We start from the raw sequence: 57,671 nt of genomic DNA on the forward strand, positions 1-57,671 counted from the left end.
TTGGTTGGTTAATAGCATAAAAACTCAGTCATTAATTTTGACTGGGTTTTTTTGTTTCTTATTTTTGGAACAGAAATTGCACTCTTTTCTAAAAAATAAAATTATGAAAAAAATAATAGTACTACTTATCGTTTTTATTTCAACCAATTCATTTGTTCAAAAAGAGGATGCATTTACCACTGGAGAATGGTTTAAGCTAAGAATCCACTATGGTTTAGTTAATGCAGGTTATGCAACACTTGAAATAAAAGAAGCTACACGCGATAACCATAAAGTGCATCATGTTCTTGGGAAAGGATGGACTACAGGAATGGCAAAACTATTCTTTCAAGTAAAAGATGATTACCAAAGTTTTTTTGATAAAGAAACAGGAAAGCCCTATCAGTTTTTAAGAAAAATTGATGAAGGTGGTTATACAAAATATCAAGAAGGATTCTTTAATCAGTCCAATAATACAGTGAAAGTTAAAGATTACGAAAAAAATACAGAAAACACATATACTGTACCAGAAAACGTGCAAGATATTGTATCTTCTTTCTATTATTTAAGAAATCATCCCAAAATAGATGTTTTAAAAGAAGGGGAATCTATAGCTATCGACATGTTTTTTGATAATGAAACTACAAAGTTTAAGTTAAAATATATTGGTAAAGAAGATATAAAAACTAAATTTGGCAAAATTTCTTGTAAAGTTTTCAGACCTTATGTGCAAGCAGGTAGAGTTTTTAAAGAAGAAGAAAGTTTAACTGTTTGGATATCAGATGATGACAATAAAATTCCAATTCGAATTAAAGCTAGTTTGGCTGTTGGATCATTGAAGGCTGATTTGGATGCTTTTAAAGGATTGAAGCACTCTTTTAAAGTAAAAATAGACTAATGGAAGTAACACCAGAGATGATTCATCAATTAGAAAAAATTGATGAAAAGTATAAAAAGATTAACCAAAATACAGAAACACATTTAGAAGGGCTTTTATGGTCTAAACCAATTACCTATTGGGATTATATTCAAACGGATGCCCTTTTGAACCTGCAAATCCAAAGGACAACATTACCAGATGAAATGGTCTTTATCATGTATCATCAAGTTAATGAGTTGTTGTTTAAGATGATTCTTTGGGAAATACATCAATTGGCACATACAGAAGAGCCTAAAACCTATTTTTTTACTGAAAAACTAGGTAGGATTAGTCGGTATTTCGATATGTTAACTACCTCTTTTACGATCATGACTGATGGAATGGAGCCAGCTCAATATTTAAAATTTAGAAATACACTAACACCTGCAAGTGGGTTTCAAAGTGCTCAATATAGATTAATTGAATTTGCAACTACCGATTTAATAAACTTAATAGACAATCGCTTTAGAGCAACTATAGATAGAAATACTCCTTATGAACATGCTTTTGAACATTTGTATTGGCAAGCTGCTGGTAAAGATTATGCTACAGGTGAAAAAACATATTTGATTAAAGAATTTGAAAGAAAATATAAAAAAGTATTTTTAGATTTTATGGAAGAATACAATACCATAAATCTTTGGAGAAAATACAAACAATTACCAAAAGAAGATCAAGAGAATGAAGCGTTGATTAAAGCAATGCGTCATCTAGATAAAACAATAAATATAACTTGGGTAATGGGTCATTTTAATGCCGCAAAAAAATACATTGAAAGTGTGCCAGGGAATCATGAAGCTACAGGAGGAAGTGATTGGAAAAAATATATGTTACCAAAATATCAAAAGAGAATATTTTTCCCTGAGTTATGGACGCAAGAAGAATTAGAAAACTGGGGAGAAGAAGTTTAAAAAAGAATAAAAAAACTATTATATTGAGATATCTAGCGCTATTACTACTGTTTACCATTATTATTTCCTGTGATAAAAAAGAGGAAAAAAAAGAACAACCTAAAAAAGTTGAAATTAAAGAACCAGTTGTTAAAGAATTCGGATTTATTTTTAATAATTATAAAGTAATTAGAGATACAATTAAGTCTGGAGATAATTTAGGACTTATTTTTGACAAATATAAATTACCAGATAGTTTAAAGACTTTTGAAGTAGTAGAAAAAGTAAGAGATTCTTTCAATCCTCGAATGATAAAGATTGGTAAACCATACCTGCTTTTTTTAGATAAAAAGGAACCTAATGAATTACTGGCTCTTGTTTACGTGAAAAATTCAATTGAATATGCAGTAATTGATTTTAGAGACTCTATTCATGTTAGTAACAAGAAAAAAGCAACTTCTTTAAAAAGAAGGACAATAGCAGCTGAAATTGAAGGATCTTTTTCTGAAACTTTAGCAAAAGAAGGTGCTAGCCCAGCTTTAGCCTCTCGTTTAGCAAAAGTATATGAATATTCCATCGATTTTTTTAAGATTCAGAAAGGAGATAAGTTTTGTGCAACAATATACGAACGCTTTATTGAAGACTCTATTTATGCAGGAGTAGAAAGAGTGGAGTCGACCTATTTTAAACATAGAGGTAACGTTTTTTATGCTTTTCCTTATAAATTAAAACCAGAACAAAGTATGCCAGATTATTATGACGAAGAAGGAAATGGTTTGAAGAGTATGTTTTTGAAAGCACCTCTAGACTATTTTAGAATTTCCTCTCGTTTTTCTGGAAGACGTTTTCATCCTGTTCAAAAAAGATGGAAGGCACACAACGGAACTGATTATGCAGCAGCAACAGGAACACCCATTAAGACTACTGCTGCTGGTGTAGTGGAAAGAGCAGGATATACTTCTGGGAATGGTAATTATGTTAAAGTAAGACACAATGCTACGTATTCAACACAGTATCTCCATATGTCTAAAATTTTGGTTAAAAAAGGACAATATGTGTCGCAAGGACAAGTAATCGGAAAGGTCGGAAGTACTGGTTTGGCAACAGGACCTCATGTTTGTTATCGTTTTTGGAAAAATGGTGTTCAGGTTGATCCATTGCGATTGCAATTGCCAAGTGCAGAACCTATGAAAAAAGAAGATAAAGAACAATATTTAAAATATATTGAACCTCTGAAAAAAGAATTAGATAGTGTAATGACTAATAAATTTAAAGAATAATGATTTTAGAATCTATTAACCCATCGGGAACAGTTGCTTGGCAAAATTTAAGAGCTCATTTTAATAAAATCGAGTATGTTTCTATGAAAGAAATGTTTGCTAATGATACTAAAAGAGCAGAGAAATTTAGCATACAATGGCAAGATTTTATTTTAGATTTTTCAAAAAATAAAATTACAGAAGAGACAACAGCTTTATTACTTGCTTTAGCAAATGAAATAGATTTAAAAAAAGCAATTGAAGCTTATTTTTCTGGAGAACCCATTAATCAAACAGAAGATAGAGCTGTATTGCACACAGCTTTAAGAGCAAAAGAAGAAGAGGAAGTATATGTAGATGGTGTAAATATAATTCCTGAAGTATATAAAGTAAAAAAAGAGATCCAAAAGTTTACATCAGAGATAATCAATGGAACTAGAAAAGGATACACAAATAAGACTTTTACAGATGTTGTAAATATTGGTATTGGAGGTTCCGATCTTGGACCAGCTATGGTGGTCGAAGCATTACAATATTATAAAAATCATTTAAATGTTCACTTTGTTTCTAATGTAGATGGTGATCATGTAAATGAAGTTATAAAGAAACTAAACCCTGAAACGACACTTTTTGTAATTGTTTCTAAAACATTTACAACACAAGAAACACTATCCAATGCAGAAACTATTCGTGCATGGTTTTTAAAACATGCTAAACAAGAAGATGTAGCCAAACATTTTGTTGCCGTATCTACAAATATTAAAAATGTTACTCAATTTGGTATTTCGGAGGAAAATATTTTTCCAATGTGGGACTGGGTTGGTGGTCGTTTTTCTTTATGGAGCGCGGTAGGTTTAAGTATTAGTTTAGCGGTAGGGTTTGACAATTTTAATAATTTATTAAAAGGAGCAAATGAAATGGATATTCATTTTAGAGAAACTCCTTTTGAACAGAATATACCAGTTGTTTTAGCCTTATTAAGTATTTGGTATAATAATTTTTATGGTGCGGAAACAGAGGCTTTAATTCCATATACGCAATATTTACAAAAATTAGCTCCTTACTTGCAACAAGGTATAATGGAAAGTAATGGAAAAAGTATTTCTAGAGATGGTAATCCTGTTAACTACCAAACTGGAACAATTATTTGGGGAGAGCCAGGAACTAACTCTCAACATGCATTTTTTCAATTAATTCACCAAGGAACTAAATTAATCCCAACTGATTTTATTGGATTTAAAAAGTCATTATATGGAAATAAAGACCATCATGACAAGTTGATGTCTAATTTCTTTGCTCAAACAGAAGCCTTGTTAATGGGAAAAAATGAAAATCAGGTGAAAGCTGAATTCGAAAAAGCAGGAATGCCAGAAGAAAAAGCGACTTTTTTAATGCCTTTTAAAGTATTCGATGGAGATAAGCCAACCAATACATTGCTTATAGATGCATTAACTCCTAAGAGCTTAGGAAAGTTAATCGCTATTTATGAACATAAAATTTTTGTTCAAGGGGTAATCTGGAATATTTTTAGTTATGATCAATGGGGTGTGGAATTAGGAAAACAATTAGCAAATTCGATATTGTCTGAGATTAATACTAGAGAAATTAAAACTCATGACAGTTCTACACAGTTTTTATTACAAAATTATTTAAAATAAAATAATTCAAATAGAATTAAACCAAAATCCTATTTCATTTCAATGGTCTCATTATAATGAAATAGGATTTTTTTCTTATAAAATGGATTGTAGTTGTTTTTTTGTAAGATAAATCGTTATTATTTTAGTTAAAACAACAATAACTTTATGAGATTTATCCTGTTTTAAAATATTTTTTTTAAACTATTTTCTTTAAATGTTTGTTTTTTTAGAATTATGTTTAAAAAAAGTATTAAATATTAGTGCTTTTGTAATAATATTTTAAAATCAAAATGTTAACATTCACTTAACATACAACTCAAATCCTTGTACCAATTTTGCAAAAAAATTAACAACAAATGAGAGTTTTTAAAAAATTAATCATTCTTGGGTTATTCATATTGACAACTCAAGCTATTTTTTCTCAATCAAAAATAACGGGAGTAGTTATTGATGGAGATTTTAACGGACCTCTACCAGGTGCAAATGTATTTGTAAAAGGTACAAAAGATGGGGCTACCACTGGATTTGATGGTAAATTTGAATTTACTACTAGTGTAACTTCAGGTGAAATCGTAGTATCATACTTAGGTTTTCAAACTAAAGTGATACCTTTTACAGGATCAACTAACATTGGTAATGTTGCTTTAAAAGCTGATGAAAATCAATTAGAAGCAGTAGTAGTAATTGGTAAAGGAGTTATTGACTTAGCTGGCGATAGAAAAACTCCAATTGCAGTTTCAACAATTAAAGCCGCTGAAATTCAAGATAAAGTTGGTACTGCAGATATTACACAAGCAATGGTTAATACTCCATCTATTTATGTGGCAGACCAATCAAGAGGATATGGAGATTCTAATATCAGAGTTCGTGGATTTGAACAAGATAATACAGCAGTATTAATTAACGGTCAACCAGTAAATGGAATGGAAGATGGATTAGTGTATTGGTCTAACTGGTCAGGTTTAACTGATATTGCTAATGGAATTCAAATTCAAAGAGGTTTAGGTTCGTCTAAATTAGCTATTTCTTCTGTTGGAGGAACGATTAATATCGTTACTAGAGCTACAGATAAAAAAGAAGGAGGTTTTGCTTCTTTAGGTGTTGCAAATAATAGTTATTTTAAAACACTTGCTGGTTACAATACAGGATTGAACGAGAAAGGTTGGGGTATGAGTATTATGATGTCACATTGGCAAGGAAATGGGTACACTATTGGTACTCAGGGTAATGGGCAAAATTATTTTATATCAGTTGGTTATAAACCAAATGATAAACATAATTTCAACTTTTTATTAACTGGAGCTCCTCAATATCACAACCAAAGTTATTCTCAAAGAATAAGTGTATATTTAGATAAAGGAAGAAAATATAATAATAACTGGGGTACTTTAAATGGTAAATTTAAAAGTGAAGTTGGTAATTACTATCACAAACCAGTGGCTAACTTAAACTGGGATTATACAATTTCTGAGAATTCAAATTTATCTACTGTTCTTTATGCTTCTTTAGGAAGAGGAGGAAGTGTTGGAAGTGTTGGTTCTAGAGTAAGAACTGCTGATGGTCAAATTAATTTCGATCAAATTTATGCTAATAACGTAGCTAGTGCAACAGGTAGATCAACTTATGCTTTAAGAAACTCTGTTAATAATCATTCTTGGTTTGGTTTAGTAAGTAATTTTGAAACTAAATTAAGTGATGAAATTAGCTTTAATGCTGGTTTAGATATTAGAACATATAAAGGAAGTCACTTTAGACAAATTACTGATTTATTAGGAGCTGATTATTTCTTAGATAACGGTAACGTTAATATTCCTAATAATCAAATTTATGCTACTTATGATTCAAACCCTTGGAGTGCATTATTTAATTTCGCAAATGAGAATGAAAGATACGCATGGGATTATGATGAAAGAATCAATTATGGTGGTGTGTTTTCACAAATAGAATATTCTAATGATAATTTTTCAGCTTTCTTTCAAGGGTCGGTATCAAATCAATCTCACGTAAGATGGGATAGATATCAATATTTACCTGAAAACGAAAAAGCAGAAGCAGTTAACAATATTGGTTATAACGCAAAAGGTGGTGTAGCATATAATATTAATGAAAACCATACTGTGTTTGGAAATGCGGGATATTATTCTCGTCAACCATATCATGATAATATTTATTTAAATTTCGGAAATGATGTAAATCCTTTAACTGAAAATGAAAAAATCTTAGGATTAGAATTAGGTTATAGTTTTACTTCTTCATTTATTTCTGCTAATTTAAATGCTTACAGAACTTCTTGGAAAGATAGAGTTACTTCTAGTTCTACTACAGCAACTGCTGGTCAAGTGGTAGGAACTACAGTGTTAAATGATGGAGATATTATTTATACAACGAATCAAGGTGTTGAGCAATTACACCAAGGTGTTGAATTAGACTTCACAGCTAGACCAACTGAAAAACTTAATGTAAGAGGTTTTGCTTCTGTAGGTGATTGGCAATATAAAGGAGATGTTGTTACTGTTAAGAGAGATCAAGACAGAAATGTTCTTCTTGAAACAAGAGATGACGTTGATGGTGGTAAAGTAGGTGGTGCTGCTCAAACAAGTTGGGGGTTAGGTGTAAGATATGAAATCTTACCACGTTTTAATATCGATGCTGACTGGAGAAACTACGATAAATTATATTCTGATGTAGGTGCAATTAAAGAAAATTTAGAATTACCTAAATATGATTTAGTAGATGCTGGTTTATCATATAAAATGTTAGTAGGTAAAGATGATAAAAATTCAGTAAACTTCAGATTAAATGTTAATAATGTATTTGGAGAAGTTTATTTAGCTAGTCTTACTACAACAAATCAAGCACAAGCAGGTGATCAAACTTTTAACGGAATTAACGTTAGTAATGTTGGTTACTTTGGTTTAGGTACAACTTGGAATTTCACAGTTAGATATAATTTCTAATAAAGAAACTTAATTAAATTACTAACCGCTTCACAATTTTTTTGTGAAGCGGTTTTTTTATTTCCTATCTTTGTTACATAACATTAAAAAAAACCATTATGTATACAGCATTACAATCTGCACATTCTATTTTTGCTTATATTGTATTAACGATTTTATTTCTGGCATCTTTAAATGCAATTATGGGAGTTGTGTCTAAAAAGCTTTTCTCAGATAAAGATTTACGTCTTTCGCTTTTTGCTTTAATTCTTTCTCACATGCAGTTGCTAATTGGTTTAATTTTGTATTTTGTTTCTCCTAAAGGATCTGCAATGCTTGGAGAAATGAAAGATGCGGGTATGCGTTTAACTTCTTTAGAACATCCTTTAATTAATATTATAGCATTGGTTTTAATTACTATTGGATGGTCAAAACATAAGAAAGAAGAAAGTCATAATGGGAAATTTAAGAAAATTGCTATTTTCTATTCTATAGGGCTTCTTTTAATTTTATCAAGAATTCCTTGGTCTAGTTGGTTAAGCTAATCTATAAAATAGTAGAAGAAATGAAAATATATAGTTTTAGTATTATTGTTTTATTTCTTCTCTTAATTGTAAGCAGTTTTACTTGTAAACAAGAAGCATCGTTTTCAAGTAAAACTTTTTTATTAGATACTATTAGAAAAGATAGTATGGTTGTAGATACAGTTGTGGTTTCCGATTCTCTTGAATTAGCAACTTCATTACCTTTTGCGGTAATCTACAAAGAAAGAGTACATGCTTCCTATTATCATGATAAATTTAATGGTAAAAAAACGGCAAGTGGCTCCATTTTTAATAATTCTAAATATACTGCAGCTCACAAAAAATTGCCTTTTGGTACCAAAGTATTAGTTACTAATGTAGCTAATCATAAATCTGTTTTAGTTACTATAACTGATAGAGGACCCTATACTAAAGGCAGAGAGATAGATTTGTCAAAAGCAGCTTTTATGGATCTCACAGAGCATAGAAACACTGGATATATCTTAGTAAACCTTCAAATATTAAATGACTAAAATCAGCTTTGTGCTGATTTTTTTTTGATGTTATTTTAACAAAAAATTAAGTTCGTTTAGTTCGGTAATTAGCGAACCTGAATTATCTTTGCACAAAATATTTTTATGATGCAGGAAGAAAAGCAAGAATTAATTGAAATGTTTGGTGTTCATTTTGAACAATTGTACAACATTCCTCCATTAGCATCTCGAATTTTAGGGACATTAATTATAGACGGTTGTAAGTCTGGATTAACTTTCGAAGAATTAGTAGATAAAATGCAAGCGAGTAAAAGTTCAATTTCGACAAATTTGAATCTGCTTTTAAAAATGGAGAAGATTTTTTATTTTACTATAGTAGGTGATAGAAAAAAATATTTTAAAGCGGCACCACTCAGCCATCGATTAAATAATTATTTAAAGCTAGTAGATCAAGAAAAAATACTAATTGACAAATTAATCGATTACAGAGAGAAAAATACTTGTTGTACTCAAGAAAAAATAAACTTACAAAATAGTTATGCCTATAAAGAACATATGGAAAAAGCAGAACAGCTTTTATTAGCAACTATTACAAAATTTAAAGAAATAGAAGAAAAAAACCAATTAAATAAATAACCTAAATTTTCAAATGAAAAAAAGATATATACTAAGCGCTATTTTGTTATCTCTCGCTTTTTTTTCTTGTAATAATAAAGAAGCAACCAATCAAGCTCCACCGGTACAACCTTATAAAGTAATTGAAGTAGCCAAATCAAATACGACATTATTAGCAGAATACCCAACAACTTTAGAAGGTGTTGTGGATGTAGATATTCGTCCAAAAGTAGATGGGTATATTGAAAAAATATATGTAGATGAAGGACAAGAAGTAAGAAAAGGACAACTGCTTTTCAAATTAGAAACACAAACAGCTACACAAGATGCTGGTGCGGCTAAAGCTAGAGTGGATGCGGCACAAGTAGAAGTCAATCGTTTAGCTCCATTGGTTGAGAGAAATATTATTAGCGATGTACAATTAGAAACGGCTAAGGCAAATTTAGCTTCTGCTAAAAGTACGTACCAAAGTATTGTTGCTAGAATCAACTATGCTACAATTAAAAGTCCGGTTAATGGAATTGTTGGCACATTACCCTTTAGATTAGGGAGCTATGTAAGTAGTCAAACGCAAGAACCGTTAACGAGAATATCCGATATTAGTTCAATATATGCTTATTTTTCGATGAACGAAAAACAGCAATTAGATATTATGATGCATGCAGAAGGGAAAACCTTTCAAGATAAAATTGCAAAAATGCCTCCAGTTAAATTAATTTTAAGTAATGGAGCTATTTATGAAGAAACTGGAAAAATTGAAACGATTAGCGGACAAGCAAATACGCAAACCGGTTCTTTTAATGTAAGAGCTAGTTTCAAAAATCCTAATAAACTATTACGCTCAGGGGGTAGTGGTGCTATTCAAATCCCTACTAGTTTGAATGAGGTGATTTTAATTCCTCAAAACGCAACCATAGAAATGCAAGACAAGCGTATTGCTTTAATTGCAGACAATGAAAGTAAGGTAAAAGCGATACCTATTGAAGTGCGACCAGTTCCTGGAGGAAAATATTTTGTAGTAGATAAAGGATTAAATGAAAAAGATAAAGTTTTAGTAGAAGGTGTTGGAATTGTAACAGAAGGAACACCTATTAAACCGCAAGTAGTAACAATAGAAGAAGTGGTTAACCCATCAAAAAAATAAATACTAGTAAGTAATATATGTTTTCAAAATTTATTGACAGACCCGTATTGTCAACAGTGATTTCTATTATCATTGTTATTTTGGGAGTGTTAGGGTTAATCTCACTTCCTGTTTCACAATACCCAGAAATAGCACCGCCTACCGTAACGGTTGCCGCAAATTATCAAGGAGCAAGTGCTGAAGTTGTAATGAATTCGGTAGTTATTCCATTGGAAGAACAAATTAATGGAGTTGAAGACATGACTTACATGACTTCTACTTCAAATAATGACGGTTCAGCAACTATAAATATTTATTTTAAATTAGGAACGAATCCCGATTTAGCTGCGGTAAACGTGCAAAATCGTGTTTCAAGAGCAACACCTTTATTGCCTCAAGAAGTAACACGTGCTGGAGTAACAACCGCAAAAAGGCAAAGTGATAACATTTTGATTTTTTCACTCTATAGTGAAAATAAAGAGTATGATATGACTTTTCTTCAAAACTATGCGAATATTAATATTTTACCAAAAATCAAACGTGTTCCAGGTGTGGGTGAAGCGGTAATCTTTGGACAAAAAGATTATTCGATGCGAATTTGGTTAAAGCCTGATGTAATGGCGGCTTATGGATTAGTACCTTCAGATGTAACTAATTTATTAGCAGAACAGAACATAGAAGCAGCACCAGGGCAATTAGGAGAAAGTGCAGATCAATCTTTTCAATATACTTTAAAATATAAAGGACGTTTACAAAGTACTAAAGAGTTTGAGGAAATTATTGTACGCTCTACTGAAAATGGAGAGATTCTTAAACTGGGAGATGTAGCTAGAATTGAATTGGGTGCTGTAAATTATGCGAGTAATACGTTAACCAATGGGAATCAGTCGGTGGCTATTGCTATTGCACAAACAGCAGGTTCCAATGCACAAGAAGTAATTGAAGGGTCATTACAAGTATTAGATCAATCTTCTGTTAATTTTCCAAAAGGAATTAAGTATACCACTTTAATTAATGCGAATGACTTTTTAAGTGAATCCATTACCAAAGTTATCCACACTTTAATTGAAGCCTTTTTATTAGTATTTGTGGTGGTATTTATTTTCTTGCAAGATTGGAGATCAACACTTATTCCGGCTATTTCTGTACCTGTAGCTATCGTAGGAACCTTCTTTTTCTTGAGTATTTTTGGTTTTACCATCAATTTATTAACCTTATTTGCTTTAGTATTAGCTGTAGGAATTGTAGTAGATGATGCAATTGTAGTCGTGGAAGCAGTCCATGCCAAAATGGAAGCAGGAGAACATAATCCTAAAAAAGCGGCTCACAGTGCCATGAATGAGATTAGTAGTGCTATTATTTCGATTACTTTAGTCATGTCTGCTGTTTTTATTCCCGTTTCTTTTATTAATGGTTCAGCAGGAGTTTTTTATAAACAATTTGGATTAACATTAGCTGTATCGATTGTTTTATCTGCTATTAATGCCTTAACGCTTTCACCCGCTTTATGTGCTATTTTCTTGAAACATCATGACAAAGACGAAGAGAATAAAGGCGTGTTAAAACGTTTTTATAGTGCCTTTAATGTTGCTTTTGATGCTACTACAATAAAATATAAAAAATCGGTGGAGTTTTTCATCAAACGGAAATGGTTAGCCTTTTTAGGAATAGCTCTTTTTGCTGGAATTTATGTTTTATTATTAAATGTTACACCAAAAGCATTTGTACCAAGTGAAGATACTGGAGCTATACTTTCTGATGTTTCGCTTCCTCCTGGAACTTCATTAGAACGAACAGAAGAAGTATTATTGCAAATTGAAAATAAAGTAAAAGATATACCCGAAATAAAAGAAGTGCTTCGAATTTCTGGACGAAGTTTAATCAGTGGTACAGGAAGCAATTACGGAATGGTAATTGTAAAATTAAAACCATGGTCTGATCGCCCTGAAAAGAATCAAGAAGTAACCGCTATTGTTCAAGACTTATTCAAAAGAGCAGCAGCTGTAAAAGACGCAAGGGTTTTGTTTTTTGCACGCCCTACTCTAGTTGGTTTTGGTTTTACCAATGGTTTTGAGTTACAGTTGCAAGATCAAAAAGGTGGTTCTATCAAAGAGTTAAGCGAGGTGAATAACTCGTTTTTAAAAGCTTTAAATGGTAGGCCAGAGGTAAAATATGCAGCTACTTCTTTTTCACCAAATTATCCGCAATATAGAATTGATTTGAATGTTGCTGCGATTAAAAAATCTGGTTTAGCGGTTACCGATATCTTAGGAACCATGCAAGGCTATTATGGAGGAGTGTATGCATCTAACTTTAATAAGTTTGGTAAACAATATCGAGTTGTATACCAGTCTGAACCGCAATTTAGAAGTGATCCAGAATCATTAAATAAAGTTATGGTTCGTAATAATAATGGTCAAATGGCTCCAATTTCTCAATTTTTAACTTTAGAAAAAGTTTTTGGACCGCAAGCTATAGATCGATTTAACTTATTTACTTCGGTAAAAATTACAGGAGCACCTAATGAAGGTTTTAGTACAGGAGATGCCATTAAAGCAGTGGAAGAAGTAGCCAGTCAAAGTTTGCCATTAGGTTACGGATATGAATTTTCAGGAATGACAAGAGAAGAAATTAGTGCAGGAGGACAAACACTTTATATTTTCTTATTATGTTTAATATTTGTCTATTTCTTATTAGCCGCTCAATATGAGAGTTATATGTTGCCTTTTGCGGTATTACTTTCTTTGCCTGTAGGATTAGCTGGAGCCTATATTTTTGCCTATTTTTTTAATGTAAGTAATAACATTTATTTACAAATTACTTTGATTATGTTAATTGGATTGTTAGCCAAGAATGCAATTCTTATCGTTGAGTTTGCTGCAGAAGCCAGAAGGAAGGGTTGGAGTATTGCGCAAGCTGCGGTTCAAGGTGCAGTAGCTCGTTTACGACCGATATTAATGACATCCTTTGCTTTTATCTTAGGATTATTGCCATTAATGTTAGCTAAAGGGGCAGGAGCTATTGGTAATAATGCTATTGGAACAGGAGCAATTGGCGGTATGTTAATAGGTACTGTTTTAGGAGTATTTATTATTCCAGTTTTATTTATCATTTTCCAAGCTTTGCAAGAAAAGGTAAGTAGTAAAACGATAGAAACGACACAAACTGAAGAAGCTACAATTGAATAAGAAATTAAAAATGAAAAAACCATATATTATAAAAAGTGTCCTTTTACTAGCGAGTATTTTTTTGTTGCAATCTTGCTTTGTAGCCAAAAATTACGAATCGCCTAAAGTAACAACCGATAATTTATATCGAACAGAACTTAGTAAGGATAGCACTTCAATAGCGATGCTCTCTTGGGAAGAATTATTCTCTGATAGTTTATTACAAGGATATATCAACGAAGGACTGGAGAACAACTTAGACATGCAGATTGCGCTTCAAAATATAACCGCTTCTGAAGCTATGATGAAACAAGGTAAAGCAGGGTATTTCCCTACGCTATCAGCCAATGCAACTTGGACACATCAAGAAACCTCTGAAAACAGTCAGTTTGGGAGGCTTTTTAGTAGTATTGACCAATATGAGTTATCTGGTAAATTGAGTTGGGAAGCCGATATTTGGGGTAAAATAAGAAGTAATAAAAGAGCGTCGGTTGCTCAGTATTTACAATCACAAGCGGCAAAACAAGCCATACAAACGCAATTAGTTGCCAATATCGCTTCTTTATATTATCAATTGTTAGCTACAGACGCGCAAATAAAAGTAGTAACACAAACGATAGAAAACAGAAATGAAAGTGTGGAAGTGATTCAAGCTTTAAAAAAATCGGGAAGTGTAAATGAAGTCGCTGTGCAACAAACAGAAGCTCAAAAATATGCAACTGAAATTATTTTGAAAGATTTGGAATATAACCTTAAAGTTTTAGAAAACTCATTTAACCAACTTTTAGGAAAAGCTCCAGGAACCGTTTCTCGATCTACTTTTGAAAATCAAAAAATGGAAGCTAATGTTTCTGTTGGGTTACCAGCATATCTACTAAGTAAAAGACCCGATGTGGTAGCAGCTGAACTCAATTTTAGAAATACTTTCGAACTAACCAATGTGGCTAGAAGTTATTTCTATCCTTCTTTAACGGTAAATGCAACAGGCGGGTTACAAGCTTTAGAATTAAAAGATTGGTTTAATACAAAATCTATTTTTGCTAATATAATTACAGGTTTAACACAGCCTATTTTTAATCAACGTCAAAATAAAACGCGTTTGGAAGTAGCCAAAGCCAATCAACAAAAAGCCTATTTGCAATATGAAAAAGCCTTGTTGGTTGCAGGAAAAGAAGTTTCGGATGCTTTAGCTAGTTATGAAAATGAAACTGATAAATTAAGTATTCGGGAAAAACAACTAGAAGCATTAACTAATGCTGCTTCTTATTCAGATGAATTACTTCAATATGGTTTAGTGAATTATTTAGAGGTATTAACGGCAAAAGATAATGCCTTAAATACAGAAATTAGCTATATCGACAATAAATACAAACAAATGAATGCCGTTATCTCATTATATAAAGCATTAGGTGGTGGAAACTAATTAAAGCCCTGTGAGAGCAGGGTTTTTAACTTTATTTTCTATGGAACGAAAAAAAGAAATAATTGAAAAAGCATTAACTCATTTTCTTAAAAATGGAAGCAAAATTATTACTATGGATGATATTGCTAATGAATTTCGATTGTCTAAAAAAACGCTTTATTCGCTGTTTGAAAATAAAGAAGCACTCTTAAAAGATGCTGTCGATTTGTTATGGAACAATTTTTTAGATGAACTAACCTTAATTAAAAATAAGGAAGATAATCCACTATTAAAAATTATTGCTATTTATAAAGTAGCAATTGAAAATATTAGCAATATCAATCCTATTTTTTTAATCAGTTTAAAAAAATACCATCATGATGCTATGGATGTTTACAAGTATTATAAAATGTTCATGTATAAAGATGTGGTTAAGCCTTTATTAGAAGAAGCTAAGACAAAACAATTGATCCGAGAAGATATCGATATCGAATTGTTTCATAATATTAACTTTGAAGACATCGATGAAAAATTATGGAAATACAAAGTGTTTGAAAATTATTCCATTCCTCAAGCAATCGATTACTTCATTATTCTAAAATTAAAAGGAATTCTCACCAAAGAAAATTTCGATTTATTCTAATTTTTCCAGCTTGTAAATGGATTTTTACTCAAATAACTATTATAATATCTAGCATCTGTTGTTACTTCTTCTCCTAGCCAGTCTGGGCGTTCAAAAGTTTCGTCTTCTTGTGAAAGTTCTATTTCAGCCAGTACTAAACCTTGATTTTCTCCAGCAAAAACATCTACTTCAAACACATGAATACCTACAATAACTTCATAACGAGTCTTATCAATTATCCCTTTTTCACATAGCGTTAATAACTGCTCTGCTTCTTCAATAGGAATCTCTTTTTCCCATTCCATTCGCGTCATCCCAGAACTCGTACTCTTCCCTTTAATTGTCACATAACCATGATCACCTTTAATACGAATACGAACTGTTCTCTCAGGCAAACTAGACAAATAACCTTGTACAATACGATTGTGTTTTACTGCTTCTTTTATAAAAGCATTTGATGTTACTAAAAATTTGCGTTCAATTTCAACCATAAGTACTGTTTTTATTTTTCGAAGCTATTTCCTGCTATCCGTTACAATCTTTTATTGCCAAAGAAAGTATAAATCTCTTATCAAAAGAATTGTTGGCAATAAAAGGATTTTCACTGCTATCAGGGCTAGGCTAACCAAATATACTATAAATTTGTAATATGGAAGAGGGAATTCAATATCGAAAAATTATTCATATAGATATGGATGCATTTTACGCGTCTGTAGAACAAATGGATCATCCCGAATTGAAAGGAAAACCTCTAGCTGTAGGAGGAAGCGAAGCTCGAGGCGTGGTTAGTGCTGCGAGTTATGAAGCACGCAAGTTTGGAGTTCGTAGTGCTATGAGTGGTGTGCAAGCCAAGCGCAATTGCCCCGATTTAATTTTTGTAAAACCTAGATTTGACCGCTACAAAGAAATTTCTAGAAAAATTAGAAAAATATTTTTTGAATATACTGATTTGGTGGAACCGCTATCTTTAGATGAAGCGTATCTTGATGTTACCGTAAATAAAAAAAATAATCCTAGTGCTTCTTTAATTGCTCAGGAAATCAGAAAACGCATTTTTGAAGAAGTAGGACTCACCGCTTCTGCTGGAATTTCAATCAATAAATTTGTGGCTAAAGTGGCTTCCGATTACAACAAGCCCAACGGACAAAAAACAGTCAATCCAAGCGAAGTGGAAGCTTTTCTAGAAAAACTAGACATCAAAAAATTTTACGGAATTGGAAAAGTGACTGCTGAAAAAATGTACCAACTGGGCATTTTTACAGGATATGATTTGAAACAAAAATCATTGGAATTTCTAGAAAAGCATTTTAGCAATAGTGGACCCTATTATTATCAAATATGTAGAGGGATTCATAATAGTCAGGTAAAACCTAATAGAACCATAAAGTCAGTAGGTGCAGAACGTACTTTTTTTGAAAACCTTTCTTCAGAAGTATTTTTAGAAGAAAAAATAATCAGTATTGCTAACGAACTAGAAAAACGCTTGCAAAAAAGTAAAATAGCAGGAAAAACCATTACTTTAAAGCTAAAATATTCCGATTTTACGTTGCAAACCAGAAGTAAAACGTTACCCTATTATATTTCCGATAAAAGTTTATTAATAGATATTGCTAAAGAGTTATTGTATCAGGAACGATTAAAAGACTCGGTGCGTCTTTTAGGGTTGTCTTTGCATAATTTAAACAATCAGGAATCTAAAAAAACAACAGAACCGAAACAAAAAAGTATATCCATACAGCTTCAATTTGATTTTAAAGAATAAGTTTTTGATTACTTACCTTCCAGAATTTTCAATGTATTAAAAATCAAATAATTCTTTAGGTTCTATTCCAAGAGCTTTTGCAATACTATAAATATTTGACAAAGATGTATTAACTACACCTCTTTCAATTCTACTAATTACAGATACATCCACATCACAATCAATAGCAAGTTGAGCTTGAGTTATATGTTTGTCCAACCTTATTTTTTTAAGATTTAAGCCAAACTTTTTCATAAATTTTATATCTACATTTTTACGCACATACAAAATTTGTTTATTATCTTAAAAATTACATAGGAGTTATTGTCCTAGTTGGTAATAATTTTTTTACTTTAGCGTTTTAAAAAAATCTATTAACTTTAAAATCTGTATATGAAACAAACAATGAAAAATTTATACTGTTATTTCGTTTTAATTCTACTATTTTCCATTTCATCTTGTGAAAACAATGAAGACATATTAGAAGAAAACATCCAAAACAAAACTAATTTTACGATTAAAAAAGTCAAATACAACGAGCTGATAAAAAATACCATAATTTCTGAAAAAATAAACCAAATTCAGGGTATAAAAACCAAATTAGAAACGAATAAAACAATCTATAATTCTATATACGATTTCTTCATTGCTACTGAAGAAGCCGTATTTATAGATGATGGTATTTCTCAATCGTATACTTTTCCTGTGTACAGACTTGATCAGCCTGTAATAACAGAAAATCTAGTAATTTATATAGACAGTCAAAAAACACTCACTTATCTAGTAGATTATGGTGAGGATATAACTACGATAAAAAACAAATCAAAAACCGAATTAGAAAGAAACAAAGTAAAACATTATCTGTTAGACCTAGATACAAGTGCAATGATAGGTTCCAAAATAGTAGACCCTACATTAGAACTAGTCTGTATTGAAAGTTACTCTTGGGAATTAGTAGAATACCATGAAGGCGATTTAACAGGAGGACCGTTATATGAATATGGTTGGGTCTTACAAAGCTCCTCTTGTGCTTGGGTTTCCAATGGCGGTGGTGGTGGCACCAGCGGGAGTGATGGCAGTACTAGTGGAAATGATGGTAGTACTGGCACTACGGGTGGCAGTGGTAGTCTTAACGGTGGAGATACGGTAAACACAACCCCTACAAGTATAAGTGATATGAATGGAGGCGGTTCTGGAGTGTCTTTAAATCAAGCATTTAGAGATCAATTAAATGAAGAACAAAATGAATGTTTAAACTCACTATCTTTAACTCAACAAAGAGACATTAGAAATTATATAAATGATTTAGCAAGTACTACTAATGCCGTAAGTATAATCCCTTATTTTAATAAGGTGGAAGATTTTATGGATGCGGCTTGTGGTAATCCTGATTTAAGTTTTGACTTTTATTTATCGTTACTCTCACCAGCTTATATTGATTTTTCTGAAATTGATACCACAACTCCAGAAGGACAAAGACTAGACTGTATTTATAAAAAGTTAACTAGTTCTGTAGAATTTAGACAATTATTTGAAGATACTTTTGGTGGTGACCAAGATAAAATTAATGTTAAATTTAGATTGCAGCCTAATTTATTAAGTGTAAATGGATTACCTTCAGATGGAAATTGTACCCCTACAGAAGTAATCAATGGCAATTATTATACAGTTATTACTATAAATAGCGATATACTTACTGGAAATTTAGAAAAAGCAAATATTTTAATTGCCAAAACCATTATACACGAATACTTACACGCTTATTTAAATCTTAAATATTTAGATATAAATCAAGGAACTACTTTAAGCTTTTTATCTAATTTACAATTAGAAGAGCTAATGTATTATTATTTCACACCAGCTACGGAACATGATTTTATGTTTAACCAAATGATTCCAGTATTTCAGAATATTTTATCTGAAATCATCAGTGAATTATTGTCGACTGAAGATATAGCTGATACTAATAATAATCCAATAACAGATGCAAATGGAATAGTTATAGAAAACTTTAATTTTATGAATTTTTATAAGTATATTGCTTATGAAGGTTTACATAATTCACAGAGCTATATGAATGATATAGAAAGTAATCCAATTGAAAAAAGAAAACATATAGAATACAATAATTATGCAAAAAACTCATCAAATGATTGTCAATAAGTTAAATTTCTGTTTATTAATATTCTTTATTTTTTTCTCTAAAAACATATCATTTTCTCAAACCTTGGAAGAAATTAAAAAAAATGATACTATATATATTTATTTTGATATTGATATAAAAAATACAATTAAAAAAAACGCAGTCAGTACAGGAAAATCAATTTTTTATGAAAATTTTATAACGTATGAATTTAATACTAATTTTATGAATACAATTATTTTCATAAGTAATACCTATAAAAATCGGGATGACATAAGAAAAGGAATTAAAAATGATGAAAGAATAGAAAGGAAATCATTTTTAAAGAGAAACAAAAATATTATTTTAGATTATGCCTTTTTTGAAAGGTATGGTTTTAAAGAGACTTTTTTTGAAATTTATAAAAAAACAGTCTATTTAATAGATAAAGAAGAAATAAAAGGCAGAAAAATAAAAGTGAAACAAGTAGATATAGCATGCTATACTTGCTTTGAGGAATAATTTTAAAAGACTAGTAATAATTTACTAGTCTTTTTTGTTTTAATTAAGAGTTTTAAATATTGAATTTTTAAAACTAATTCTATTAAAGTTTTTTTTCAATTCAACATAATACCTTCAAGATTAAATAATTTATAACACTTATTTGAAACAGTGCGATTTATATTGTTTTTATCAATTATTAAATCTTCAAAATTATAACCTGGTAATGAAAAGTCTTTAGGAATTTCTAAAAGTAAAAGATTATTGTTTTTTAATAAAATGTAATTTATATCATAACCATTTGGATAAGACACATAAAGTGATATAGCATTTTCAAAATCAAGTTTTGTTGAAAGTTCTAGGGGTAATTTTTTAAAAACTTCTTCTTGTTTATTTGTTTTGAATGTATTTTTTACAAAAGATACATGTAGTTCGTTTTGAGTATTTGAATTTAAAATTTTTTGTAAAAATACATGATTGTCAATTTTATTCTTTATTTCTTCTTTTATACTTGAAAAATTTTTGAGAGGAGTTATTTTTTCATTTATTGGCATTAATAAATCATAAATTATTCTCCCATCAGAATTTTTATCAATTAATTTTGCAATCCAACAATTTCCATCATAATTGGTAGATCTTATATCCATTATACGAGATGATTTAATTTGAAATTTTTCCAGTTCACTTCTTTCAGCATGAAGTAAATCATAAAGTTGTTTGTTAGGATTTTCAATTCTAGATTTTATAACATGTGAAAGAAAAGGAACTAAATTTTTAATTTTAATTTTCACTTCTTTTGCCCTTATACTATCTTTAAGGTAGTATGAATAACTCTTAAATGTGTTATAGAAGTTAAGCTTGTTAAAATCATCTATAGATTTATCCATTATAATTTCTACAATAGCATTTTCAAAATCATTTTGATATTTAGAATCTAAATCAGCATAGGCTTTAGCAATTTTATTTCCATCAGAAAAGTAATGCTTCTCTATTGTATCATTTATTTTAAAATTAGAACCAATTAAAATCTTATTTATATTTATATTTAATTTAGTCAATTCATTAATGTAAGTTCCTCTTCTTTGAGAAGCCATACTACTATTTGCAATTCTTGCTACATTATCATTCATTACATTTAAGAATGATTTTATAAAAATTTCCCAATTATAAGTTTGAGCCGCTAGTGTCGCTATTCTCTTTTGCTGAAATAATGGTGCATTATCATAACTACATGAACCAACTAGTCGGTTTTGTCTCATTAAGTTTAGAGCTCGCTCCTTTGATATAAACTTAGCAGTAAAATCTTCTAAATAAGGATTTGTAATTTTATTGCTCTCAGCATATAAAAGAGCATCTTCTATAAGAATTTTAAAATTGTTGTCAATTTTAAAAAGACTATCTGAAAAAAAATTTTGTTTTGATTGCCATTTTTGTAAATCTTTCATACTTAAAAGATAATTCTCCTTTACGTATGAAGGTTTATTAGTTTTAATTTCAAAGTATTTAACAAGAGAGTCTAAAATTGTCTTCTGATGTATTAAATTTTCTTTTTTATTATCAAAAAAAATAATTGTTTCTGGCTTAACTATTGCATCTGTATATTTAATAAAATCTGCATACTTCACAGGTATTTTCTTTATTTTAAAATTTTCATTTAAAATAAAACCTTGGATTACAGATTCATTCTTTTTTTCATTTGTGTAGCAAACATAAAAAAGATTGCTACTATTATTGTTTAATGAATCTGAAAAATTCATGGTAATACTATGACTATTGTTGTTTTCAATTTCAAAAGAGTTTATTACTAATAATTTTTTTTTATCATAATTTGTATAATTACTTTTTATAAGTAAAAGATCTTTATCTATTTGAAGGTCTGGAAATTTGTTAGCTAATTCATCTATATTTTTACATTTATGAAGCATTGATAAAAAATCATCATTTTTTTTTATTACAATTTTAAAAAAACTTCCAGTTGCTTGAGGAATTGCATTAAAAATTGGAGTTAAACCTTTTTTATATTTCTTCTCTTTAAGTTTTATTATAGTATTTAATTTTGAAATATTTTCTTCATTTATTATTTCTTCCTGAGAAAATAATGTATTGCTGAAAAAAACTAAAAAAAAGAAATATTTTAAATTTTTCATTATCTAATTAATGTTATTTTTTTCAATTTATTAATCTTTCTTTTGTGCGTTTTATTTAAAACGAACATTAATACAAATATAATTTTAAAATATTTTGTTTCTATTAAAAAAGCAACTCTTTTGAGTTGCTTTTTTATTTATTAAATTGTAAAATGAATTAATCTCTACTTGATAATTTAGCTAAAAGTCTTAAAAATTCCACGTATAACCATACTAATGTAATCATTAATCCCATAGCGCTAAACCATTCCATATATTTAGGTAATTGTCTTTGAGCTCCTTTTTCAATTAAATCAAAGTCTAAAAATAAGTTTAAAGCAGCAATGATTATTACAAAAATACTAACCCCAATACTTAATAAAGAATTGCCCGCATGTATGGGTTGGAAATTGATAAAAAAGGATAAAATCCATGTAATTAGATAGTAGCTAAAAATAGCTAAAGTAGCTGCAATAACAATTGATTTGAATTTTTCTGTCACTTTTACAATTTGATATTTGTACAAAGCAAAACAAACGATAAAAGTAACAAAAGTACAACTCACAGCTTGAATTACAATGCCAGGATATGCTGCTTCAAAAAATGCTGAAATTCCTCCAATAAAGAGACCTTCAAATAAAGCATAACCAGGCGCAACCCACGTTGATGTTTGCGGCTTGAAAGAAGCAATTAAAACAAGAACAAAACCAACTATTCCGCCACCAACTGTTAAAAGCATTGGGTTGTATCCCATGTAAGCTAAAAACCATGAAATCAAAGCTGAAGTTAATAATGTAGCTAATAAAATATAACTTTTATTAATTGTTCCATTAACAGTCATTGTATCTTCATAGGTAATAACTGTTGTATCTTCTATAGATCTAGATGTATTGTTAAATGTTTTCGATCCTAAAAAAGGATTTTTAGATTTTAAATTCATAAAAATAGTTTTAACAAAGATACAAATTATTCTATTTCAGAAACACGTAAGGTGTTTACCATTCCTTTTTTAACAATTGGCATGGCAGCCAGATTAATTACCATGTCGCCTGGTTTTACATAACCTCTTTCTTTACATATTTGATTAATATCATCGACAGTGTCATCAGTACTTACAAATTTATCATAGTAATACGCTCTCACGCCCCATAATAAATTTAATTGTGTTAAAATACGTTTGTTAGAAGTAAAAACTAAAATATGAGATTTTGGTCTCCAAGCCGAAATTTGAAAAGCAGTGTAACCACTATTAGTTAACGTTGTAATGGCTTTGGCAGCAATGTCATCTGCCATAATAGCAGCATGATAACAGATAGATTTAGTAATAAAACGCTTCGTACGTACATGAGGTGCATTTAAAGGCACTTTAATAAGTGGCGAATCTTCAACGCTTTCAATAATACGAGTCATGGTTTCAATTACTTGAACAGGATAGTTTCCTACTGATGTTTCTCCAGAAAGCATTACTGCATCTGCACCATCCATAACCGAATTGGCTACGTCATTTACTTCAGCTCTAGTAGGAGTCAGACTTGTAATCATAGTTTCCATCATTTGTGTTGCAACAATTACTGGAATTCGAGCCGTTTTCGCTCTATGAATCAGTTTCTTTTGAATTAAAGGTACTTGTTCTGCCGGAATTTCTACACCTAGGTCTCCACGAGCAACCATCAAAGCATCACAAAAGGCTACAATTTTATCGATGTTCTCTACCGCTTCGGGTTTTTCAATTTTTGCTACAATAGGAATTTTGTGATCCGAATGTTTTGCAATTAAGTCTTGTAACTCTTCTAGGTCTTTTGGTGTTCTTACAAAAGATAAGGCAATCCAGTCTACTTTGTTTTCAATCGCAAAAATAGCATCTTTAATATCTTTTTTAGTTAATGCAGGTAATGAAACTTTGGTATTAGGTAAATTAACTCCTTTTTTAGATTTTAACGGACCACCTTGAATAACAACGGCTTCTACTTCTGTTTTCTTATCAGTTTTAACTACTTCGAAAATAAGTTTACCATCATCTAAAAGAATGCGTTCACCTGGGTTAACATCTTTTGGAAACTCTTTATAATTCATGTATACTTTTGAAGCCGTTCCTAAAATATCTTCTGCTGTAGTAAATGTTATTTTATCTCCTTTTGCGACTACGACATCTTCTTTCATGACTCCAACTCTTAATTTTGGACCTTGTAAATCTGCTAGAATAGAGGTAGTATAGCCAAATTCATCATTTAGCGCTCTAATCATATCTATTCGTTCTTTAACGTCTTCATAATCAGCATGGGAGAAATTAATTCTAAAAACATTAACTCCAGCTTCAATCATGTCTTTTAATACATCTTTTGAACTAGTTGCAGGCCCTAAAGTAGCTACAATTTTTGTCTTTTTTGTTGTTGGCATTTTAATTAAAAAATTAAATTATTTTTTGATTTAAGTTTGTTCTGATTAATTGGGTACACCATGGCAATCTGTTCTATTTTTGACAGTTTTTGAAGAATCTCTTCCAAAGGAAAAAAACAGGTTTCAATATTTTCAATTTTTAAAATGTAGTCAGCTTTTTTGTGTTCAGGCAAAACATACATAGTAATGTCTATAGAATCAAAAATTCCATTGGTATTTTTTTCAGAGGTTATGGCAGTAGCCTTATTTTCAAATACATTCCAAATAATATCATGAATTTCATCATCAAACACAAAGTGACTGAAAGCTCCTCGACCTTCTTTAGTCTCAATTTCAATATTGGTTTCATTTTTATTTAATCGAATAGCCAATGCTTTATTTATAAAATAGGCCAAACGATAGTCTTCCAAACTAGAATGTATGGCAATAAGCTCATAATCTATCGAAATAAAATCATTTATCTGAATTTTATGAATAGCCATATCTTTGAAAAAATAAGTTGTAAATATACTATTTATAATATATAAAAAGTATTGTTTTTAAAGAAGTTAAGGAATGTTTACTAACGAAAACGTTTTAGTAATGCTATTTTTTTACTTATTTTTTGTTAATTTTTTCCTGAAGTGCAAAATAGGCTCTTTTGGCAGCTTTTTCTTCTGCTTTTTTCTTTGAAGTGGCTCTTCCTTTGGCTACTATTTTTTGATCAATAGTCAGTTTTACTCCAAAATACTTTTGTTCTTCAATACCAGTATCGTCAAAAACATCAAAATTAAATTGCTTTTTTTCTTTTTGACACCATTCGATAACTAAACTTTTATAACTAATAACTTTACCTTCTAACTTTGGAATGTCAACATAAGGTTCAATTACTTTTTGGTAAATAAATTTCTCACAGTAATTAAAACCTTTGTCAAGATAAATAGCTCCAATAAAGGCTTCAAAAATATTCCCATGTATGTTCTCTCCAAAATGTTGTGGGTTTACTTTGCTTTCAACAAATTGAATTAAATTGAAGTCTCTTCCTAATTCATTTAAGTGTTCTCTACTTACAATTTTTGATCTCATTTTTGTTAAATAGCCTTCATCTCCAGTAGGTACTTCATTGTATAAATGAGCCGCAATAACACTACCTAACATAGCGTCTCCTAAGAACTCTAAACGCTCATAATTAAAGGGGTTTCCTTTTTCATCTACCTTATTTGTAGAACGGTGAGTAAACGCTTTTTTGTAATAACGAATATTAACTGGTTGAAAACCTAGTATTTTGGCAATTTTATCAAAAAAAATCCCGTCTTCTGGAGAACGGGAATTTTTTATTATTTTATTGAAGAGTTTACGCATAAATTTATGCTTCAAGTTTTTTAAATAATACACAAGCATTGTGTCCACCAAAACCAAAAGTGTTACTCATAGCTACTTTGATATCTCTTTTTTGCGCCTTGTTAAGAGTTAAATTGAGTTCTGGATTAATATTTTCATCCACTGTAGTATGATTAATCGTTGGAGGAATAATACCATTTTTAATAGCTAAAATAGAAGCAATAGCTTCAATACCACCAGCTGCTCCAAGCAAATGCCCAGTCATTGATTTTGTAGAATTAATATTGATGTTTTTTGCATGATTACCAAAAACAGCACTAATCGCTTTTAATTCGGCAACATCTCCTAGCGGAGTTGAAGTTCCATGTGTATTAATATGTTCTACTTCTTCTGGGTTAATACCTGCATCTTTCAAACAATTTTCCATTACAGCAATTACTCCGATTCCTTCAGGATGTGGAGCTGTTAAATGATAAGCGTCAGAAGATAAACCACCACCACCTATTTCACAATAGATTTTTGCTCCACGTGCTTTTGCATGCTCATATTCTTCTAAAACTAAAGCACCTGCACCTTCGCCTAATACAAACCCATCACGAGTAGCATCAAAAGGTCTTGAAGCGGATTCTGGACTTTCATTTCTAGTGGATAAAGCATGCATCGAATTAAAGCCACCCATTCCTGCTATAGTTACAGCTGCTTCAGAACCACCAGAAATTATGACATCGCACATTCCTAAACGAATGTAGTTGAAGGCATCTATCATGGCATTAGCTGAAGAAGCGCACGCAGAAACAGTAGTATAATTTGGTCCCATAAAACCATTTCGCATAGAAATATGAGCGGGTGCAATATCTGCAATCATTTTTGGTATAAAGAAAGGGTTAAATCGTGGTGTGCCATCTCCAGCAGCATAATTTAATACTTCCTCTTGAAATGTTTCTAAACCACCAATTCCAGCACCCCATATAACCCCTACTCGGTGTTTGTTTACATTATCGGTAGTTATGCCTGCGTCTTTTATAGCTTCGTCACTTGCAACAATGGCATATTGAGAAAATTTGTCTAAACGTCTAGCCTCTTTTCTATCAATGAAGTCCTCCACTTTGAAGTTTTTTACTTCACAAGCAAATTTAGTCTTATGTTTTTCTGTATCATAATAGGTAATTGGAGCTGCTCCGCTTTTTCCGCTGATTAATGCATCCCAATATTCTTGAATGTTATTTCCTATTGGAGTTAGCGCTCCTAAACCAGTTACTACAACACGCTTTAATTGCATATAGATATGTTTTGATTATATAAAAAAACCCAAAGTGCTTTTAATAATAACTAAAAGAAACAATGGGTATTACATAGTTTATTTTTATGATTGTAATACAATCAATGTTTTCTACTAATAATAAAATAAATTTTCATCATAAATATATAAAAATATTTTTGAAAACCTATTTAATCGATTCTTTAATCATAGTTCTTGTTATAATTAAAGATGTCCTTACTGTAACATAAGGCTAAGAGAAAAGCGAAACAAGAACACCCATGTGATAATACACCAAATGGGTGTTTTGATATTATTTCTTAGCTTCCTCGATGTAAGAAATAGCTTGACCTACAGTAGCAATGTTTTCAGCTTGATCATCTGGAATTTGAATATCAAATTCTTTTTCGAATTCCATAATTAGCTCAACAGTGTCTAATGAATCAGCTCCTAAATCGTTAGTGAAGCTAGCTTCAGCTACAACTTCATTTTCGTCAACACCTAATTTGTCTACGATAATCGCTTTTACTCTTGATGCAATGTCTGACATAATCTTTTAATTTTAATTTAATTTGTTGGCAAAAATAAAAAACTTTATTTTAAAACAACCTTTTTGTTACTAAATAAGACTACGAAATTAAAAAAAATAATTCATAAAGACTTCATTTTTCTATTTTTTACCAATTATTATTCTTTTTTTTGTGTAATAAAAATTACAGGATAATGAAAAAAATAGTCATATTTGCTTCTGGTACTGGTTCCAATGCCGAGAAAATAATATTACATTTCAAAAAATCAAGTCTAGCAAACGTAGTCGGTATCTTTTCAAACAATTCGCGTGCCAAAGTATTACAAATGGCAGAAAATCATGCTGTTTATGCTGTTGTTTTTAGCAAAGAAGAACTAAATGATGGTGTGGTTTTAGAAAAAATAAATGCGATTCAGCCCGATTTAATTGTCTTGGCAGGTTTTTTATGGAAATTTCCAGAATCGATTATTCATCAATATCCTGATAAAGTAATTAATATTCACCCAGCTTTACTTCCTAAATATGGTGGGAAAGGGATGTATGGTATGCATGTGCATCAAGCAGTATTAAATAATAAAGAAGAAGAAACAGGGATTACCATTCATTATGTGAATGAGAATTACGATGAAGGTGCTTTTATTTTTCAAAAAGCGGTTCCTGTTACTGGTTGTACAACACCAGAACAAATTGCTGAAAAAGTACACCAACTAGAACATGAGTTTTTTCCTGCTGTAATAGCATCTCTATTAAAGCCATAATTTTATGCACGAAGTACATATATATACAGACGGTGCGGCCAAAGGAAATCCTGGGACAGCTGGTTATGGTGTAGTGATGGAATTAGTGGGTACACCTTATAAAAAAGAATTTTATGAAGGTTTTCGTTTGTCTACCAATAATAGAATGGAATTATTAGCAATTATTGTTGGTTTGGAAAAATTAAAAAACCCAAAAACAAAAGTTTTAGTAGTTTCAGATTCTAAATATGTGGTGGATGCTGTTGAAAAAAGATGGGTGTTTCAATGGGAAAAAATAAACTTCAAGAATAAAAAAAACCCTGATTTGTGGATACGATTTCTAAAAGTGTATCGTAAACATCAAGTTGATTTTAAATGGGTTAAAGGGCATAATAATCATCCTCAAAATGAGCGTTGTGATGCCTTGGCTGTAATGGCTTCTCAACAAGAAAAATTATCCATTGATGCCTTTTATGAAGCGAATGAGCAGTCATTTTAAAAAACAATTTCTTCATTTTAACTTTTACGTATATTTTCGGGAAACTAAAGGCAAATTCATTAAATTTGCCTCTTAAAATTTTAAAAATCATGTTACAAGTAGCATTTATTAGAGAAAACAAGGAAGAAGTAATTAAGCGTTTAGCCAAAAGAAATTTAGAAGCTAAAGACTTAGTAGAATCAGTAGTTGCATTAGATGAAAAAAGAAGAGCAACTCAGGTAGAATTAGATAACATTCTTGCGGAATCCAATAAGCTATCCAAAGACATTGGTGCTTTAATGAAGAGTGGAGAAAAAGCTAAAGCAGAGATTTTAAAAGAAAAAACAGCTAAGTTTAAAGAGCAAACTAAAGAATTAACGGAAACCTTGCATACAGTTACGGAAGCTTTGCAAGCTGAACTATATAAAATTCCAAATCTTCCAGCTGAGATTGTACCTATTGGGAAAACACCAGAAGAAAACGTAACGGTTTTTGAAGAAGGAGATATCCCGCAACTATACGAAGGAGCTTTACCTCATTGGGAATTAGCAAAAAAATATGATATCATAGACTTTGATTTAGGTGCTAAAATAACTGGAGCAGGATTTCCTGTATATAAGGGTAAAGGAGCTAAGTTGCAACGTGCATTAATTACTTATTTTTTAGACAAAAATACAGATGCAGGTTATCAGGAATTTCAAGTCCCACATTTAGTAAATGAAGCTTCTGGATATGGGACAGGACAATTGCCAGATAAAGAAGGTCAAATGTATCATGTAGGGGAAGATAATTTATACTTAATTCCTACTGCCGAAGTACCAGTAACAAATCTATTTCGTGATGTTTTATTAAATGAAAACGAATTGCCTATTCTTTGTACGGGTTATACCCCTTGCTTTAGAAGAGAAGCAGGATCATATGGTGCTCATGTGAGAGGTTTAAATCGTTTGCATCAGTTTGATAAAGTAGAGATTGTTCGTATAGAACATCCAGATAATTCATATACTGCACTAGATGGAATGGTGGAGCATGTTAAAGATATTTTAAAAGAGTTGAAATTGCCATATCGTGTACTGCGTTTATGTGGTGGTGATATGGGATTCGCTGCTGCTTTAACGTATGATTTTGAAGTGTTTTCTACAGCACAAGACCGTTGGTTAGAAATCTCTTCAGTATCTAATTTTGAAACTTTCCAATCCAATAGATTAAAATTGCGTTTCAAAGATAAAGAAGGTAAAAATCAATTGGCGCATACTTTAAATGGTAGTTCATTAGCCTTACCAAGAGTATTAGCGGGTATTTTAGAAAATTATCAAACACCTGAAGGAATTGTGGTTCCAGAAGTGTTACGAAAATATACTGGTTTCGATATCATTAACTAAATAGTTAATCTTCACTTAATAATGTACTATTTTAACGCAAAAGTGTTACTTTAGTACATTGTTTGTTTTTATGAGATTGCTTGAAATGTTGTGTTTCAAATTTTGTTAATTAAGTTATAGTAGTCAGCTATTTGAACAGATTGCTAAAAACAATAAAAAGATAAATGAAAAGAATTGCGTTATTTATTCTGTTTTTTTTCTCTCTGGTTGTTCCTTCTCAGAATGAACAGTTAGCACTTGATTATTATGAAAAAGGAGAATTTGAAAAAGCATTAAGTTTACTTGAACAAATAGCTGCAAAACAAACTTCAAATTATTATTTTTTCCAAAGAATTATAGATTGTTATCAGCAATTAGAGCAATTTGATAAGGCAGAAAAAGCAATTTTAGAAAGAAAAAAAAGATATGATCAACCTATTTTATACATCGATTTGGGATATAATTATCAATTGCAACATCAGGAAGATAAAGCAAAAAAGCAATATGAATTAGCTATAAAAGAAATAGAAAAACAACCTTCTTATGCTTATCAAATTGGAACAGGTTTTGAAAAGAAAGTACTACTTGATTGGTCTCTAAAGGCATATGAAAAAGGACAAGAAATTAATCCCGAATTAAATTTTGATTATCAAATAGCTTTATTACAAGGACAATTAGGGAATATTGAATTAATGGCAGACAAACTTTTGGATTTTGCGTATGAAAAACAAGAAAATACACCTGTAGTTCAAAACTATTTAACCCGTTTTATAGCCGATGAAGCACAAAGTAACTTTTTAAATTATTTAAAGAAAACATTACTATTAAGGACGCAAAAGAATCCTGATGTATATTGGAATCAATTCTTAAGTTGGTTATATGTACAACAAAAAGAATATGGAAAAGCCTTTATTCAACAAAAAGCAATTTACAAAAGAGATCAAGAGAATTTGTCAAACATTGTTTCTTTAGGTTATATGGCTGCTGAAGACAATCAAAATGAAGATGCGGTTACTATTATGGAATTTGTGTTAGAAAATGCTCAAGATATTCTGCTTCAAGTAGAAACACATGCTTTTTTAATGAAAATTAGAATAGAAGAAGCATCAGTTTCTGATTATGAAAAAATAAAAAATGATTTAAAAAGTTTATTAGAAAAATATGGCTTTACGGCCAATGCGATTGAGTTAATCCGATTGGATGCCCATTTTCAGGCCTTCAACTTAAACACTCCAAAAGAAGCTATTGCCATTTTAAATAAAGCACTAGATTTAAGGCTGAATAACAGGCAAATAGCAGAAATAAAAATGGAATTGGCAGATATCTTAATCTATGATGAGAAATTCAACCAAGCAATTTTATATTATGCGCAAGTAGAAGACAACATGAAAAACGATGTTATTGCGCATGAAGCTAGTATGAAAATGGCCAAAGCCAATTATTATAAGAATGATTTCGATTGGGCCTTACAACAAGTAAAAGTATTAAAACAATCCTCTAGTTTACTTATAGCAAATGATGCGGTAGAATTGTTTTTATTAATTAAAGATAATTCTTATGAAGATAGTACGAGAGTGGCTTTAACAGCTTTTGCGAAAGCTGATTTATTATTATACCAAAATAAGCAAGAACAAGCATTAAGCGGTTTTATAAGTATTTTAGAAAAGTATAAAGGAGATACCATTGAAGACGAAACACTGTATAAAATTGCAACCATTTATACTAGAAAAAAAGAATATGAAAAAGCGCTTTCTTATTACAAACAAATTCTTGATCATCATGCCGATGGAATTTTTGTTGATGAAGCTTTATTTTTTTCTGCCGAAATTTACCGCAAAGAATTACAAGAACCAGATAAAGCAAAACCGTTGTATGAAAAAATGATTTTTGAACATGCAGATAGTATTTATTTTACTGAAGCACGAAAACAATTTAGAATTTTACGAGGGGATGCTAATCTTTAAAAAAATAATAAATGATTATATATAACGTAACTGTAAATATAGATGAAAGCGTACACGACAAATGGCTACAATGGATGAAAAATAAACACATCGACGATGTGCTTTCAACAGGGTTGTTTATTAGTGCTAGAATGGTAAAAGTATTGGTGGAAGAAGAAATGGGAGGTACTACTTATTCGGTACAATACTTTACAGATTCTAGGGCAAAACTAGAAGAATATTATAAAAGTCATGCGCCAAGATTACGCCAAGAAGGTTATGCTCTTTTTGCAGACAAAATGCTTGCCTTTAGAACCGAACTTGAGGTAATGAGTGAACATTATGGGAAGGAGAACTAAAATAATGCATTTGAGTACTTTTAAATATTCTTATTTCTAATTTCTAAATTCAAAACATGTCAGTTAAAGCCAAAAAACATTTAGGACAGCATTTCTTAACCGATGAAAATGTGGCTAAAAATATAGCCGATACGTTATCTTTAAAAGGATATCATAAGGTGCTTGAAATAGGTCCAGGAATGGGTGTGTTAACCAAATATTTACTAGAAAAACCAATCGAAACTAATGTTATTGAAATTGACACCGAATCAGTAGCTTATTTAGAAGAAAACTATCCAAAATTACACGGTCATATTTTGTCAAAAGATTTCTTAAAATACGATTTGAACGAAGTTTTTAAAGGAGAGCCTTTTGCTATTATCGGTAACTTTCCTTATAATATTTCAAGTCAAATTGTATTTAAAACATTAGAAATGCGTCATCAAATACCAGAATTTTCAGGTATGTTCCAAAAAGAAGTTGCCGAACGCATTTGCGAGAAAAAAGGAAGTAAAGTATATGGTATTTTATCTGTACTCACACAGGCATTTTATGAAGCAGAATATCTTTTTACCGTTGATGAAACAGTCTTTAATCCACCTCCTAAAGTAAAATCTGGAGTGTTGCGATTAACCAGAAAAGAAAATTTTGAATTGCCTTGTGACGAAAAATTATTTTTTACTGTAGTAAAACAAGCGTTTAATCAAAGAAGAAAAACCATGCGAAACAGTCTTAAAAGCATGATAAATTCTGATAATTTAAAAGAAGATAGTATCTTTGACCTTCGTCCGGAACAACTTTCTTATGAACAATTTATAACATTAACTCAAAAAATAGCGGCCGATGGAGTTTAAAATCAGTAAAGACTTATTAAATGAATTAGAACTTCTTATTCAAGATAATAAGGAAAAAGAAGTATTAGATCTACTTCACGACATACACTTTGCTGATATTGCTGAAATCATGGGAGAAATGCAATCTCATGAAGCGATTTATATTTTTAATGCTCTAGATTCCGAAAAAACGGCCGAAATTCTATTAGAGTTAGATGAAGAAGTTCGGGAAAAAATCCTTAGAAGTTTATCTGCTAAAGAAATTGCAGAAGAAATAGACGAATTAAGTACAGATGACGCAGCTGATATTATTGCCGAACTTCCTCAATCGAGAAAAGAAGAAGTAATTTCAGAACTAGAAGATGTAGAACATGCTAAAGATATTGTTGATTTATTACGATATGATGAGGATTCTGCAGGAGGTTTAATGGCAAAAGAGCTTGTAAAAGTCAATGAAAATTGGAACGTTTTAACTTGTGTTAAAGAAATGCGTGCCCAAGCAGAAAATGTTTCAAGGGTACATTCTATTTATGTGGTTGACGATGAAAATCGATTAAAAGGAAGATTGTCATTAAAAGACCTTTTAACCACTTCTACCAAAACACCTATTAGTGAAGTATATATTCCCAAAGTAGATTATGTAAAAGTCAATACTGAAAATGTTGAGGTAGCTAGAATTATGCAAAAATACGACTTGGAAGCCATTCCAGTAGTGGATGAATTAGGAAGATTGGTGGGTAGAATTACCATTGATGATATTGTCGACGTAATTAAAGAAGAAGCCGATAAAGATTATCAGTTAGCAGCAGGTATTTCTCAAGATGTAGAAGCAGATGACAGTATTTTAGAATTAACTAAAGCGCGATTACCTTGGTTGGTTTTAGCTTTGTTTGGTGGTTTTGTATCGGTACGTGTTTTAGGGATTTATGAACCCGCGATGGAAGAACATCGCAATTTATTCTTTTTTACACCACTTATCGCTGCGATGGCTGGAAATGTAGGTGTGCAATCTTCAGCGATTATTGTACAAGGTTTAGCAAATAATGCTTTGTCTGGTTCGCTTTTAAATCGATTGTTAAAAGAACTTTCTTTAAGTTTATTAAATGGGTGTATTCTTTCATTCATATTAATGATAGGAAGTCATTTTTTATTAGGAATTGATTTTCAAACTGGAATGACCGTTTCTTTGGCCTTACTTTCTGTAATTATTATGGCTTCTCTAATAGGTACTTTTATTCCCATTATTTTAGATAAATACGGTATCGATCCTGCATTGGCTACCGGCCCATTTATTACTACCAGTAATGATATTATGGGAATTATTATCTTTTTTACTATTGCCAAAGCCATTTTAGGATTTTAACGGTAAAGCATTATTTGCATTCTGTAGAAATCACAATCGATTTGTCAATTTTTATACTATTTTTTAAAGTCATTTTGAATGTAATGTCACCATTAAAATTTTCGTAATAAATCATGTATGGAAATCCATTTGGTGTGTTTTTATCTTCTTTCCATTTTTGATATGCTAGTGAATGATATAAAAAAGGAATAAAATATAAAATGTCTTTTTTAACAATAAAATGACAGGTAATAATTTCTTTTCTTTTTTGAATTTGTTTTTGAATATTATTTTTTAATGCATAATGATAAAATACTTCATTATTTATTATCGTGTCATTAAAGTTTTTAAAGTAGTATTTTTTAGTATCATTTTCATTTATATCTTTTTTTTTTTTGGGTGTAAAATTCTGTTGGCAAATTCTAATAATTTTAGTGTTTGCAAAAGACTCTTTATTTATTTTAAAGCTGAGTTTCGTTTTTTCTCTATCGTTAAAAATTAAATGATGATTTAAACTGTCTTTGTCAGATACATAAAGAATGTAGCCGTTTTGATTTGAATTTACCAGATAAAAAGACGTAGAATCAGTATGAGTGCTATTTTTTAAAAGAGGTGTTTTATCGTCAAATTCTAACAAGTAATCAAAATCATATTTATTTTGGGCAGATAAATTAATTATTGAAAAGAGTAAAATTAACAGAACAAGATGTTTCATTTTTTTAATTAAATTTGGAAATAAAATTAATAAAATTGGAACCAAATAGCATTAAAATTTTACATATTGATTCTAATCACCCTTTACTTTGGAATCAATTAGAAGCAGCCGGATTTGTAAATGAAGCAGATTATATTTCAAATAAAGAAGAAATTGAAGCTAAAATAGAAGGCTATCACGGCATTGTTATTCGCAGTCGCTTTAAAATTGATAAAACTTTTTTAGATAAAGCAAAAAACTTGCAGTTCATTGCTAGAGTTGGTGCTGGTTTAGAAAGTATAGATTGTGATTATGCAAAAGAGAAAGGAATTCATTTAATTGCAGCGCCAGAAGGAAACAGAAATGCAGTAGGAGAGCATGCCTTAGGAATGATTCTGTCTTTGTTTAATAATCTAAATAAAGCAGATGCAGAGGTTAAGAATGGAAAATGGAATAGAGAATCCAATCGCGGACATGAATTAGATGGCAAAACGGTTGGTATTATTGGTTATGGAAATATGGGTAAAGCTTTTGCTAAAAAATTACGAGGTTTTGATGTAGAAGTCCTTTGTTATGATATTTTGCCTAACGTTGCCGATGCTAATGCGAAACAAGTTTCATTAGAAGAACTTCAAGAAAAAACTGATGTGTTGAGTTTGCACATTCCTTGGACACCAGAAACCGATAAAATGGTTACTACTACTTTTATTAATGCTTTTTCAAAACCCTTTTGGCTAATTAACACGGCTAGAGGCAAAAGTGTAGTTTCTTCAGATTTAGTTGAGGCATTGAAAAATAAAAAAATACTTGGAGCGGGCTTAGATGTACTTGAATACGAAAAATTATCTTTTGAAACTTTATTTTACGAAGAAAAACCAACTGCTTTTTCGTTCCTTTTACAAGCTGAAAATGTATTGTTGTCTCCACATATTGCTGGATGGACATTTGAAAGTCATGAAAAATTAGCACAAACAATTGTGAATAAAATTATGGGGCTTTATTTTGAAAAAAATGAGCAAGAAAAAGATATTCGTGTTACAGGTATTGGAGGGTTCTTTTTTAAAACCAAAAATCCAAATGCAGTAAAAGAATGGTATCGCAATCATTTAGGCTTTAATACAGACGATTATGGAACTACATTTTGGTGGAAAGATATAAAGGGAAATGACTGTAGCACCCAGTGGAGCCCATTTTCAGCGGAAACAACCTATTTTGAACCTTCTCAAAAAGAGTTCATGCAAAATTTTAGAGTACAAGATTTAGAATCACTTTTAAAAAAAATATCACAAGAAGGTGTAACAATTGTGGGAGATATGCAGACATATGAATATGGGAAGTTTGCTTGGATATTAGATTTAGAAGGAAATAAAATTGAACTTTGGGAACCTATAGACAGCGCTTTTAAATAAATCTTTAACAACAAATAAATAAATAAAAATGGAAACAACAAGACCGACAGAAGAATGGAATCAACCAGCACCACAATATCAAGATAACAAGAAAGTTGCTTGTGGTATTTTAGCTATTTTATTAGGTAGTTTTGGAATTCATAAGTTTCTTTTAGGATATACTAATGAAGGAATTATTACATTAGTTATAACTGTTTTTACATGCGGCACAGTTTCGAGTATTATAGGTTTAATTGAAGGGATTATTTATCTTACTAAATCTGACGAAGAATTTTTTCAAACGTATCAAGTGAATAAAAAAGGGTGGTTTTAAAAATTTTACCTTGTTAATTCAAGAATATTTTTTATTATTGTTTTTAAATAACTAATTAAAAATTTTATGATTGAATTTTACAAAAAAGTAGTTTTTGAAAACTATGCAAATTTTAGCGGTAGAGCAAGAAGATCAGAATATTGGTATTTTGTATTAACCAATATATTAATTTATTTTTCTATTGCATTTGTTTCTGGATTATTCGCTGCAATGAATTTGCCAGAAATCGGAAGTATATTTATGATTTTATTTTTAATCTATGCTTTAGGGATTTTTATTCCTTCTTTAGCAGTCGTAGTAAGAAGATTACATGATACAGGTAAAAGTGGGTGGTTTTATTTTATTTCTTTAATACCAATTGCAGGTCCAATTTGGTTGTTAATTGTTATGTGTACTGAAGGCGATAGAGGAAACAATGAATATGGAGCAGATCCAAAAAGTAATGCGGCTGAGATTAATGAAATTGGTTTAGAATAATTATAAAAAAAAACACATAAAAAAGGGTTCCATTTTGGAACCCTTTTTATTTCTTCTTTTCTTCTTTTCGCTCCAGTTCTGCTTGAAATTCTTCCATAACTGGTTTTACAGTGCTTTCAGGTAAATCGGCAATCTTAATATACATTAATCCATCTACTGCGTTATTAAACAATGGATCCACATTAAAAGCAACTACTCTAGCGTTTTGTTTGATATATTTTTTAATTAAAACTGGTAAACGTAAGTTTCCTGGTTCTACTTCATCTATAATTTTGTCAAATTTATTTAAATCCGCTTCTGTTTCATTAAATACAAAATCTTTGTCTGCATCTTTTAATTTGACTTTATAATCTTTTTTAGGATGAATATATTGTGCAATATAAGGATCGTAATAATGCGATTTCATAAATTCAATCATCAACGATTTTGAAAATTCCGAAAATTGATTGCTAATACTTACACCGCCTATTAGAAATTTATGTTCCGGATGACGTAAAGTAGTGTGTACTATTCCCTTCCATAATAAAAATAAAGGCATTGGTTTTTGCTGGTATTCACTAATGATAAAGGCACGTCCCATTTCGATAGACTTGCTCATCATGTCGTACAATTCTGGTTCAAAACGGAATAAGTCATGTAAATAGAAACCATCAATACCATATTTAGTATAAATTTGTGAACCTAATCCCATTCGATATGCTCCAGCTATTACTTGCGCTTCATCGTCCCACAAAAACATGTGATGATAATATTGATCGTATGTATCTAAATCGATAGATTCGTTTGTTCCTTCACCAACTTCTCTAAAAGTAATTTCTCGTAACCTTCCAATTTCATGTAAAATATTAGGAATTTTATCAGCAGTAATTAGAAAAACTTCATAATTTTTACTTTGTAACAAACGACAATCTTGTTCTCTTAAAGCAACAATCTCCTCTAAAATTTGCTCATGATTAGCAGGTTTAACAATTTGTTTCGGACTGCTTTTAGGAAGTTTAAGTAAATCGGTACTAATTAGTTTGCTTTCTTTTTCAAAAGCATTAGAAAGCATGTACGTTTTTTTACGTAAAAACTCGCCATATTCTTCAATAGATGTAAACTCATTTTGCTCAGCTACTGATATAGGTTTTCCTATACGAACTTTAATAACTCTTTTCTTTTGAGTCAATAATTCGCTTGGTAATTTAGCCGTTCTTAAAGTGTCATTAAGTTTCGAAAGAAAATAAAAAAGAGTGCTGTTCTTTGCATGAAAATAAATAGGAACAACAGGTACTCCAGCTTTTTTAATAATTTTAATTGCACCTTCTTCCCAAGGTTTATCCACCACAATTTTACCATCTCTATAGGTCGAAACTTCACCAGCAGGGAACATTCCTAAAGGTTTTCCATCTGATAAATGGCGTAATGTTTCTTTTATTCCAATGACACTAGATTTTGCATCCTTATGGTTTTCAAAAGGATTGACAGGCATAATATAAGGCTTCATTGGTTCAATTCGATGCAATAAAAAATTGGCAATTATTTTAAAATTAGGTTCTTTTTCAAGCATTAATTTTAAAAGTAATATTCCATCAATTCCACCTAAAGGATGATTTGAGATAGTGATATATGCACCCTCTTTTGGAAGACGCTTAAAGTCTTCTTCTGGTATTTCAAATTTAATCTGGAATTCGTCTAATATCGCATTTAAGAACTCTACTTCGCTTAAATGCTTGTTTCTATCATACACTTTATTGAGAGTAGATATTTTAAGAATTTTCATCAGTAACCATCCTGAAAAAGTTCCTAAAAAACCATATTTATCAGTATGTATAGCTTTGGCTACTTCTTTGGCAGTGACTAATCCCATTTATTTTTTTTTTGAGCGAAAAACAAAGATAACAATTCTACTTAATATCAGGAGCAAATATAATAGCATTCCTGCAAACTATTTGCAAAAAAAAATTTTTAATTCAACGTAATGTATACTAATTTTTTTTTAATATGAATCCTCTTTTTAGTACTTTTGAACCTTATCAAAACAAAAACATGAAGATAATTTCATATAACGTAAACGGAATCAGAGCAGCTATAACTAAAGGTTTTTTAGAGTGGTTACAACAAGCAAATCCAGATGTAATTTGTCTGCAAGAAATTAAAGCAACTGAAGATCAAATTCCAAGGCTAGAAATAGAAGCAGCGGGTTATCCATATCAATATTATTTTTCAGCTCAAAAGAAAGGATATAGTGGTGTGGCTATTTTGTCAAAAATGGAACCTAAAAACATAGTTTTTGGCACAGGAATTGAGAATATGGATTATGAAGGTAGAAATTTAAGAGTTGATTTTGATGATTTATCTGTAATGAGTTTGTATTTGCCTTCGGGGACTAATATAGACCGTTTGGATCACAAGTTTAAATATATGGACGATTTTCAAAACTATGTAACCGAATTAAGAAAAGAGATTCCGAATTTAGTAATTTGTGGTGATTACAATATTTGTCATGAGGCTATCGATATTCATGACCCGATTCGAAATGCAAAAGTATCTGGATTTTTACCAGAAGAAAGAGCTTGGATTGATGCTTTTATGAAGAACGGTTTTATTGACACCTTTAGGCATTTAAATAAAGAGCCACACCATTACAGCTGGTGGAGTTATAGAGCAAATGCTAGAAACAATAATAAAGGATGGAGAATTGATTATTGTTTGGCAGCAGCTCCTTTAGAAAAGAGAATACAAAGAGCATTAATTTTACCAGAAGCAAAGCATTCAGACCATTGTCCTATATTAGTTGAAATCAAATAAAATGATGTTGTTTTCGTTTGAATTAAAAGAACCTATTAAAAAACAGATATTAATTAAAAAGTCATTATGATTAAAAAAATTGCCCTTGCACTAGTTGTTGTTTCCTTAACAACATCTTGTGTGTCTAAAAAAATCTATCAAGATTTAGAAAGTAAATATGCCGATCTTAAGAAAGAAAGAAATGCATTAGCAGATGAAAAAGAAACGCTTTCTGCAGCGAAAAATAAATTAGAACTAGACAAAAATGCCTTACAATCTGAGTTAGATAAAATAAAAACAGAGAGAGATAAATTAGCTACAGATTATGCAGCAACAAAGAAAAATTTAGACAATTTAAAAGCGTCATATGATGCTTTAGAGAAAAACAGTAGTGACGCGTTGGAGAACAATATGAAGAAAAATCGCGAACTATTAGCCGAATTAGAAGCAAAACAAAAAACATTAAACGCAGAACAAGACCGTTTAAATAAATTAAAAACAGATTTAGAGGCTTCTTCCAATCGTTTAGCTGAATTAGAAAAAATGATGGCAGATAAAGATGCTGCGATGAAAAAATTAAAAGAAACATTATCAAAAGCATTAAATGCTTTTGAAGGAAAAGGCTTAACAGTAGAGCATAGAAATGGTAAAGTATATGTTTCTATGGAAAATAAATTATTATTTGAATCAGGTAGTTGGACAGTAGGAACAGAAGGTAAAAAAGCGGTTAAAGCATTAGGAGAAGTATTAGGTCAAAATCCAGAAATTTCTGTTTTAATTGAAGGACATACCGATAACGATAAAATTACGGGAAGCATTGGTGGAGGAATTGATAGTAACTGGGATTTATCAACAAAAAGAGCAACAGCTATTGTCAATATTTTAGCTGAAAATAAAGCAATAGACAAAAAGAATTTAACGGCTGCTGGTCGTGGAGAATATGCTCCTTTAGCAAGTAATGAAACGACAGAAGGAAAAGCAAAAAACAGAAGAATAGAGATTATTTTAACCCCTAAATTAGATGAAATCTCAAAACTAATGAACGAATTATAAAATAGTATTTTAATTATACTTTCACAAAACCTGCTGTGTAGTTTTACGAGCAGGTTTTTTCTTTACTAGAATCTCCGTAACTTTACAACTCATAAAAATGGGCAAATCTAATCTATTAAACTTAGAAATGAAATACACAACTTTACCTAGAACCAATGTTAAAATTAGTACTATTTGCTTAGGTACTATGACATTTGGAAATCAAAATACAGAGCAAGAAGCGCACGCTCAATTAGATTATGCAGTAGCCAGAGGGATTAATTTTATTGATACCGCTGAAATGTATCCTATAGGTGGCAATAAACATATTTTTGGAAGTACTGAAAGACACATTGGCTCTTGGTTGCATAAAATTGGAAAGACAGAAAGAGAGAAATTGGTAATTGCTACTAAAATAGCTGGACCAAATAGAGGTATGGAATACATTAGAAACCCCCTCAATTTTTCAAAGAAAAGTATTACTGATGCTGTTGAATTAAGTTTGAAAAATTTGCAAACAGATTATATCGATTTATATCAAATGCATTGGCCAGAAAGGATTATGAATATGTTTCAAAAGAGAGGTCTTCAAGAGATAGATGCATCTTGGCAATATTCTTTTTTAGAAATCCTACATATATTTGATGGATTAATTAAAGAAGGTAAAATAAAACATATCGGTGTTTCAAATGAAAATCCTTATGGTGTAATGCGTTATTTAATAGAGAGCGAAAAACATAATTTGCCTAGAATTGTTAGCATTCAAAACCCTTACTCGCTACTAAATAGACTATATGAAGTAGGTTTGAGTGAAATTACGATGCGAGAAGAAGTTGGATTATTAGCTTATTCTCCTTTAGGTTTTGGTTTTTTAACTGGAAAATATTTATCAGGGATGAAACCAGAGTACCGTATGGCAATGTTCCCTAATTTTAAAAGGTATACCAATGAAAACTGTTATAAAGCAACACAATTGTATAAAGAATTAGCCGAGGCGAATGATTTAACGGTAACACAAATGGCTCTTGCTTTTGTAAATCAACAAGACTTTGTAACTTCTACCATAATTGGGGCAACTACTTTGGAACAATTAGAAGAGAATATAAACGCTTTTACAACTTCATTATCGAGAGAAGTATGTTTAGAAATTGAAAAAATTCAAGAATTAATTCCTAATCCAGCACCTTAATAATAAAATACAATATTTTAATTCTAAAAAGGTTGTGCCTTTCATTGTACACCCTTTTTTGTTTGTAAGTGATTGTTATGTCGTTTTTACAGAAAAACTATGCTTATAGTTAAAAGTGGATTTCGTATCTAAAAAAGAGCCATAAAATTATTTTTTTTATGCTTTTTTAAACTATCTTAGAATTATAAATCACTAGGTAATTCTTTTATTATTAGTGTTTTATAAAATACAAACTAACAAACAAACAAAAACAATTATGAAAAAAAGTAATACACTGCTGAGGCTTTTTTTAGTGCTAGGAATTCTGCTTTCCTGTAATCTCAAAGTAGTAGCACAATTTAATGAAGATGCTCCTTGGATGCAAACTTTGCAACCAATATCTAAAAAAGAAAAAGTAACCATCGATGAAATGGTTGCTTCTTTTAATCAATATTGGTTAACGCATGATAAAGATAAAAAAGGATCTGGATATAAACCATTTATGAGATGGGAATACCATTGGAGAAATAATGAACACCCAGATGGAACTGTAATTACTCCTCAAGAAATTAACATGGCTTGGCAAATGAAGCAAGGTCAAATAGATAAAAATAAAAATATTTTAACTCAAAAATCGAGTAATTGGCAACCAGTAGGACCTTTTAATCATACCATAAATGGTTCTTGGTCTGCTGGGCAAGGAAGGGTTAATGTGGTGTATGTTGATCCTAATAATAGTAGTGTTATTTATGTAGGAACTCCAGCTGGTGGAATATGGAAAACAACCAATGCAGGTACTACATGGTCTCCATTATCTGACGAATTACCACAAATAGGTGTTTCGGGAATTGTAACAGATTATTCAAATTCGAATATTATTTATATTGCTACAGGAGACAAAGATGCTGGTGATACCTACTCTATAGGTGTCTTAAAATCTACTAATGGTGGTTTAACATGGAATACAACAGGATTGTCTTTTAGCAATACTTCTACTAGAGCGGGCGATATTTATATGCATCCAACCAATTCCAATATTCTATGGGTTGCTACTAGTGTAGGAGTTTATAAAACTACTAATGCAGGGGTAAGTTGGACTAATGTCCTTTCGGGAAATATTAAAGATATAAAATTGAAGCCAGGAGACCCAACAACTATTTATGCAGTAACTACATCTGCTTTTTATAAATCTACTGACGGAGGAAATTCATTTGCCCAAATTACTTCTGGGTTGCCTACTACTTCTGGAAGATTAGCAATAGGTGTTACTCCTGCTAATGGGAATTATGTGTATCTTTTAAGTGCTAACACTTCTTCAAATTCATATAGTTTTCAAGGAGTCTATCGCTCTACAAATAGTGGTGTTTCTTTTACTAAGATGGCTTCTACAACAGATGTTTTTGAAAGTTCACAAGCTTGGTATGATTTTGCTTTTGAAGTGTCACCAAATAACGAAAATTTAATTTTTACTGGTGTTTTAAATATATGGAAAAGTACTAATGGTGGAGCTTCATTCTCAAAAGTGAATAATTGGAGTAGTCCCACAGCAGCAACGTATACACACGCTGATATTCATTTTTTAAGATATTATGGTAATAAATTATATTGTGGAAGTGATGGTGGAATTTATGAATCTTCTGATAATGCAGCATCATTTACCAGTAAAACAACAGGATTACAAATCAGTCAATTTTATAAAATAGCGGTTTCTAAACAAACTTCGGCCAATATGGTCGGGGGTTTACAAGATAATGGTGGCTATGGTTACAGTGGCAACCAATGGAAAAATTATTATGGAGCTGATGGCATGGACACTGGAGTAGATCCTAATAATAGCAATAAATATTATGGTTTTATTCAAAGTGGTGGTGGTTTATATATTTCGACAAATGGTGGTAATAGTTTAAGCACTACAGTAAATAAACCTAGTGGCGAAACTGGAAATTGGGTAACACCTTTAGCAATTAATGGAACGGGAGAGGTTTTTGCTGGCTATAAGAAAGTATATCGTTTAAATGGAAGTTCGTGGGTGGCAGGAACAACTGCCTTTTCAACCGCAATTGAAAATGTAATTGTAGATCCGTCAAACGACAATATAATGTATGTTTCTGATGCAAGTAAATTATATAAAAGTACTGATAAGGGAATTAATTTTTCTTTGGTATATACTTTTCCCACTACAGTAAAAAATATTTGTGTTCACACCACGAATAGTGCTATTGTATATGCCATCACACAAGGGACGTCTGGTTTAGTATATCAATCTACTAATGGAGGTACTTCTTTTAGTAGTATTTCAACAGGATTACCTTCGATTGGTAAAAATGTCATTGTACATCAAGGGCAAGATCCAAATAATACGTTATATGTAGGAACTACTCTAGGAGTCTATCATAAAGATGATACCATGTCGTCTTGGTTGCCTTTCGATACAAATCTTCCAAATGTTTCAGTAACCGATTTAGAAATTAACTATGTAGATAACAACCTTACTGCGGCTACTTATGGTAGAGGAATCTGGAGAACAGCTTTAAGTACATCATCAGATGCAACACCTCCTACAACTCCCACTAACCTTACGGCTTCGGGAACAACGCAAAGTAGTACCAATTTATCTTGGACTGCTTCATCTGATAATATAGGTGTTACTGGATATGATATTTACAGAGGTAGTAATCTTATGGGTTCTACAACTTCAACCTCTTATTCAGTAACAGGTTTATCAGCCGCTACTACATATTCGTTTTCGGTTAAGGCAAAAGATGCCGCTGGAAATGTTTCTAGTTCGAGTAATATAGTAACTATTACAACATTAAATAATACGGTAACCTATTGTAGTTCTGCTAGTCAAAATGCTACTGAAGAATATATTGGAAGAGTGGTTATTGGTTCTATTAATAATGCTTCTTCTGGTACTTCAGGGTATGAAAATTTTACAGCCATAAGTACTAACTTGGGAAGAGGAACAGTATATACCATTACAATAACACCTGTTTGGCCAGGACCTACTTATTCTGAAGGATATGCTGTTTGGATTGATTATAATAATGATGGTGATTTTGTAGATTCAGGAGAACTGGTTTGGTCGAAAACAGCTTCAACAACGACACCAGTTTCTGGAAGTTTTACGGTACCAACCTCTGCTACTTTAGGAAATACAAGAATGAGAATTACATTAAAATATAACGGAATTCCTACTTCTTGTGAAACCTATTCTTATGGTCAAACAGAAGATTATACTGTAAACATTACAGGAAGTTCTCCTGAAATAGCAACCACAATTGTTCTTACTAATGATGCAGAATCTAATGGAAATGCGATTCTTTTAAAAATATATCCAAATCCTGTGGAAGATTATCTATATCTAGATATAAAAGATTTTAAAGCAAACGATTATTCTTATGAAATTATAGATTATCACGGAAAAGTGGTAAAGCGAGATAAATTAAATGCAACAGGAATCGATGTTAGCGCATTAACTAATGGTGTGTTTTTCTTAAAGTTAATCAAAGAAGATGTTATTATTTTCGAAGAATTTATTAAGAAATAAAATATAAATGGCGTAAAAAGGAAAGGCAATTAGTTATTATTAATTGTCCTTCCTTTTTTATATTACATCTTATTGAACGATTAATTTAGTGGTATAATTTTCGTCATTGTTATCTGTTACGGTAAGTAAATATACACCAGTAACTAAATTAGGAATAATTACTGTAACTGTTCCGTTAACAGCTTTAGAGAGTATTTTTTTTCCAGAAAGGTCATGTATGGTAATACTTTTGGAAACCAATGCATTTGTGTTTTCAATAGTGAAACTTTCTTTGGTAGGGTTTGGATAAATTACAAATCCTTTTTTTGTAAAATCTTCTGTAGCAAGTGATGTATCGGTAATTTTGTAAATAGTACCATTGTTAATAGCAGCAATGTATAATTCTTTATTATTATCTTCTCCAAAAGTCACAAAATTGTTGCCTGAAAAACTAGGAGTATAACTTAAAGCTCCAGTTGAGGTTACTATTCCTATTCTCGAATCACAATAATCGGTAAATAAATATTTTCCTTGTAAGTTTGGATAAGCAGTACCATTGTAAACATAACCACCCGTAATAGAACAAGCACCAGTAGAATGATTAACATCGATAAGCGGGAAGGTTAAAGCTGATGAAACCGGACAGCCTGAAGAATTATAAGAAGTGTTTCCTTCATAACATCTCCAACCATAATTTAAATCATTAGGAAGAGGCATAGTTGTTTTATTTACTTCTTCATGTGCTCCCTGACCTACATCGGCAATCCATAAATCGCCAGTAACACTATCAAAAGAAAATTTCCAAGGATTTCTTAATCCGAGAGCCCAAATTTCTTCTTTTCCCGCTTGACCAACATATGGATTTGTTGCTGGAATGGTATAAAATGGAGGACTGGTAACATTATCAACATCAATACGCAACATTTTTCCTAGAAACACACGTGAAGGGTTAGCAACATCTATCGTTGTGTTTTGAGCATATCCATCTGGATCGCCACCACTACCACCATCTCCCATTCCTATATACAAATAGCCATCGGGACCAAATTTTATAGAACCGCCATTATGATTACTATACGGTTGGTTAATGGTCATTAAAATGGTGCCACTAGGATTAGCTGCATTAGGATTAGCCGCATAGACACTGTACCTTGCAATTACGGTATTACCTGAAGTATTGGTATAATTTACAAAAAAGTAACCGTTCGAACTGTAATCTGGATGGAAAGCGAGTCCTAATAATCCTCTTTCTCCACCTGAACCTATTAGTGAAGATAAATTTAGAAAAGGAGTTGTGTTTACCGTTCCATTTGCATTTAAAATTTTGATAAGGCCGCCTTGTTCCACTACAAATAATCGATCATCACCAGCGTGAGTAATTTCTACAGGACTTGAGAACCCAGTTGCAAGTATTTGTAAATCAATATCTTGTGAAATTGAAGGTGTGCTAGATACAAGAAAAGTAAGAAGAGTAATTGCATACCAAAGGGTTACATGTCGCCTTTTAGACGTGTTTTTGTTCGTTTTCATAGTTTGTTTGTTTTTTATAGTTGCTATGTAAAAATAACGAAAATATTTTTTAAAATACTAATTATCAGTATATAAAAAAAACCTATCTGTTTTTTAGATAGGCTTTTTAAATTACAGATTGTCTATGACTTTGTCTTTTGGATACTTCACTTTATAGCTAATCCTGAATTTTTTTGTTTCATTAGGTTTGAGATCTATTTTCCAAGTTAATACGCCTGTTTCTTCATTTGCCGAAGCTTTATCTTTTTCTAAAAGTTCAATGATAATTTCTTTATCGGTACTAATTGGATATTGATCTTTTAAAATCATATTTATAGTTTCTTTTTTATTGTTTCTCACAATAAGATCGTAGGTGAATATTTGTTCTTTATAAGAAGATAAAAATTTGGTTCCCGATTTATCAACCACTTTTTCTCGTTTTATCGAAATCTTTTTATCCCTTCCCATACTTAAATTTAATGTGTCTGAAGTAGCATTGGCATTAATAAAGGTTTTACCTACATAAGTACCTTCAAAAATAATATTGGCTTCTCCTGGTAGCAAATTAAACTTTGAATAATCACTTATTTCTGCTAATAAAAAAGCTTCTTTCTCTACTTTTGGTACCGCATAATATTTATAAGAAGCGGGTAATTGAATCTCTTTTAACGCCACGCTATGCGCTTTCCCATTGGATAGAATATCATACGGAATATCGATATCAAAGCTTACATTCAATTGATTTTCAGAAATAGTAGTGTAATCTGAAACGGTTGAAGTGCTTAATGCTTTATTTTCTAATTCTATAGCAACTCCTGAAGTATATCCTTGAATAGAATTTAATGCGGAATTTTCTCTTTTATAATTGCCATAATTTGGATAACCAAAACGTAAAAACCAAGCACTTAAAATAGGGGCTTCATTACTTTGATTTGGATTGCCACTAGACAAGGTTAATTTTACTTTTTTCCAGTCGATTCCTGTGTTTTGAGTAACTTGTCCTTTGTATAGCATGTCGATTGGACTACTAATGCTTTCTGCTCTTAAATCATAAAATGGTTGCCAAGAAGCACCTTGTGTTAAATAATTTATGTCTAAATCAACAGTTCCTGCCAAATCATTCATTACTTGAAGAATTAATTTTCCTTTAGAGGTTTTTTCTTCTTTTTGGGTATTAATTTCCAATTTCGAATTGAGTGTAGCCAATTGTTCTCTTAACTTATTCTCTTTTTCAGTATATGTATTGACTAAATTGCTAAGTTCTGTGCGTTTGCTAGTATAATAATCGGCTAATTTCATCAATTCGGTAACACTTAAAGTAGCATTTGCCCCAGCTATTAGTTGGTTTTTGTCGAGTAATTCAATGGTTTTGGAATACGACGTTTTTTGGTTCACAACTTTAGCCATTTCTTTGGTCACCCAATGAATACTATCTCGTACTTTTTTAATAATAGGATTGCTTTCATCAATTTCATATTCTGAAATATAATTTTTGGTAAACTGAACCGATAAAACGGTAATGTTTTTAGGTGCATTAATTTGCACAGTGCTTTCATTTACATAATCGGCTACATTTTTAATCACAATTTCACTGTTTCCTTTAGGTAAAGTTACTGTGGTAGATTGCGATAATTCGGCACTGTTTACATAAACGGTTGCGGCATTTACTTTTGCAGTGGTAAAAATGGGTTTTTGGGCCCAAATGGAAACACTAACTAAGAGAAGTAATCCTACTATTATTTTTTTCATTAGTATCAAGGTATTTTAATTAAGATGTTTTTAGTTACCAAAGGTTGGAATTATAATTTAAAAATATCAATTATTTTCAACTTTATAACCTTTCTTTTGACCCAATTCGATGATAGAATTTGTAATCGCATTACCTAAATCGTCTTGTTTTTTGTCTTTCTTCATTTCATTATCAATATATGCCTGACGTTTTTTCGCTAATGTGCTAATTTCTTTTTGAATTTTTTCTCTTTCAGCCGATTTTTGAGCTACATAGGTTTTAATTTCAGCTTTGCTTTTTCCTTTTAATTCTGCAGGTAATTCTTCTGATTTGATTTCATCTAAAGCTTTATCATCTTCACTTACTTTATCGACTAAATCCCAACTTTCATTTTTATAAACTGCTTTTGATTTACTTACCGAACGTTCTACATAATTGGCTTTGGAAACACTTTCTGCATTGGCATCTTGAGCCATTTGGTTTCTTTTCTTTTCAACACCTTTTTGTCCGTAGCTTATGTAAGTCTCATTAATTTTTTGATTGTATACCGTTATTTCGTCATCATAAGGTGTATTAATATATTGCACCCTTTGATTAGAATCGATATTAAAGTACTTTCCGTTTCCACTTATGGCACCATCTTGCCAAAATGTACGAATACCTTCTTCGTGATTACCACAAAATATCGTATTAATGTAAATGTCTTGTTTTAAAGCATTCTTAACGGCTTCTTTATAATTAACATTTCCTTGGTTGAAAGGTTCGTTTCCAGCAATATAAACTAATTTCATGTTTTTATTGCCGTCTTTCCAGCTTAATTTAGTTGTTGCATCTTGTATAACGGCTCCACAATATTCGTTACCACCATTAGTGCGTAAAGCAAATAATTTTTCGGAAATTAAATCCAAATCAGTAGTTAAGGGAGCTACTTGTCTGATATAGTTGGAAGCAGATGACAATCCATCATTACCATATTCATATAATCCAATTTCTATTTCTGGGGTTTTTCCTTCATATTTTAAGGTAGTTAAGGTATTTACAATGTTCCATAAACGCGATTTAGCCTGTTCAATTAACCCGTCCATACTATTCGAAGTGTCTAATAAAATAGCTACTTGAATTTTGTTGTCAGAAAGTGGTTTTTCGATTGTTTTTTCAACGGCAACTTCATGGTTTGCCAATGTTTCTGCTTTACTATTGTTGCAACTTCCAAAAGTTAAAGTGGATGCTAATAAAGTGCTGATGTAGATTATTTTAGTATTCATAGTTTCTATTTTTTAAGGTTATTTTTGAAGTTTTTTAATGTCATTTTCTATACTTAGGATTAATAAACTAGTTGCAGTACAAAAAACAGGACTAGTAATGCAATGATGACCGTTCCAACTACCATCTTGATTTTGAATTTTAATTAATTTTCCAGCAACATTGTCATACCAGTTTTTCCAGTCGTTGTCTTTTTTTACAATCATAGACTCTCCTGTTTGTAAAAAGCTTAAGAACTCTTCACCGCCATTATTTCCAAAACCACTCATTACATCTTCTCTCATGGCTTTTACTTTTGCAGATTGATACACTTTGTCTGCCACATCATAAGAAGCTGCTTTTTCTTTGCTCACACCTAATTTTTCTAAATTTTCTTTAGTTAATTGTGCATTTTGAGGTATTCTTCCCGCCTTTTTTCCTTTTTCTAATAATTCTTCTGCTTCTTGAGCTTCAGCGGCACTGCCTCTTACCGAACTACTTACTGCATACAAAACCACTCCAGCTCCATCATCTGATTTTACAGCTTCCGTTTCTGCATTGTAATTGCTTTTTTGGTAATTTCTCGAATTCTCTAATTTGTCTTTATCTACTTTAATATTTTTATTCTTTGCAGCTTGTTCTAAGCCAGAACTAGCAAATGAGGATTGTAACACTCCAGCCCAACCAGCACCTTTTACTTTACCTTCCGCATCTGAGGAATGTTCTATTTTATCAACACAATTTTGAATGGCTTTTTCTACTCTTTTTGTTAATTCTTTATCTTTTAAAGTGTCTACCACCTGATTTAAAAATTGAAGGGCTAAAACAGCATCTATATTTTCTCCTAATTTTCTCTGTATTTGCGTGCCTCTTATTTGAGTTATGAAAGGTTGATTTGCATTGGTTTCAATTTCTTTTAAAATAAAATACAAGGCTTTTTGTAGTTCCTCACCATGTTTTTTACTGTGAATAGAATAGCCGCATCTGTATAATGACATAGCAGCCATTGCTGTCGTTGCTGGATCAGAACTTACTGCATGAGGATTCATTTCTTGTTGATTAAAATGAGAACCTGCGCCCCAGCCACCATCTTGATTTTGCGCTTTAATAAGCCAGTTTTCACCAGCTGTAATTTTTTCACCAAATGAATTTTCTATTTTGTAAGAAGCATATCCTACAACAGACTGTTCGCCCATAACCGACATAAAAACGCAAGGTTTCTCAATTGTGTTTTTCATGGCAAAGTCTGGTAAATTTGAGTTATCTAACGATTTTACAATAGCAGTGTTTGTATACCAAGCCATAGAAGTTAATACTGTAATTAAACCAGTAATAAGAATTGTTTTTTTTGTAGTTTTCATAATTTCTATTTTTTTGTTAATACTTTTATAGCGTGCTACTTTCAAAAGAAACCTTAGGATTTGTAGCTGAAATTAATTCTGATAATTCGTAAATATTTTGATAGCCATATCCATAAAGGGTAATGAATGTAGGAATGTTTAAAGCTAGCGAAATTGATTTTGTTTGGTTATTTTCTTTTGGTAATACTATTTTTGAAGCAAAATAAACAGGGTCGTTCTCTATATTATTATTACAATAGATTAAGATTCTAGTTGTATATGAAGGAATAATAGCGGCTAAATTATCTTGAGTGAAATCTGAAAAATTCATATGGATAGCGCCTTTAAGATGTTTCTTGTTATACATTGCTTTAGAGCGTGTATCTAAAATAATGGTATTGGTTTCGGTCGCATATTCTGTAAAAGTTGCCCAATTAATTAATCTTTGTTTCCTGTATTCTCTTACTTCTTTTGTAAGATTTTCAAAAGCATCAAAATCTACTAATGCTGGTGTAAATGATGGAACGGTTTGGGGCTCTATTGAAGAAGTTAAAAAAGAAGAAATCATAAATAATAAGATTAAATTAGCTTTCATTTTTTTGTTATTTGATTCAAATTTAGGAGGATAACAAAAGCTAATTTTGGAGACTTGGTGAAAACGGCTTTTCACTTGGTAAACTGATAAAATAATGAATAGTAAAAAAAGTATCTTTACATTGTATAATTAAAACTATAAAATGCAAGTTAAAAGAGCAATATATTTCTTTCTCATATTATTTATAATGTCTTTGCAAACACAGGCTCAGGACACTATTAAAGAAAAGAAAGCAAAAGTATCTTTGTCAAATTCTGTAAAGAAATTAGAACGTTCAATAGACACTAACGATGATTTTAAGACCGCAAAGAATTATGAAGAATTGGCTTTGGTTTACCAAAAAAAAGGAGATTTAGCCAAAGCAGAAGAATTTTATAAGAAGGCGGAAGCTCTTTATACCAAATTAAAAAAGGCGGAAGATAAAACCAGGGTGACACGTTCTATTGCTCAAGTGCAGGAGAGACAAAACAAAATGGTTCCAGCCATTCAAAGTTATGAAAGTGCAGGGCGTATTGCTGATGATGAAATGTCCCAACAGTTGAATTATAACGATGCCAACCGTTTACGTAACCAAAGCAATCCAAAAGCACAATCGGATTATATTAATTCGAATATACAATTACTAGAAGAAAAATCGAAAGATAAATTTGTAAAAGAATCCAAAAAAGTGGCTCTTAAAGAAGAGGTTGCCAATGCTTATGTACAAAAAGCAGAAGCCGATTTGTCTGTAGCTGAAACAGAGGAAGCCATTGAAAGTTATAAAAGCGCGTTAGATTATGTGAATGAGGATACAGAAGAAGCCATAAAAATAAAAAATAAAATAGCGGAAGTATATAAAGAAGAGAATGAGTATGAAAAAGCATTAACCATTCAATTGAACTTATTAGATGAAGCGAGAAAAAATAAAGATTACGATATAGAAATAAAACAATTACAAGAAGTAGCCGAAATTTATTTTCAATTCAATCAACCCGAAAAAGGCATTCAGTCTTTAAAAGAATCGTATACTTTAGCTAGCGAAAAAGGGAATACTAAAGAAGTTAAGAATAGTTTAAATCAACTAGTAGCGTATTACAAATCAAAAGGAAATGATAAAGAAAGTGTGTTATTATATGATGATTTTTTGACTCATTTTGATGAAATTGTGGCTGCAGATAGTTCTTTAATTGATGATAAAGTATTTCAAATTTCCGAAAAGAAAATTTTACAATTAGAAAAAGAAAAGGCCTTAAAAGACGAATTAATTACCAAAAAGAATCGATTTAATTATTTTTTGATTGGCTCTTTAGTGTTACTTTTTATCTTTTTTGCACTGATTGTAAAAGCCCTTTATGCTATTAAAACTAAGAACAAAAAAATTGCATTGCAGTCTTTACGAAGAGAAATGAATCCGCATTTTATTTTCAATAGTTTGAATAGCGTGAACCAATTTATTTCTGAAAATAAAGAATTAGAAGCCAATAAATATTTGAGTTCGTATTCTCATTTAATGCGAAACATGATGGAAAATTCTAATAAAGACTTTATTAGTATTAGCAATGAACTGGAACAATTAAAAAAATATCTCGCGTTAGAACATTTGCGTTTTCAAGATCAATTTGAGTACGAAATTAGCATAGACGAACACATTGATACTGAAGTTACATTTATTCCTAACATGATTTTGCAACCGCATTTGGAAAATGCCATTTGGCACGGATTGCGTTATAAAGAAGGCAAAGGCAACTTACTTTTACAATTTCAATTGTTTCCTAAGAAAGTACAAATAACGATTGATGATGATGGCATTGGGTTAACCCAAAGTCAGGCTTTAAAAACCGTTAATCAAAAAGTGCATCAATCCAGAGGAACGACCAATACTTTGGAACGTATTAAATTATTAAATGAGTTGTATAAAATGCATATTAGTTTTTCTATTACAGAAAAAGAGGCTCCAGAAACGGGAACCATAGTCGTTATTACAGTACCTTTATTAGATAAAATATGACAGGATTGCAAAAGATAAGAAGTGTTATTGTTGAAGATGAAACAGCAGCGAGAGAAGTATTAAAAAACTATCTCAATAAGTATTGTCCGCAAGTCGAAATTATTGGTGAAGCGGCTAATATCAAAGAAGCAGTACCTTTGCTACACGATTTGGAACCGCAATTGGTTTTTTTGGATGTGGAAATGCCTTTTGGAAATGCCTTTGATGTGTTAGAAGCTTGTAAAGACTTGCAATTTGAAACCATTTTTGTCACTGCCTTTTCCGAATATTCTTTAAAAGCCTTAAATCAAAGTGCAGCTTATTATTTACTCAAACCCATTAGTATAGAAGAATTAATTGTAGCCGTTAACAAAGTGCAACAACAATTAGCGACCCATGATTTGATCAATCGGAATAAAATTATTGTAGAAAATTTCAGAGAACCTAAGCCTGAGAAACAACAAGTCATTTTGCCTACTTTGGAAGGTTTTGAAGTGGTTCAAATGAAAGATATTGTGCGCTTAAAAGGCAATGGTAATTTTACCGATTTGCATTTAGTCGATGGTTCTAAAAAAATGGTGTGTCGGTTTTTAAAACATTTTTCTGAAATTTTACCGTTTCCATTTTTACGTGTACATAAATCCCATATTATCAATGTGAACTTTGTAAAAGCCTATAATAAAGGAGGTTTTATTACGCTGCAAGATGAATCGGAAATTGAAATTTCCAGTACCTATAAAGATGATTTTTTGAGTAAGTTTAAGTGATATTTAATTGTAATAAGTTTTATACTATTAAAAATTAATTTTATTTATCATTTTATACATTTTTTATGTAATTATAGTTAAATATTTTTTATATAAAATTTTTAATTTTTTTCTAATTATTTTTGCGCGCTAATTGCAACTAGTATTAACCAACTTATCACAGAGTATTATTTCTTTTATTTAAATTGATAAGGTTTTAACGTCTACTTAAAACTTTTCAATTACTTTTGCGCGATTTTTAAATTTATTTACTTTTTATGAAACCATTGTTTATTGTTTGTCTATTCCTAATATCTATTGTTGGTGTCACCCAAGTTCAAAATAGAATCAAATTTGAATATGATTCTGCTGGAAATCAAATTAAACGTTATGTTACCTTATCTTCTGCTAGAATTGCTTCAGATGATTCTATTATAGAAAAATTAGAAGATGTAAAGAAAGAAGATTTTCAAAAAGCTACTGCTAACGATGTTTTATCCTATTATCCTAACCCAGTAAAAGATGAGTTATATTTAAAATGGGATTTAGTAGATAATAACAAAGTATCAAAAATTGAAGTTTATGCTTTTAATGGTCAAGTTCTTCAAACATATTCTAACTTACAGAATGAAACAATTAAGACGATTCCATTCGCAAGTCAGCCAGAAGGAACCTATTTAATTCTTTTATTTTATACCAACAACGACCAAAAAGCAATCACTTTAGTTAAGCAATAGGCCATGAGAAAAATTTTAATTATAGTTTTTATTTTAGTTTCTATTCATTCATTTTCACAAGGAGAGCTTACAGATCCAGATGGAAATCCAATTGACCCAGCTACTATTACAGAATTAAATCCTCCTCTTTTACCTGGTGAAGTGGGTGTTACTGAAGGAAGCTTGTCGGTTTCTAATAATGGTATAGCAATGTATAATATACCAATATTGATACCACCAGGAATTAAAGGTGTCGAACCTAAAATTTCTTTACAATATAATAGCCGAAGTGGTAGAGGAATTGCTGGGGAAAACTGGAATATAGGTGGGGTATCTAAAATTTCTAGAATACCTTCTACAATATTTCATGATGGTATTTCTGATCCTGTTGATTTTGATGGATATGATCGATTTGCAATTGATGGACAAAGGCTTATTTTAAAAACAGGTGTATATGGTCAGGTAGGGTCTACTTATGAAACAGAAATTTTTTCTAATATTAAAGTATCTTTACTTTCTCAATCTTCTGGAGATTGTTTTAAAGCGGAATACCCCGATGGTAGTGTAGCCTATTATTCTAAATTAGGATCAAACGCGAATTTTAATCTAGATTGGGTTATTAGTCGATGGGAAAATGTACAAGGGTTGAAAATAGTATATAATTATAGTATAATTTCTATTCCTAATAATGGAATTACATATATTATAAATGATATAGTTTATGGTTCAACTAATTTACAAGGGATTAATAAAATTGAGTTTATTTACAAAAATAAAAATACGATTACAACTCATAAGTCATATATAGGTGGATATGAATTTCCAATGATGTCTCAAATTTTATCTCAAATTAAAATAAAAGGAAACGGTTCTTCTTATAAAAACTATGAATTGATACATGATTTGAATTCTTTTGGTTATGAGAGATTAAAAAGTATTAATGAAAAAACTGGTGATGAAACGAAAGTATTAAATCCGTTAAATTTTACTTATAGTAAAAACCAAGCTACACTTACACAGCAAATAAATTATAATACAAGAGGGCCTCGATTTTTATTTGATATTTTAAATACCAATTATATTAAGGGAGATTTTGATGGTGATGGAGAAATTGAAATTTTGACAGACTATAATTCTAAATTACATTTATATAAAATAGATAATAATAATGAGCTTACAGAGATTTATAATCAATCTGATAGTTATTCTTACTTAATTTCTAGATCTTTAGTTAGAACATTAGATAATGATAAATTATCGAATAAAGATTTATTTGTTTTAAAGGGTACTGGAGAGAATATAAACGGTCAAATATATAAAGGTATAAAAATTTGTTCTTATAATAATTTAACTAATACAATTGATGTCTTATTTGAAAAAAAAATAGACAATTATGGTTCAGATTATGGTTCAAATACATATCAATCCTTAAAGGATGAAGGTCAGGTTTATGAAAAATATTTATGGGGAGATTTCGATGGAGATAATATAACAGATGTTATTAAAATTAAATCAAAAGCAGGTTTAGTAAGAACAGCTTTTTGTAGCTTAAATCCTAATTTAGGGGATTATAGTGTTGATTCAGGAACTATTAATGTAGGCATTTCAAATTATACTTTTAATCCAGATAATTATAATGGTAATTTAACTATTACAGGTAATTCTTTAATAGAAGAAGGAGATTATGATGGTGATGGTAAAATGGATTTGTTTGTTTTTAAAGGTGCTCCTTACAATAAAATTGATATTTATTCTCTCATCAATGGCTCTTTTACTTTGGTCTATTCTACTAATTATACACTTCCAAGTAATTTAGAAGATAAGTTTTCAAGGAGTGATTA

The 57,671-nt window shown here is 30.8% G+C and carries 49 protein-coding genes and 1 pseudogene (1 of these 50 cut by a window edge); 34 read left to right on the top strand and 16 right to left on the bottom strand.

Annotated features, from left to right (window positions below):
- Window positions 1–103 precede the first annotated feature (103 nt).
- From CX675_RS00415 to CX675_RS00470, 12 genes are all read left to right on the top strand, one after another.
- Window positions 104–877: a DUF3108 domain-containing protein gene (locus CX675_RS00415; protein WP_130733238.1), complete on the top strand. Its 774-nt coding sequence runs from the start codon at window positions 104–106 to the stop codon at window positions 875–877.
- Window positions 877–1,809: a tryptophan 2,3-dioxygenase family protein gene (locus CX675_RS00420; RefSeq protein WP_130733239.1), complete on the top strand. Its 933-nt coding sequence runs from the start codon at window positions 877–879 to the stop codon at window positions 1,807–1,809. The genes CX675_RS00415 and CX675_RS00420 overlap by 1 nt, the downstream gene beginning before the upstream one ends.
- Window positions 1,810–1,829: 20 nt before the next feature.
- Entirely contained in the window at window positions 1,830–3,068 is a 1,239-nt protein-coding gene (locus CX675_RS00425) for a peptidoglycan DD-metalloendopeptidase family protein (protein ID WP_240723568.1), read from the top strand.
- Window positions 3,068–4,705, top strand: coding sequence for a glucose-6-phosphate isomerase (gene pgi / locus CX675_RS00430; protein ID WP_130733241.1), 1,638 nt, complete (start codon window positions 3,068–3,070; stop codon window positions 4,703–4,705). Before CX675_RS00425 ends, pgi begins: the two co-directional genes overlap by 1 nt.
- A gap of 338 nt (window positions 4,706–5,043) precedes the next feature.
- Window positions 5,044–7,644, top strand: coding sequence for a TonB-dependent receptor domain-containing protein (locus CX675_RS00435; protein ID WP_130733242.1), 2,601 nt, complete (start codon window positions 5,044–5,046; stop codon window positions 7,642–7,644).
- A gap of 98 nt (window positions 7,645–7,742) precedes the next feature.
- Window positions 7,743–8,168: a hypothetical protein gene (locus CX675_RS00440; protein WP_130733243.1), complete on the top strand. Its 426-nt coding sequence runs from the start codon at window positions 7,743–7,745 to the stop codon at window positions 8,166–8,168.
- Between the two features lie 20 nt (window positions 8,169–8,188).
- Window positions 8,189–8,680: a septal ring lytic transglycosylase RlpA family protein gene (locus tag CX675_RS00445; protein WP_130733244.1), complete on the top strand. Its 492-nt coding sequence runs from the start codon at window positions 8,189–8,191 to the stop codon at window positions 8,678–8,680.
- Between the two features lie 105 nt (window positions 8,681–8,785).
- Window positions 8,786–9,277: a GbsR/MarR family transcriptional regulator gene (locus CX675_RS00450; protein ID WP_130733245.1), complete on the top strand. Its 492-nt coding sequence runs from the start codon at window positions 8,786–8,788 to the stop codon at window positions 9,275–9,277.
- Between the two features lie 13 nt (window positions 9,278–9,290).
- A complete protein-coding gene (locus tag CX675_RS00455) occupies window positions 9,291–10,400 on the top strand; it encodes an efflux RND transporter periplasmic adaptor subunit (RefSeq protein WP_130733246.1) in 1,110 nt (369 codons plus the stop codon).
- Between the two features lie 17 nt (window positions 10,401–10,417).
- Entirely contained in the window at window positions 10,418–13,567 is a 3,150-nt protein-coding gene (locus CX675_RS00460) for an efflux RND transporter permease subunit (protein WP_130733247.1), read from the top strand.
- A gap of 10 nt (window positions 13,568–13,577) precedes the next feature.
- Complete coding sequence (locus CX675_RS00465; protein ID WP_130733248.1) at window positions 13,578–14,969, top strand: efflux transporter outer membrane subunit; 1,392 nt, start codon at window positions 13,578–13,580, stop codon at window positions 14,967–14,969.
- 40 nt (window positions 14,970–15,009) lie between these two features.
- Window positions 15,010–15,591: a TetR/AcrR family transcriptional regulator gene (locus CX675_RS00470; protein ID WP_130733249.1), complete on the top strand. Its 582-nt coding sequence runs from the start codon at window positions 15,010–15,012 to the stop codon at window positions 15,589–15,591.
- Here CX675_RS00470 and CX675_RS00475 read toward each other — a convergent pair.
- Window positions 15,588–16,061, bottom strand: coding sequence for a CYTH domain-containing protein (locus tag CX675_RS00475; RefSeq protein ID WP_130733250.1), 474 nt, complete (start codon window positions 16,059–16,061; stop codon window positions 15,588–15,590). The two genes, CX675_RS00470 and CX675_RS00475, sit on opposite strands and share 4 nt — an antisense overlap.
- Before the next feature lie 158 nt (window positions 16,062–16,219).
- Between CX675_RS00475 and dinB the strand changes: the two genes are divergently transcribed.
- Complete coding sequence (dinB, locus tag CX675_RS00480; RefSeq protein WP_130733251.1) at window positions 16,220–17,332, top strand: DNA polymerase IV; 1,113 nt, start codon at window positions 16,220–16,222, stop codon at window positions 17,330–17,332.
- Window positions 17,333–17,368: 36 nt separating this feature from the next.
- Here dinB and CX675_RS00485 read toward each other — a convergent pair whose 3' ends face one another.
- Window positions 17,369–17,566, bottom strand: coding sequence for a helix-turn-helix domain-containing protein (locus CX675_RS00485; protein WP_130733252.1), 198 nt, complete (start codon window positions 17,564–17,566; stop codon window positions 17,369–17,371).
- Between the two features lie 150 nt (window positions 17,567–17,716).
- On the opposite strand from CX675_RS00485, the gene CX675_RS00490 reads away from it, so the two are divergent.
- A complete protein-coding gene (locus tag CX675_RS00490) occupies window positions 17,717–19,474 on the top strand; it encodes a hypothetical protein (RefSeq protein ID WP_130733253.1) in 1,758 nt (585 codons plus the stop codon).
- 205 nt (window positions 19,475–19,679) lie between these two features.
- Window positions 19,680–19,955 (top strand): hypothetical protein, encoded by a 276-nt coding sequence (locus CX675_RS00495; protein ID WP_130733254.1) that lies wholly within the window; start codon window positions 19,680–19,682, stop codon window positions 19,953–19,955.
- A gap of 95 nt (window positions 19,956–20,050) precedes the next feature.
- Here CX675_RS00495 and CX675_RS00500 read toward each other — a convergent pair whose 3' ends face one another.
- From CX675_RS00500 to CX675_RS00530, 7 genes are all read right to left on the bottom strand, one after another.
- Window positions 20,051–22,081 (bottom strand): hypothetical protein, encoded by a 2,031-nt coding sequence (locus CX675_RS00500; protein WP_130733255.1) that lies wholly within the window; start codon window positions 22,079–22,081, stop codon window positions 20,051–20,053.
- A gap of 157 nt (window positions 22,082–22,238) precedes the next feature.
- A complete protein-coding gene (locus CX675_RS00505) occupies window positions 22,239–23,000 on the bottom strand; it encodes a Bax inhibitor-1/YccA family protein (RefSeq protein WP_130733256.1) in 762 nt (253 codons plus the stop codon).
- 26 nt (window positions 23,001–23,026) lie between these two features.
- Window positions 23,027–24,457, bottom strand: a complete 1,431-nt coding sequence (gene pyk / locus CX675_RS00510) for a pyruvate kinase (RefSeq protein ID WP_130733257.1) — start codon at window positions 24,455–24,457, stop codon at window positions 23,027–23,029.
- Between the two features lie 5 nt (window positions 24,458–24,462).
- Window positions 24,463–24,939: an IPExxxVDY family protein gene (locus CX675_RS00515; protein WP_130733258.1), complete on the bottom strand. Its 477-nt coding sequence runs from the start codon at window positions 24,937–24,939 to the stop codon at window positions 24,463–24,465.
- Between the two features lie 115 nt (window positions 24,940–25,054).
- Window positions 25,055–25,798, bottom strand: coding sequence for a ribonuclease III (gene rnc, locus CX675_RS00520; protein WP_130733259.1), 744 nt, complete (start codon window positions 25,796–25,798; stop codon window positions 25,055–25,057).
- 4 nt (window positions 25,799–25,802) lie between these two features.
- The gene (gene fabF / locus CX675_RS00525) at window positions 25,803–27,056 is read right to left on the bottom strand and encodes a beta-ketoacyl-ACP synthase II (protein WP_130733260.1); all 1,254 of its coding nucleotides are present in this window, start codon (window positions 27,054–27,056) and stop codon (window positions 25,803–25,805) included.
- Between the two features lie 292 nt (window positions 27,057–27,348).
- The gene (locus CX675_RS00530) at window positions 27,349–27,585 is read right to left on the bottom strand and encodes an acyl carrier protein (protein WP_002988156.1); all 237 of its coding nucleotides are present in this window, start codon (window positions 27,583–27,585) and stop codon (window positions 27,349–27,351) included.
- A 173-nt stretch (window positions 27,586–27,758) separates the two neighbouring features.
- Between CX675_RS00530 and CX675_RS00535 the strand changes: the two genes are divergently transcribed.
- The 7 genes from CX675_RS00535 to mgtE all read left to right on the top strand — a co-directional run bounded on the left by CX675_RS00535 (window position 27,759) and on the right by mgtE (window position 34,617).
- Complete coding sequence (locus tag CX675_RS00535) at window positions 27,759–28,322, top strand: phosphoribosylglycinamide formyltransferase (RefSeq protein ID WP_130733261.1); 564 nt, start codon at window positions 27,759–27,761, stop codon at window positions 28,320–28,322.
- 4 nt (window positions 28,323–28,326) lie between these two features.
- A complete protein-coding gene (locus tag CX675_RS00540; RefSeq protein WP_130733262.1) occupies window positions 28,327–28,800 on the top strand; it encodes a ribonuclease HI in 474 nt (157 codons plus the stop codon).
- Window positions 28,801–28,889: 89 nt separating this feature from the next.
- Window positions 28,890–30,161 (top strand): serine--tRNA ligase, encoded by a 1,272-nt coding sequence (gene serS, locus CX675_RS00545; RefSeq protein ID WP_130733263.1) that lies wholly within the window; start codon window positions 28,890–28,892, stop codon window positions 30,159–30,161.
- Window positions 30,162–30,325: 164 nt separating this feature from the next.
- Complete coding sequence (locus tag CX675_RS00550; protein WP_130733264.1) at window positions 30,326–32,104, top strand: tetratricopeptide repeat protein; 1,779 nt, start codon at window positions 30,326–30,328, stop codon at window positions 32,102–32,104.
- An 11-nt stretch (window positions 32,105–32,115) separates the two neighbouring features.
- Window positions 32,116–32,442, top strand: a complete 327-nt coding sequence (locus tag CX675_RS00555) for a DUF4286 family protein (RefSeq protein ID WP_130733265.1) — start codon at window positions 32,116–32,118, stop codon at window positions 32,440–32,442.
- Window positions 32,443–32,498: 56 nt separating this feature from the next.
- On the top strand, window positions 32,499–33,275 hold the full coding sequence (rsmA, locus tag CX675_RS00560) for a 16S rRNA (adenine(1518)-N(6)/adenine(1519)-N(6))-dimethyltransferase RsmA (protein WP_130733266.1): 777 nt from the start codon (window positions 32,499–32,501) through the stop codon (window positions 33,273–33,275).
- Window positions 33,265–34,617: a magnesium transporter gene (gene mgtE, locus CX675_RS00565; RefSeq protein WP_130733267.1), complete on the top strand. Its 1,353-nt coding sequence runs from the start codon at window positions 33,265–33,267 to the stop codon at window positions 34,615–34,617. The genes rsmA and mgtE overlap by 11 nt, the downstream gene beginning before the upstream one ends.
- 10 nt (window positions 34,618–34,627) lie before the next feature.
- On the opposite strand, the gene CX675_RS00570 is transcribed toward mgtE, so the two are convergent.
- Entirely contained in the window at window positions 34,628–35,311 is a 684-nt protein-coding gene (locus CX675_RS00570) for a hypothetical protein (RefSeq protein ID WP_130733268.1), read from the bottom strand.
- A gap of 35 nt (window positions 35,312–35,346) precedes the next feature.
- On the opposite strand from CX675_RS00570, the pseudogene CX675_RS00575 reads away from it, so the two are divergent.
- The 4 genes and pseudogenes from CX675_RS00575 to CX675_RS00585 form a co-directional block, all read left to right on the top strand.
- A pseudogene (locus tag CX675_RS00575) lies at window positions 35,347–36,291 on the top strand (2-hydroxyacid dehydrogenase); the annotation flags it as partial.
- Entirely contained in the window at window positions 36,280–36,699 is a 420-nt protein-coding gene (locus CX675_RS20305; protein ID WP_370277498.1) for a VOC family protein, read from the top strand. The pseudogene CX675_RS00575 and the gene CX675_RS20305, both read left to right, overlap by 12 nt.
- Window positions 36,700–36,727: 28 nt before the next feature.
- Complete coding sequence (locus CX675_RS00580) at window positions 36,728–37,012, top strand: TM2 domain-containing protein (protein WP_130733269.1); 285 nt, start codon at window positions 36,728–36,730, stop codon at window positions 37,010–37,012.
- Window positions 37,013–37,078: 66 nt separating this feature from the next.
- The gene (locus CX675_RS00585) at window positions 37,079–37,489 is read left to right on the top strand and encodes a DUF805 domain-containing protein (RefSeq protein WP_130733270.1); all 411 of its coding nucleotides are present in this window, start codon (window positions 37,079–37,081) and stop codon (window positions 37,487–37,489) included.
- Between the two features lie 46 nt (window positions 37,490–37,535).
- Here CX675_RS00585 and CX675_RS00590 read toward each other — a convergent pair whose 3' ends face one another.
- Complete coding sequence (locus tag CX675_RS00590) at window positions 37,536–39,338, bottom strand: lysophospholipid acyltransferase family protein (protein WP_130733271.1); 1,803 nt, start codon at window positions 39,336–39,338, stop codon at window positions 37,536–37,538.
- 179 nt (window positions 39,339–39,517) lie between these two features.
- Here CX675_RS00590 and CX675_RS00595 point away from each other — a divergent pair, with 179 nt between their 5' ends.
- The 4 genes from CX675_RS00595 (at window position 39,518) to CX675_RS00610 (ending at window position 46,008) form a co-directional block, all read left to right on the top strand.
- Entirely contained in the window at window positions 39,518–40,279 is a 762-nt protein-coding gene (locus CX675_RS00595; protein ID WP_130733272.1) for an exodeoxyribonuclease III, read from the top strand.
- Window positions 40,280–40,345: 66 nt separating this feature from the next.
- Window positions 40,346–41,311, top strand: coding sequence for an OmpA family protein (locus CX675_RS00600; RefSeq protein ID WP_130733273.1), 966 nt, complete (start codon window positions 40,346–40,348; stop codon window positions 41,309–41,311).
- A gap of 127 nt (window positions 41,312–41,438) precedes the next feature.
- Window positions 41,439–42,479: an aldo/keto reductase gene (locus tag CX675_RS00605; protein ID WP_130733274.1), complete on the top strand. Its 1,041-nt coding sequence runs from the start codon at window positions 41,439–41,441 to the stop codon at window positions 42,477–42,479.
- A 256-nt stretch (window positions 42,480–42,735) separates the two neighbouring features.
- Window positions 42,736–46,008: a GEVED domain-containing protein gene (locus tag CX675_RS00610; RefSeq protein WP_130733275.1), complete on the top strand. Its 3,273-nt coding sequence runs from the start codon at window positions 42,736–42,738 to the stop codon at window positions 46,006–46,008.
- Window positions 46,009–46,077: 69 nt separating this feature from the next.
- Here the strand turns inward: CX675_RS00610 and CX675_RS00615 are convergent, their stop codons facing one another.
- From CX675_RS00615 to CX675_RS00635, 5 genes are all read right to left on the bottom strand, one after another.
- Complete coding sequence (locus CX675_RS00615) at window positions 46,078–47,517, bottom strand: sorbosone dehydrogenase family protein (protein ID WP_130733276.1); 1,440 nt, start codon at window positions 47,515–47,517, stop codon at window positions 46,078–46,080.
- A gap of 111 nt (window positions 47,518–47,628) precedes the next feature.
- Complete coding sequence (locus CX675_RS00620; RefSeq protein ID WP_130733277.1) at window positions 47,629–49,245, bottom strand: DUF4139 domain-containing protein; 1,617 nt, start codon at window positions 49,243–49,245, stop codon at window positions 47,629–47,631.
- A 66-nt stretch (window positions 49,246–49,311) separates the two neighbouring features.
- Entirely contained in the window at window positions 49,312–50,490 is a 1,179-nt protein-coding gene (locus CX675_RS00625) for a VWA domain-containing protein (RefSeq protein ID WP_130733278.1), read from the bottom strand.
- Window positions 50,491–50,508: 18 nt separating this feature from the next.
- Window positions 50,509–51,828 (bottom strand): hypothetical protein, encoded by a 1,320-nt coding sequence (locus CX675_RS00630; RefSeq protein ID WP_130733279.1) that lies wholly within the window; start codon window positions 51,826–51,828, stop codon window positions 50,509–50,511.
- Window positions 51,829–51,853: 25 nt separating this feature from the next.
- A complete protein-coding gene (locus CX675_RS00635; protein ID WP_130733280.1) occupies window positions 51,854–52,402 on the bottom strand; it encodes a rhodanese-like domain-containing protein in 549 nt (182 codons plus the stop codon).
- Between the two features lie 187 nt (window positions 52,403–52,589).
- On the opposite strand from CX675_RS00635, the gene CX675_RS00640 reads away from it, so the two are divergent.
- The 4 genes from CX675_RS00640 to CX675_RS00655 form a co-directional block, all read left to right on the top strand.
- Window positions 52,590–54,389, top strand: a complete 1,800-nt coding sequence (locus CX675_RS00640) for a histidine kinase (RefSeq protein WP_240723552.1) — start codon at window positions 52,590–52,592, stop codon at window positions 54,387–54,389.
- On the top strand, window positions 54,386–55,135 hold the full coding sequence (locus CX675_RS00645; protein ID WP_130733282.1) for a LytTR family DNA-binding domain-containing protein: 750 nt from the start codon (window positions 54,386–54,388) through the stop codon (window positions 55,133–55,135). The genes CX675_RS00640 and CX675_RS00645 overlap by 4 nt, the downstream gene beginning before the upstream one ends.
- Before the next feature lie 257 nt (window positions 55,136–55,392).
- Complete coding sequence (locus tag CX675_RS00650) at window positions 55,393–55,851, top strand: T9SS type A sorting domain-containing protein (protein ID WP_130733283.1); 459 nt, start codon at window positions 55,393–55,395, stop codon at window positions 55,849–55,851.
- Between the two features lie 3 nt (window positions 55,852–55,854).
- On the top strand, window positions 55,855–57,671 hold the 5' end (the start) of the coding sequence (locus tag CX675_RS00655; RefSeq protein ID WP_130733284.1) for an RHS repeat-associated core domain-containing protein. Its footprint extends 4,642 nt past the window's final position; only the first 1,817 of its 6,459 coding nucleotides appear in the window; the start codon lies at window positions 55,855–55,857; its stop codon lies beyond the right edge, outside the window.

This window comes from Flavobacterium sp. J27 (assembly GCF_004303025.1).
GTDB lineage: Bacteria > Bacteroidota > Bacteroidia > Flavobacteriales > Flavobacteriaceae > Flavobacterium.

Coding starts and splice junctions, on each gene's coding strand:
- CX675_RS00530 (WP_002988156.1), bottom strand. CDS start 27,585: ATGTCAGACATTGCATCAAGAGTAAAAGCGATTATCGTAGACAAATTA.
- rnc (WP_130733259.1), bottom strand. CDS start 25,798: ATGCGTAAACTCTTCAATAAAATAATAAAAAATTCCCGTTCTCCAGAA.
- CX675_RS00470 (WP_130733249.1), top strand. CDS start 15,010: ATGGAACGAAAAAAAGAAATAATTGAAAAAGCATTAACTCATTTTCTT.
- CX675_RS00600 (WP_130733273.1), top strand. CDS start 40,346: ATGATTAAAAAAATTGCCCTTGCACTAGTTGTTGTTTCCTTAACAACA.
- CX675_RS00605 (WP_130733274.1), top strand. CDS start 41,439: ATGAAATACACAACTTTACCTAGAACCAATGTTAAAATTAGTACTATT.
- CX675_RS00550 (WP_130733264.1), top strand. CDS start 30,326: ATGAAAAGAATTGCGTTATTTATTCTGTTTTTTTTCTCTCTGGTTGTT.
- CX675_RS00420 (WP_130733239.1), top strand. CDS start 877: ATGGAAGTAACACCAGAGATGATTCATCAATTAGAAAAAATTGATGAA.
- CX675_RS00490 (WP_130733253.1), top strand. CDS start 17,717: ATGAAAAATTTATACTGTTATTTCGTTTTAATTCTACTATTTTCCATT.
- CX675_RS00635 (WP_130733280.1), bottom strand. CDS start 52,402: ATGAAAGCTAATTTAATCTTATTATTTATGATTTCTTCTTTTTTAACT.
- CX675_RS00630 (WP_130733279.1), bottom strand. CDS start 51,828: ATGAAAACTACAAAAAAAACAATTCTTATTACTGGTTTAATTACAGTA.
- CX675_RS00505 (WP_130733256.1), bottom strand. CDS start 23,000: ATGAATTTAAAATCTAAAAATCCTTTTTTAGGATCGAAAACATTTAAC.
- CX675_RS00445 (WP_130733244.1), top strand. CDS start 8,189: ATGAAAATATATAGTTTTAGTATTATTGTTTTATTTCTTCTCTTAATT.
- CX675_RS00585 (WP_130733270.1), top strand. CDS start 37,079: ATGATTGAATTTTACAAAAAAGTAGTTTTTGAAAACTATGCAAATTTT.
- CX675_RS00440 (WP_130733243.1), top strand. CDS start 7,743: ATGTATACAGCATTACAATCTGCACATTCTATTTTTGCTTATATTGTA.
- CX675_RS00495 (WP_130733254.1), top strand. CDS start 19,680: ATGAATACAATTATTTTCATAAGTAATACCTATAAAAATCGGGATGAC.
- CX675_RS00465 (WP_130733248.1), top strand. CDS start 13,578: ATGAAAAAACCATATATTATAAAAAGTGTCCTTTTACTAGCGAGTATT.
- CX675_RS00615 (WP_130733276.1), bottom strand. CDS start 47,517: ATGAAAACGAACAAAAACACGTCTAAAAGGCGACATGTAACCCTTTGG.
- CX675_RS00580 (WP_130733269.1), top strand. CDS start 36,728: ATGGAAACAACAAGACCGACAGAAGAATGGAATCAACCAGCACCACAA.
- CX675_RS00485 (WP_130733252.1), bottom strand. CDS start 17,566: ATGAAAAAGTTTGGCTTAAATCTTAAAAAAATAAGGTTGGACAAACAT.
- CX675_RS00590 (WP_130733271.1), bottom strand. CDS start 39,338: ATGGGATTAGTCACTGCCAAAGAAGTAGCCAAAGCTATACATACTGAT.
- rsmA (WP_130733266.1), top strand. CDS start 32,499: ATGTCAGTTAAAGCCAAAAAACATTTAGGACAGCATTTCTTAACCGAT.
- CX675_RS00415 (WP_130733238.1), top strand. CDS start 104: ATGAAAAAAATAATAGTACTACTTATCGTTTTTATTTCAACCAATTCA.
- CX675_RS00435 (WP_130733242.1), top strand. CDS start 5,044: ATGAGAGTTTTTAAAAAATTAATCATTCTTGGGTTATTCATATTGACA.
- mgtE (WP_130733267.1), top strand. CDS start 33,265: ATGGAGTTTAAAATCAGTAAAGACTTATTAAATGAATTAGAACTTCTT.
- CX675_RS00515 (WP_130733258.1), bottom strand. CDS start 24,939: ATGGCTATTCATAAAATTCAGATAAATGATTTTATTTCGATAGATTAT.
- CX675_RS00455 (WP_130733246.1), top strand. CDS start 9,291: ATGAAAAAAAGATATATACTAAGCGCTATTTTGTTATCTCTCGCTTTT.
- CX675_RS00595 (WP_130733272.1), top strand. CDS start 39,518: ATGAAGATAATTTCATATAACGTAAACGGAATCAGAGCAGCTATAACT.
- CX675_RS00500 (WP_130733255.1), bottom strand. CDS start 22,081: ATGAAAAATTTAAAATATTTCTTTTTTTTAGTTTTTTTCAGCAATACA.
- CX675_RS00535 (WP_130733261.1), top strand. CDS start 27,759: ATGAAAAAAATAGTCATATTTGCTTCTGGTACTGGTTCCAATGCCGAG.
- CX675_RS00540 (WP_130733262.1), top strand. CDS start 28,327: ATGCACGAAGTACATATATATACAGACGGTGCGGCCAAAGGAAATCCT.
- pyk (WP_130733257.1), bottom strand. CDS start 24,457: ATGCCAACAACAAAAAAGACAAAAATTGTAGCTACTTTAGGGCCTGCA.
- CX675_RS00610 (WP_130733275.1), top strand. CDS start 42,736: ATGAAAAAAAGTAATACACTGCTGAGGCTTTTTTTAGTGCTAGGAATT.
- dinB (WP_130733251.1), top strand. CDS start 16,220: ATGGAAGAGGGAATTCAATATCGAAAAATTATTCATATAGATATGGAT.
- serS (WP_130733263.1), top strand. CDS start 28,890: ATGTTACAAGTAGCATTTATTAGAGAAAACAAGGAAGAAGTAATTAAG.
- CX675_RS00460 (WP_130733247.1), top strand. CDS start 10,418: ATGTTTTCAAAATTTATTGACAGACCCGTATTGTCAACAGTGATTTCT.
- CX675_RS20305 (WP_370277498.1), top strand. CDS start 36,280: ATGGGGCTTTATTTTGAAAAAAATGAGCAAGAAAAAGATATTCGTGTT.
- CX675_RS00640 (WP_240723552.1), top strand. CDS start 52,590: ATGTCTTTGCAAACACAGGCTCAGGACACTATTAAAGAAAAGAAAGCA.
- fabF (WP_130733260.1), bottom strand. CDS start 27,056: ATGCAATTAAAGCGTGTTGTAGTAACTGGTTTAGGAGCGCTAACTCCA.
- CX675_RS00625 (WP_130733278.1), bottom strand. CDS start 50,490: ATGAATACTAAAATAATCTACATCAGCACTTTATTAGCATCCACTTTA.
- CX675_RS00555 (WP_130733265.1), top strand. CDS start 32,116: ATGATTATATATAACGTAACTGTAAATATAGATGAAAGCGTACACGAC.
- CX675_RS00570 (WP_130733268.1), bottom strand. CDS start 35,311: ATGAAACATCTTGTTCTGTTAATTTTACTCTTTTCAATAATTAATTTA.
- CX675_RS00475 (WP_130733250.1), bottom strand. CDS start 16,061: ATGGTTGAAATTGAACGCAAATTTTTAGTAACATCAAATGCTTTTATA.
- CX675_RS00450 (WP_130733245.1), top strand. CDS start 8,786: ATGATGCAGGAAGAAAAGCAAGAATTAATTGAAATGTTTGGTGTTCAT.
- CX675_RS00620 (WP_130733277.1), bottom strand. CDS start 49,245: ATGAAAAAAATAATAGTAGGATTACTTCTCTTAGTTAGTGTTTCCATT.
- CX675_RS00645 (WP_130733282.1), top strand. CDS start 54,386: ATGACAGGATTGCAAAAGATAAGAAGTGTTATTGTTGAAGATGAAACA.
- CX675_RS00650 (WP_130733283.1), top strand. CDS start 55,393: ATGAAACCATTGTTTATTGTTTGTCTATTCCTAATATCTATTGTTGGT.
- pgi (WP_130733241.1), top strand. CDS start 3,068: ATGATTTTAGAATCTATTAACCCATCGGGAACAGTTGCTTGGCAAAAT.